This is a genomic window from Paenibacillus sp. GYB006, from assembly GCF_036577645.1.
Classification (GTDB): domain Bacteria; phylum Bacillota; class Bacilli; order Paenibacillales; family Paenibacillaceae; genus Paenibacillus.
The window spans coordinates 1-57,671 of record NZ_JARBDA010000001.1 but is presented as its reverse complement, the minus strand read 5'-3'; the positions used below and the strand labels follow the sequence as shown (position 1 = coordinate 57,671).

At 38.9% G+C, this 57,671-nt stretch carries 58 protein-coding genes and 1 riboswitch (1 of these 59 running past the window's edge); of the genes, 23 read left to right on the top strand and 35 right to left on the bottom strand.

Annotated elements, in window-relative coordinates; genetic code table 11:
• A protein-coding gene (locus PV403_RS00290; protein WP_332083242.1) for a 5'-nucleotidase C-terminal domain-containing protein crosses the window boundary here: on the top strand, positions 1 to 166 show its 3' portion. It extends 1,634 nt beyond the left edge of the window; the window shows 166 of its 1,800 coding nt (coding positions 1,635–1,800); its start codon lies off the left edge, out of view; it ends in the stop codon at positions 164 to 166.
• Between the two features lie 340 nt (positions 167 to 506).
• Here the strand turns inward: PV403_RS00290 and PV403_RS00285 are convergent, their stop codons facing one another.
• The 3 genes from PV403_RS00285 to PV403_RS00275 form a co-directional block, all read right to left on the bottom strand.
• The gene (locus PV403_RS00285) at positions 507 to 3,869 is read right to left on the bottom strand and encodes a DUF5704 domain-containing protein (RefSeq protein ID WP_332083241.1); all 3,363 of its coding nucleotides are present in this window, start codon (positions 3,867 to 3,869) and stop codon (positions 507 to 509) included.
• A gap of 15 nt (positions 3,870 to 3,884) precedes the next feature.
• Positions 3,885 to 4,901: a stalk domain-containing protein gene (locus PV403_RS00280; RefSeq protein ID WP_332083240.1), complete on the bottom strand. Its 1,017-nt coding sequence runs from the start codon at positions 4,899 to 4,901 to the stop codon at positions 3,885 to 3,887.
• Positions 4,902 to 5,146: 245 nt separating this feature from the next.
• Positions 5,147 to 6,898, bottom strand: a complete 1,752-nt coding sequence (locus PV403_RS00275; RefSeq protein ID WP_332083239.1) for a proline--tRNA ligase — start codon at positions 6,896 to 6,898, stop codon at positions 5,147 to 5,149.
• A gap of 561 nt (positions 6,899 to 7,459) precedes the next feature.
• Here PV403_RS00275 and PV403_RS00270 point away from each other — a divergent pair.
• Positions 7,460 to 8,131 (top strand): 3'-5' exonuclease, encoded by a 672-nt coding sequence (locus tag PV403_RS00270; RefSeq protein WP_332083238.1) that lies wholly within the window; start codon positions 7,460 to 7,462, stop codon positions 8,129 to 8,131.
• Positions 8,132 to 8,142: 11 nt separating this feature from the next.
• Here the strand turns inward: PV403_RS00270 and PV403_RS00265 are convergent, their stop codons facing one another.
• The 3 genes from PV403_RS00265 to PV403_RS00255 form a co-directional block, all read right to left on the bottom strand.
• Positions 8,143 to 9,144, bottom strand: a complete 1,002-nt coding sequence (locus tag PV403_RS00265) for a helix-turn-helix transcriptional regulator (RefSeq protein ID WP_213532862.1) — start codon at positions 9,142 to 9,144, stop codon at positions 8,143 to 8,145.
• A gap of 177 nt (positions 9,145 to 9,321) precedes the next feature.
• On the bottom strand, positions 9,322 to 10,074 hold the full coding sequence (locus PV403_RS00260; RefSeq protein WP_332083237.1) for a hypothetical protein: 753 nt from the start codon (positions 10,072 to 10,074) through the stop codon (positions 9,322 to 9,324).
• Between the two features lie 292 nt (positions 10,075 to 10,366).
• On the bottom strand, positions 10,367 to 10,513 hold the full coding sequence (locus tag PV403_RS00255; RefSeq protein WP_191797045.1) for a hypothetical protein: 147 nt from the start codon (positions 10,511 to 10,513) through the stop codon (positions 10,367 to 10,369).
• 242 nt (positions 10,514 to 10,755) lie between these two features.
• On the opposite strand from PV403_RS00255, the gene PV403_RS00250 reads away from it, so the two are divergent.
• The 7 genes from PV403_RS00250 to PV403_RS00220 all read left to right on the top strand — a co-directional run bounded on the left by PV403_RS00250 (position 10,756) and on the right by PV403_RS00220 (position 16,233).
• Complete coding sequence (locus tag PV403_RS00250) at positions 10,756 to 11,193, top strand: hypothetical protein (protein ID WP_332083236.1); 438 nt, start codon at positions 10,756 to 10,758, stop codon at positions 11,191 to 11,193.
• Between the two features lie 45 nt (positions 11,194 to 11,238).
• Positions 11,239 to 11,946: an AIM24 family protein gene (locus PV403_RS00245; RefSeq protein ID WP_213532859.1), complete on the top strand. Its 708-nt coding sequence runs from the start codon at positions 11,239 to 11,241 to the stop codon at positions 11,944 to 11,946.
• 108 nt (positions 11,947 to 12,054) lie between these two features.
• Positions 12,055 to 12,098, top strand: a riboswitch (PreQ1 riboswitch).
• A 236-nt stretch (positions 12,099 to 12,334) separates the two neighbouring features.
• Positions 12,335 to 13,027 (top strand): 7-cyano-7-deazaguanine synthase QueC, encoded by a 693-nt coding sequence (queC, locus tag PV403_RS00240; protein WP_332083235.1) that lies wholly within the window; start codon positions 12,335 to 12,337, stop codon positions 13,025 to 13,027.
• Positions 13,024 to 13,518: a 6-carboxytetrahydropterin synthase QueD gene (gene queD, locus PV403_RS00235; RefSeq protein WP_191797038.1), complete on the top strand. Its 495-nt coding sequence runs from the start codon at positions 13,024 to 13,026 to the stop codon at positions 13,516 to 13,518. Before queC ends, queD begins: the two co-directional genes overlap by 4 nt.
• Complete coding sequence (gene queE / locus PV403_RS00230; protein WP_332083234.1) at positions 13,511 to 14,248, top strand: 7-carboxy-7-deazaguanine synthase QueE; 738 nt, start codon at positions 13,511 to 13,513, stop codon at positions 14,246 to 14,248. Before queD ends, queE begins: the two co-directional genes overlap by 8 nt.
• Positions 14,249 to 14,284: 36 nt before the next feature.
• Entirely contained in the window at positions 14,285 to 14,782 is a 498-nt protein-coding gene (gene queF / locus PV403_RS00225) for a preQ(1) synthase (RefSeq protein WP_160032376.1), read from the top strand.
• Positions 14,783 to 14,973: 191 nt separating this feature from the next.
• The gene (locus PV403_RS00220) at positions 14,974 to 16,233 is read left to right on the top strand and encodes an MFS transporter (protein WP_213532856.1); all 1,260 of its coding nucleotides are present in this window, start codon (positions 14,974 to 14,976) and stop codon (positions 16,231 to 16,233) included.
• A gap of 42 nt (positions 16,234 to 16,275) precedes the next feature.
• On the opposite strand, the gene PV403_RS00215 is transcribed toward PV403_RS00220, so the two are convergent.
• Together PV403_RS00215 and PV403_RS00210 are read right to left on the bottom strand one after the other, a co-directional pair.
• Positions 16,276 to 16,482 (bottom strand): hypothetical protein, encoded by a 207-nt coding sequence (locus tag PV403_RS00215; protein WP_332083233.1) that lies wholly within the window; start codon positions 16,480 to 16,482, stop codon positions 16,276 to 16,278.
• A gap of 148 nt (positions 16,483 to 16,630) precedes the next feature.
• Positions 16,631 to 17,590: an EcsC family protein gene (locus PV403_RS00210; RefSeq protein ID WP_332083232.1), complete on the bottom strand. Its 960-nt coding sequence runs from the start codon at positions 17,588 to 17,590 to the stop codon at positions 16,631 to 16,633.
• 173 nt (positions 17,591 to 17,763) lie between these two features.
• Between PV403_RS00210 and hmpA the strand changes: the two genes are divergently transcribed.
• Entirely contained in the window at positions 17,764 to 18,969 is a 1,206-nt protein-coding gene (gene hmpA, locus PV403_RS00205) for an NO-inducible flavohemoprotein (protein ID WP_332083231.1), read from the top strand.
• 14 nt (positions 18,970 to 18,983) lie between these two features.
• On the opposite strand, the gene PV403_RS00200 is transcribed toward hmpA, so the two are convergent.
• From PV403_RS00200 to PV403_RS00180, 5 genes are all read right to left on the bottom strand, one after another.
• Positions 18,984 to 19,487 carry a Crp/Fnr family transcriptional regulator gene (locus tag PV403_RS00200; RefSeq protein WP_332083230.1) on the bottom strand — a complete coding sequence of 168 codons (504 nt, stop codon included), beginning with the start codon at positions 19,485 to 19,487 and terminating at the stop codon, positions 18,984 to 18,986.
• 143 nt (positions 19,488 to 19,630) lie between these two features.
• Entirely contained in the window at positions 19,631 to 20,506 is an 876-nt protein-coding gene (locus PV403_RS00195) for a copper amine oxidase N-terminal domain-containing protein (protein WP_332083229.1), read from the bottom strand.
• Positions 20,507 to 20,603: 97 nt separating this feature from the next.
• The gene (locus tag PV403_RS00190; protein ID WP_332083228.1) at positions 20,604 to 21,506 is read right to left on the bottom strand and encodes an MORN repeat-containing protein; all 903 of its coding nucleotides are present in this window, start codon (positions 21,504 to 21,506) and stop codon (positions 20,604 to 20,606) included.
• A 345-nt stretch (positions 21,507 to 21,851) separates the two neighbouring features.
• Positions 21,852 to 22,538, bottom strand: coding sequence for a hypothetical protein (locus tag PV403_RS00185; protein WP_213532848.1), 687 nt, complete (start codon positions 22,536 to 22,538; stop codon positions 21,852 to 21,854).
• A complete protein-coding gene (locus PV403_RS00180) occupies positions 22,535 to 23,071 on the bottom strand; it encodes a sigma-70 family RNA polymerase sigma factor (protein WP_213532847.1) in 537 nt (178 codons plus the stop codon). Before PV403_RS00180 ends, PV403_RS00185 begins: the two co-directional genes overlap by 4 nt.
• A 662-nt stretch (positions 23,072 to 23,733) precedes the next feature.
• On the opposite strand from PV403_RS00180, the gene PV403_RS00175 reads away from it, so the two are divergent.
• On the top strand, positions 23,734 to 24,972 hold the full coding sequence (locus PV403_RS00175) for an RNA polymerase sigma factor (protein ID WP_213532846.1): 1,239 nt from the start codon (positions 23,734 to 23,736) through the stop codon (positions 24,970 to 24,972).
• Between the two features lie 166 nt (positions 24,973 to 25,138).
• Here the strand turns inward: PV403_RS00175 and PV403_RS00170 are convergent, their stop codons facing one another.
• On the bottom strand, positions 25,139 to 26,074 hold the full coding sequence (locus PV403_RS00170; protein ID WP_213532845.1) for a GNAT family N-acetyltransferase: 936 nt from the start codon (positions 26,072 to 26,074) through the stop codon (positions 25,139 to 25,141).
• A gap of 160 nt (positions 26,075 to 26,234) precedes the next feature.
• Here PV403_RS00170 and PV403_RS00165 point away from each other — a divergent pair, with 160 nt between their 5' ends.
• The gene (locus tag PV403_RS00165) at positions 26,235 to 27,122 is read left to right on the top strand and encodes an AraC family transcriptional regulator (RefSeq protein ID WP_213532844.1); all 888 of its coding nucleotides are present in this window, start codon (positions 26,235 to 26,237) and stop codon (positions 27,120 to 27,122) included.
• A 528-nt stretch (positions 27,123 to 27,650) separates the two neighbouring features.
• Here the strand turns inward: PV403_RS00165 and PV403_RS00160 are convergent.
• The 6 genes from PV403_RS00160 to PV403_RS00135 form a co-directional block, all read right to left on the bottom strand.
• The gene (locus PV403_RS00160; protein ID WP_160037232.1) at positions 27,651 to 27,947 is read right to left on the bottom strand and encodes a hypothetical protein; all 297 of its coding nucleotides are present in this window, start codon (positions 27,945 to 27,947) and stop codon (positions 27,651 to 27,653) included.
• A 376-nt stretch (positions 27,948 to 28,323) separates the two neighbouring features.
• Positions 28,324 to 28,506 carry a hypothetical protein gene (locus tag PV403_RS00155; protein ID WP_332083227.1) on the bottom strand — a complete coding sequence of 61 codons (183 nt, stop codon included), beginning with the start codon at positions 28,504 to 28,506 and terminating at the stop codon, positions 28,324 to 28,326.
• A 22-nt stretch (positions 28,507 to 28,528) separates the two neighbouring features.
• A complete protein-coding gene (locus PV403_RS00150; protein WP_332083226.1) occupies positions 28,529 to 28,726 on the bottom strand; it encodes a hypothetical protein in 198 nt (65 codons plus the stop codon).
• A gap of 807 nt (positions 28,727 to 29,533) precedes the next feature.
• Positions 29,534 to 29,866: a YolD-like family protein gene (locus tag PV403_RS00145; protein ID WP_332083225.1), complete on the bottom strand. Its 333-nt coding sequence runs from the start codon at positions 29,864 to 29,866 to the stop codon at positions 29,534 to 29,536.
• An 11-nt stretch (positions 29,867 to 29,877) separates the two neighbouring features.
• Positions 29,878 to 30,078: a hypothetical protein gene (locus tag PV403_RS00140; RefSeq protein ID WP_332083224.1), complete on the bottom strand. Its 201-nt coding sequence runs from the start codon at positions 30,076 to 30,078 to the stop codon at positions 29,878 to 29,880.
• A 355-nt stretch (positions 30,079 to 30,433) separates the two neighbouring features.
• Positions 30,434 to 31,060, bottom strand: coding sequence for a recombinase family protein (locus PV403_RS00135; RefSeq protein WP_332083223.1), 627 nt, complete (start codon positions 31,058 to 31,060; stop codon positions 30,434 to 30,436).
• 299 nt (positions 31,061 to 31,359) lie between these two features.
• Between PV403_RS00135 and PV403_RS00130 the strand changes: the two genes are divergently transcribed.
• Positions 31,360 to 32,460 carry an amidase domain-containing protein gene (locus PV403_RS00130; protein WP_213532842.1) on the top strand — a complete coding sequence of 367 codons (1,101 nt, stop codon included), beginning with the start codon at positions 31,360 to 31,362 and terminating at the stop codon, positions 32,458 to 32,460.
• A gap of 52 nt (positions 32,461 to 32,512) precedes the next feature.
• Here PV403_RS00130 and PV403_RS00125 read toward each other — a convergent pair whose 3' ends face one another.
• The 5 genes from PV403_RS00125 to PV403_RS00105 form a co-directional block, all read right to left on the bottom strand.
• Entirely contained in the window at positions 32,513 to 32,893 is a 381-nt protein-coding gene (locus PV403_RS00125) for a hypothetical protein (RefSeq protein WP_213532841.1), read from the bottom strand.
• A 355-nt stretch (positions 32,894 to 33,248) separates the two neighbouring features.
• Entirely contained in the window at positions 33,249 to 33,887 is a 639-nt protein-coding gene (locus tag PV403_RS00120; RefSeq protein WP_213532840.1) for a DUF4145 domain-containing protein, read from the bottom strand.
• Positions 33,888 to 34,450: 563 nt separating this feature from the next.
• Positions 34,451 to 34,708: a M23 family metallopeptidase gene (locus tag PV403_RS00115; protein ID WP_306433088.1), complete on the bottom strand. Its 258-nt coding sequence runs from the start codon at positions 34,706 to 34,708 to the stop codon at positions 34,451 to 34,453.
• A 9-nt stretch (positions 34,709 to 34,717) separates the two neighbouring features.
• Positions 34,718 to 35,521 (bottom strand): lytic murein transglycosylase, encoded by an 804-nt coding sequence (locus tag PV403_RS00110; protein ID WP_213532838.1) that lies wholly within the window; start codon positions 35,519 to 35,521, stop codon positions 34,718 to 34,720.
• Positions 35,522 to 35,673: 152 nt separating this feature from the next.
• Entirely contained in the window at positions 35,674 to 35,808 is a 135-nt protein-coding gene (locus PV403_RS00105; protein ID WP_283771273.1) for a hypothetical protein, read from the bottom strand.
• A 240-nt stretch (positions 35,809 to 36,048) separates the two neighbouring features.
• On the opposite strand from PV403_RS00105, the gene PV403_RS00100 reads away from it, so the two are divergent.
• The 4 genes from PV403_RS00100 to PV403_RS00085 are packed head-to-tail and all read left to right on the top strand — an operon-like array spanning position 36,049 to position 42,414.
• Positions 36,049 to 37,299: a hypothetical protein gene (locus tag PV403_RS00100; RefSeq protein ID WP_160036987.1), complete on the top strand. Its 1,251-nt coding sequence runs from the start codon at positions 36,049 to 36,051 to the stop codon at positions 37,297 to 37,299.
• A gap of 4 nt (positions 37,300 to 37,303) precedes the next feature.
• Positions 37,304 to 40,111 carry a helix-turn-helix domain-containing protein gene (locus tag PV403_RS00095; protein WP_160036988.1) on the top strand — a complete coding sequence of 936 codons (2,808 nt, stop codon included), beginning with the start codon at positions 37,304 to 37,306 and terminating at the stop codon, positions 40,109 to 40,111.
• A gap of 1 nt (position 40,112) precedes the next feature.
• The gene (locus PV403_RS00090; protein WP_236570672.1) at positions 40,113 to 41,738 is read left to right on the top strand and encodes a hypothetical protein; all 1,626 of its coding nucleotides are present in this window, start codon (positions 40,113 to 40,115) and stop codon (positions 41,736 to 41,738) included.
• A complete protein-coding gene (locus PV403_RS00085; protein ID WP_160036990.1) occupies positions 41,731 to 42,414 on the top strand; it encodes a hypothetical protein in 684 nt (227 codons plus the stop codon). Before PV403_RS00090 ends, PV403_RS00085 begins: the two co-directional genes overlap by 8 nt.
• A 320-nt stretch (positions 42,415 to 42,734) precedes the next feature.
• Here PV403_RS00085 and arsC read toward each other — a convergent pair whose 3' ends face one another.
• From arsC to PV403_RS00070, 3 genes are all read right to left on the bottom strand, one after another.
• The gene (arsC, locus tag PV403_RS00080; RefSeq protein WP_160036991.1) at positions 42,735 to 43,154 is read right to left on the bottom strand and encodes an arsenate reductase (thioredoxin); all 420 of its coding nucleotides are present in this window, start codon (positions 43,152 to 43,154) and stop codon (positions 42,735 to 42,737) included.
• Positions 43,155 to 43,193: 39 nt separating this feature from the next.
• Positions 43,194 to 44,483: an arsenic transporter gene (locus tag PV403_RS00075; RefSeq protein WP_160036993.1), complete on the bottom strand. Its 1,290-nt coding sequence runs from the start codon at positions 44,481 to 44,483 to the stop codon at positions 43,194 to 43,196.
• Positions 44,484 to 44,655: 172 nt separating this feature from the next.
• On the bottom strand, positions 44,656 to 45,009 hold the full coding sequence (locus PV403_RS00070; RefSeq protein ID WP_191804713.1) for an ArsR/SmtB family transcription factor: 354 nt from the start codon (positions 45,007 to 45,009) through the stop codon (positions 44,656 to 44,658).
• A 161-nt stretch (positions 45,010 to 45,170) separates the two neighbouring features.
• Between PV403_RS00070 and PV403_RS00065 the strand changes: the two genes are divergently transcribed.
• From PV403_RS00065 to PV403_RS00055, 3 genes are all read left to right on the top strand, one after another.
• Positions 45,171 to 45,488: an ArsR/SmtB family transcription factor gene (locus PV403_RS00065; RefSeq protein ID WP_374705808.1), complete on the top strand. Its 318-nt coding sequence runs from the start codon at positions 45,171 to 45,173 to the stop codon at positions 45,486 to 45,488.
• A gap of 28 nt (positions 45,489 to 45,516) precedes the next feature.
• On the top strand, positions 45,517 to 46,470 hold the full coding sequence (trxB, locus tag PV403_RS00060) for a thioredoxin-disulfide reductase (RefSeq protein ID WP_160037150.1): 954 nt from the start codon (positions 45,517 to 45,519) through the stop codon (positions 46,468 to 46,470).
• An 86-nt stretch (positions 46,471 to 46,556) separates the two neighbouring features.
• The gene (locus tag PV403_RS00055; RefSeq protein ID WP_201450771.1) at positions 46,557 to 47,066 is read left to right on the top strand and encodes an arsinothricin resistance N-acetyltransferase ArsN1 family A; all 510 of its coding nucleotides are present in this window, start codon (positions 46,557 to 46,559) and stop codon (positions 47,064 to 47,066) included.
• Positions 47,067 to 47,118: 52 nt separating this feature from the next.
• On the opposite strand, the gene PV403_RS00050 is transcribed toward PV403_RS00055, so the two are convergent.
• The 4 genes from PV403_RS00050 to PV403_RS00035 all read right to left on the bottom strand — a co-directional run bounded on the left by PV403_RS00050 (position 47,119) and on the right by PV403_RS00035 (position 50,059).
• Positions 47,119 to 47,298: a hypothetical protein gene (locus PV403_RS00050; RefSeq protein WP_160037148.1), complete on the bottom strand. Its 180-nt coding sequence runs from the start codon at positions 47,296 to 47,298 to the stop codon at positions 47,119 to 47,121.
• A 17-nt stretch (positions 47,299 to 47,315) separates the two neighbouring features.
• Positions 47,316 to 48,182: a permease gene (locus tag PV403_RS00045; protein ID WP_191804712.1), complete on the bottom strand. Its 867-nt coding sequence runs from the start codon at positions 48,180 to 48,182 to the stop codon at positions 47,316 to 47,318.
• Between the two features lie 49 nt (positions 48,183 to 48,231).
• Positions 48,232 to 48,684: a MarR family winged helix-turn-helix transcriptional regulator gene (locus PV403_RS00040; protein WP_160037146.1), complete on the bottom strand. Its 453-nt coding sequence runs from the start codon at positions 48,682 to 48,684 to the stop codon at positions 48,232 to 48,234.
• 322 nt (positions 48,685 to 49,006) lie between these two features.
• The gene (locus tag PV403_RS00035; RefSeq protein WP_160037145.1) at positions 49,007 to 50,059 is read right to left on the bottom strand and encodes a flavin-containing monooxygenase; all 1,053 of its coding nucleotides are present in this window, start codon (positions 50,057 to 50,059) and stop codon (positions 49,007 to 49,009) included.
• A gap of 113 nt (positions 50,060 to 50,172) precedes the next feature.
• Here PV403_RS00035 and PV403_RS00030 point away from each other — a divergent pair, with 113 nt between their 5' ends.
• Both PV403_RS00030 and PV403_RS00025 read left to right on the top strand, forming a co-directional pair.
• Complete coding sequence (locus PV403_RS00030) at positions 50,173 to 50,517, top strand: ArsR/SmtB family transcription factor (RefSeq protein WP_160037144.1); 345 nt, start codon at positions 50,173 to 50,175, stop codon at positions 50,515 to 50,517.
• A 6-nt stretch (positions 50,518 to 50,523) separates the two neighbouring features.
• Positions 50,524 to 52,656: a heavy metal translocating P-type ATPase gene (locus PV403_RS00025; protein ID WP_160037143.1), complete on the top strand. Its 2,133-nt coding sequence runs from the start codon at positions 50,524 to 50,526 to the stop codon at positions 52,654 to 52,656.
• Positions 52,657 to 52,716: 60 nt separating this feature from the next.
• Here the strand turns inward: PV403_RS00025 and PV403_RS00020 are convergent.
• Positions 52,717 to 54,047, bottom strand: a protein-coding gene (locus tag PV403_RS00020) for an IS3 family transposase (protein WP_332083222.1) whose coding sequence is annotated in 2 segments (ribosomal slippage) — positions 52,717 to 53,669 and positions 53,669 to 54,047 — 1,332 coding nt in all. Because the reading frame shifts where the segments join, the coding sequence is not laid out codon by codon here.
• 369 nt (positions 54,048 to 54,416) lie between these two features.
• Between PV403_RS00020 and PV403_RS00015 the strand changes: the two genes are divergently transcribed.
• Positions 54,417 to 55,397, top strand: coding sequence for an arsenic resistance protein (locus PV403_RS00015; protein ID WP_160037152.1), 981 nt, complete (start codon positions 54,417 to 54,419; stop codon positions 55,395 to 55,397).
• A 526-nt stretch (positions 55,398 to 55,923) separates the two neighbouring features.
• Here the strand turns inward: PV403_RS00015 and PV403_RS00010 are convergent.
• Positions 55,924 to 56,937, bottom strand: a complete 1,014-nt coding sequence (locus PV403_RS00010; RefSeq protein ID WP_332083221.1) for a zinc-dependent alcohol dehydrogenase family protein — start codon at positions 56,935 to 56,937, stop codon at positions 55,924 to 55,926.
• A gap of 184 nt (positions 56,938 to 57,121) precedes the next feature.
• The gene (locus tag PV403_RS00005) at positions 57,122 to 57,424 is read right to left on the bottom strand and encodes an ArsR/SmtB family transcription factor (RefSeq protein ID WP_332083220.1); all 303 of its coding nucleotides are present in this window, start codon (positions 57,422 to 57,424) and stop codon (positions 57,122 to 57,124) included.
• Between the last annotated feature and the right edge of the window lie 247 nt (positions 57,425 to 57,671).

Sequence of the window (57,671 nt, the reverse complement as noted above, 5' to 3'; positions counted from 1 at the left end):
GGTTACCGAAAAGCCTTCTGTGTATGTTGTAAAATCAGGGGACACCTTGTATTCCATTTCCCTTAAATACAACACGACTTGGCAGACCCTTCAACAACTCAATAAGCTTAAAAATGCACATCGGATCTATCCAGGTCAGACTTTAAAGCTCCCTGTTGCGTCTTAGTGACAAAATATAGATCAAAAGTCATGCTTGTACCCTATTTTTTCTAAAATATTTTCTCTAATCTATTAATATTCTCAACATATAACCGATAATATAGTTAAGAAGTCGCGATTATGTAGCTCGTAGGCAAGCCCATATGTAAGTATTAGACAAAAAAGTAGTCAATTAGTAATGGTTTGAAAGCAAGATCAAGAATGATACCACATAAGTAAGGCGAAAAATATCATAAGAGTATCGTTAGAAGTTTGAACAGCATGCTCAAAAAGGCCCTGCATTTGCAGGGCCTTTTTGGTGCTTGATTGTGGCAACAAATGCTGCCCAGCTACCTTCTCACCTTCAACTAATGAGGAACTTCAGAGGAAAAATCATCTCGGCTCGAAAGATCGCTATTATAATACAGCACATCTCCATCCAATGAAGAAAATGTATACCCTTTAGGCGTCACGAACCCACGCTCATATCCTTCTAACCTCCACTGATTCATTAGCGGAGAATGGATGTATTGTAAGTGAGGATTTGCGGTGTCTCCATTCTGGATACTCTCCATATTGAAGTTAACAATGATATACCCATTTTTCAGCAGTAGATCTGATTGGTCATCCAACATTTCAGCTCTCGCATACTTCTCTAGTGAAGTTCCTTTCTTTACCGCTACTACATCTGCTGGTAAGCTATATTCGCCATACCAATGCTGGATCGAAGCACTCGCCCGGTACGTATCAACACCTTCAGGCAATTTATCTTTTGGACCCATGAACGTACGCAAATCACGGGATAATAACATCCAGGAATAGCGACCTGCCCAAGCAGGGGTTTTGGCAGCTCCTGTTACATATTGCGCTGTGTAGACGTCTTTAGAAGTCTGGTGACGATCGGCATCAGATAATTCTTTTGCATAACGATACGCTGCCGTATCCGCCATTTCCGTAAGAGGTACGTTACGCAAACGTGTATTTAGCACAACGAATCTTTTCTCTTCATCTTGCTCCGAACCGATCCGTATAAAGTGTTTGTTACCTTTACTATAATACAGATCAACTTCCTGTCTCTCCGTGCCATCCTTAGCTACATAATAAAAGGCAGGTGTAATCCGTATTCCATCGGTGGATGAAAACATATTCCCTTTTGTCTTTACATCAAACTTGAAATGATAACCTGTGTTCACAGCTACATTCGCGTAACTCGGAACCGGATGACTTCCGGGTCTCACAGGCAGGATATAAGGCAGTTTATTGCCTCTCGCTGCTCCGTCGATCCCTTTCAGTCCTGTCCAGTAGCTAAAACCGGAAGGTACATAACTTCCTGGGCTACTACGGAATACATTCTCCCACTCATAATCTGCAATGTCTGTAATGTGAAAATCATATAACCGGCCAATCACTTCAACTTCTGCTGAATCTGTGGCAACATGATGGGCAAGATTCGTATTCGCATCCCGCTGATGGCTAAAATCAACTGGTGCGTTCTCGGCGATGGTACGGAACCATACCGTATAGTCCTCTTCATCCACCCATACCGGCAGGAAGAACTCCATTTCAAGCTGAGTTACCGGGACAGAAATCCAAGTATTCTTTGGATAGAAAGTCCGCTGGTCCCCGCTGTACACGTCAAAGGGAAAATAGACTTCCTTACTTCTTACATACTTCGCATAATCACGATCACCATATCCAGGATAACTGACATGCTGTCCACTTGTTGGGATTCGTACTTTAAATGGTCGATCTAAGATAAAAGCAGCTCGAGCCGCATTTGGTTTTGTTTTTTGATTATGCTCCTGATCATCCGTTACGGAAGAGTAGTTCACAACTGGGGTGTGGACAGTAACCGTGTTGATTGGAGATACGGGATAAGTCTTATCACCGCTGCCGCCCACAGTAGTAGGCAGCAAGCCATACTTAATGCTTCCAGAAGAAGTGGTATGAGCTTGGTTTATTAAAGAACGGCTGATTAGTAACCGGTCTTGGAAAAGCACCTGTTCTCCCGTTTCCTTATACGATCCCATCTTAGATGGATTCGGTATTTTCGAGGGAGTAGGTCCGTTCTGTGAGACTGTGCTGCCGTCCATCACTGTGGTAGTACTGCCTCCATAAGAAAACTGCAGGGCATCATTTTTCACATCAGGAGGTTTGGTTTGCCCTTCAGCTAATGCCTTTATCTTCGATGTATCATCAGGAGGAGAAGGCCTAGAATATCCGCCTTGATCAACGGCTTCCGGTGTAAAACGAATATCGCCCGTTTCTTTTGGTATCACATGCACCTCTACCTCTTCAGCATGCTCCATATGTAGAGAAGGAGGACTATACCCTTTGGGACGTAAGGTTACGTTTCCGCTAGGCAAAGCATAGTTACTCATCGCCGCTTCATTGATCTGATAGACTTCAAGATTATTAATCTTCCAGTAAGAGTAGTCTCGTGTAAAAGAAAAAGGATAGTTTTTCACTTCCGTATCTGTCTTATCAATATCAGGCTGCGGCGTTTTATTACCTTTATCGTCTACTTTGTCTGGTTGTTTTTCCTTCCACTTTAAGACGTAAGTAGCTTCTACGTTACAGGTATACGTGATTTTCCCTTTCTGCTGACCAAAAGTATGCTGATACAAATAGTTCATAGCCCACGTATTTGCGTAGAGGTTCTCCGAAGTTGGAATACCGAGAGTTACATCAAACTGTCTTCCATTCGTGTTGTTATCCGCAAGGATATGTCCTTGTGCGCCCGGCTCCATGAAAGAGGATACAGGCGAAGCCACTTGAGATGGTGGATTTATATTATAGGTGCAGGCTCCACCTCCACTTGAATCAGTGGGCGGTAACGGTGGCGGATCTATTTTTGGTTCGTAATAGAAATTCACATAGTAGATTGGGAAACTTGCATCATAAGTGAATTTAGGAGGATCCCCTGGTAGAATGTCACCCCCACTTGGTGAAGCAACGGTACTTTTCTTATAACCTATGTATGGATAATCTGCTGTCCCTGTCGTATGAGGAAAGTTATAAGCTTTATCTTTCTCTATCTTCTCTTCACGATTCTTGAAACCAGACACTCCATCAAGAGACTTACCCGTGGTAGTGTAATGTTTTATGATTGCTTTGCCTTCTTCAGGTTCTAATTCGATTCGGAAGAGGGTTGGGAAGTAATATCTCCATCCTTCTACGTTTGGATCAAAATATGTTCCCTTATCTTGCTCTTCCTTTTTTCGGTTTATTGGTACCATCGCATCTAAATACCCTGAATTTACATATACGTCAAGCACTACAGAATTAGTTCCAATCCCGTTAACATTACTTTTACTAATTGTATATGCTTTACTTGAAGTAGATCTAATATATTCTATTTTCTCTCTATCTAATAGCTCGTCTTTTCTAGATATATCAAAAGTTTCATCTGCGTATTTCCAATCGTATTTAAATGGTTCAGCATCAACACTCTTTATTTTTCGGGTGGTGGAAAAAGTGAATTCGTAATCGCCACCATCTACTTCTGACCAAGTATTTGGTTTTTTTCCATTGGTCCAGCTTCCATCTGCCTTTTTCCATACCTCGAAATAGACCATCCCAACAAAATAATAAACATTCTTATCAATAGGATCTTGAAAAAGTCTACTCATACCTATAGCTTTTGCCTCGGAAGGTTGAATGAATAAAACTGCAGATAAAACAAAGATCAAACTCATCAATCCACTGATCCATTTTTTCATATGATTCATACTCTCTTTTTCCTCCTACTTAAATGGATTTATGAGAGCAACAGCATAATCTTTAGTATTACTGGTATCAAAGAGAATATAGTCAGCTTGATTCACTTTGAAATTCTTCCACGCAGTGTAATTTTCATCATAACCATCTGAACGGAATTTATCTGATTCATCTATAATTGGATAATAGTTAGTGGCTGTATTATCCCTATTGTTTGTTAAGGCATTCTCAATAGCCCTTCTATATTTGGCATCATCATTTTTTACTAAGAATGCAATTGGGACAGTCTTTACCGAATGCCTAATAGCTATAGTTTTCATACCGCTTAACTTTCTAGTTGCTTGGTCTATTGAGTAAATAACTGCACCATCGCCAATCTGAATTGGAAGATCACTCTCCTTAATTATTTTCACTCCTTTAAACTTGGTTCCAGAGATGTCCTCAAATAAAAAAGATGTCCTAGTATATGCCTTGAAACTTGAAATGGAGGTTAACTTAAATTCCTTATCATCCGTACTTCTAAAATTCTTTTCTCCAATCCAAACCCAGCGCCCTACCTTATCCCATTCCACTTTCTGCCCTAACCCTTCACTCACCAATCGTAAGGGAACAAAGGTCCGATTTTGCTTTAATATAATTTTGGTACCATAACTTTTCTTTTTCCCATCAATCAAAGCGGTAGTTTGTCCCACCGTCATTTTTACCGTATGATCTTTATTCGTAACGCCAACCACAGTCGTCTTTCCGCTTTTGCTATAACTCACCTTAGCCCCTAACGCTTCAGATACAAATCGAATCGGAACCATTACACTTCCCTGAGAGTCCTGAAAAGGTTTCGCATCAGGGAAACTCATTTTCTTTGTATCTAATAATACTTCTACGGAAGCAGCACCCGCAGCTTCTATACGATCAACAGGTATCGAAGCAAATACCAAAGACCCTAACATAATCGACAAAATTAACTTTTTCATGCTTTTTAATCTCCTATCATCTAATTTTTGTACTTTGTATTGTTTTTCCTTATTCTTTTTATCGGTCTGCAATACTTACCTTTTAACGTATTTAAATACATATTTTACCTTGTAATTTGAAACCTCCCTCTTATTTATCTCTCAGCACTTTAAAATAGAAAACCAGCTTCAGAAATACCTACTATATTTACACAACAACCCTAAAAAGACACAAAAAAGGGCCTTGATTGAAATCAAGGCCCTATGCTTTAGGACAAATCGTTATATGCTGAGGTCAAACCCTTTTTTAATAGAATATAATATATTAATCATTTTGACTAGTCTGCTTTTGGGAAAATATGCATTTTCGTTATCTCAAGCACTTCTTCCACAGACATGCGCTCAGAACTAGATGGTTCCGTGTTCTCTGCATCGTGAGAATTCGCCGGCCAACTGCACTCGACCTGCCTTTCTGCTGCATCTCTTCCTACAATGACTCGTATCGGCAGACCCATTAGATCAGCGTCTTTGAACTTCACGCCCGGACGCTCATTTCGATCATCTACGAGTACCTCCACTCCAAGGGCAGTCAGCGAACTTTCAAGTTCGTGAACGAGTGCCATCTGTACCTCATCTTTCACAGAAATCGGAATGAGATGCACATGGTAGGGAGCAACAGCGACTGGCCAGCTCATCTTACGATCTGCCGAATATTGCTCTGCAATCGTTCCAAGCAGCCGAGAAATTCCAATACCATAGCAGCCCATAATCGGTTTTTGAGGAGTCCCTGTCTGATTAAGGAAAGTAGCGCCCATCGCATCACTATATTTTGTACCCAGTTTGAATACATGCCCTACTTCGATTCCGCGATCGAACGTAAGCGCAGAACCGCACGAAGAACATAAATCTCCCTCTACGGCATTCCGAATATCGACTGCTATATCCCATGTGAAATCTTGCCCTGGCTGCACTTGAATATAGTGATGGTCCACTTCATTCGCCCCAGTCACCGCACGATCCATAGAAATAACAGCATAGTCGGCAATGATTCTCATGGAAAGATCGTATGGTCCGAGATATCCCACAGGAAGCTGTAAATCCTTGTATTTTTCTTGATCTAACATCTCCAGTTGCTCCACTTTAAGTGCATGCTGCAATTTAATCTCATTCACCTCATGATCTCCACGAATCAGTACTGCAACAGGAGCCCCATCTGCCTCATACAACAGGGTCTTGATTATATTCTGCGGTTCGAGATCCAGGTATGAAGCAACTTGCGGAATGGTCTTCGTGTCTGGAGTATGAACCTTTGTCTTCTGAGATTCTGACACTCGAGTAAACGGCTCAGCCCCTCCAGCATCTGCATCAGTTTTAAAAGTCGCCTTCTCTAGATTGGCTGCATAATCACAAGAGGTACAAGTCACAATTGTATCTTCACCAATGTCTGCGAGCGCCATAAATTCGTGTGTTTCGCCGCTTCCTCCAATCGTTCCTGCATCTGCTTCCACTTTCGTGAAGTGAAGTCCTACCCGAGTAAAGATCCGTGTATATGCCTGGACCATATCTTCGTATACTCGGTCAAGCTCCTCCCAATTAGCGGAAAAAGAATACGCATCTTTCATAAGAAACTCGCGGCCGCGCAGTACACCAAAACGAGGTCTTCGTTCATCCCGATATTTCGTACTGATCTGATATAGTGTAAGCGGCAGCTGACGGTAACTATGAACTTCATCGCGGATGAGTGCGGTAATCACTTCTTCGTGAGTAGGTCCAAGGGCAAAGGACCTGTCATGTCGATCAGATAATCGCATAAGCTCCGGCCCATAATCACGATTTCGACCTGATTCTTCCCATAGCTCGATCGGTTGTAGCGAAGGAAGTAGCGTTTCTTGGGCCATAATGGCATCCATTTCTTCTCGAACAATTTGTTCTATCTTATGAAGGACCCTTCTGCCTAACGGTAAAAGACTGTAGATACCGGATGCCGTTTGCCGAATCATACCTGACCTCAGCAAAATCTGGTGACTTCGCGCTTCTGCCTCTGCAGGCGCTTCTCTCAAGGTTGGAATAAACAACTGACTCTGACGCATGATTGTCCCCCTCCTCCTATAGGCTGTAAAATAAAAAAAGACACTTTCGTCAAGGGACGAAAATGTCGTGGTACCACCCTAATTTAAGTTTATTCCTCTGTAATGTAATACGAAAACTGTTACCCAGTCTAACGTGGCACGATACAAAAGAATGATCTTCTCTACGGCATAACGTGCCTAACCCGGCAAGTGAAATCTGCTCAAGATTTACTTGCAGCTCCAAGGTAGGAGTATAAGTTCAAATTTCAGAGACCTTTCAGCCTATCGGATCTCATTCTCTTATGAAATTTGTTGCCATCCTATACTATGTCCTTGATCGTCGCTGTTCGCATTTTTCAAAAAGATTACTGGAATATGACATAAAAGTCAATCTCCTTCGTATACACAAATCCTATAAAAATTAGTTAGCTAGTATTCTTGCCAGGAAAGTGATAGAAAATACGCTGACAGTCTATTATCTAACAAGTAATATAGTACAATAGATCTGAGAATCTTAGAATGAGCTTATAGATGAATTGATTCAGATGAATCAAAAATAAATAGAGAAAGGAGTTATTTCTGATGAATTACATTATCTATGATCTTGAATTTACGGTAAGCCGCAGTACTCGGTATTCTTCCGAAATCATTGACATCGGAGCGGTAAAGGTTGCCCCAATTGATGATAAAGGAAGTCTAGGGGTTGTTGATTCATTTCATACCTATGTACGACCTTCCAACAAATCCGTTTTGTCCACAGATACGATCCAATTCACCGGTATTACGCAGAAAGATATTGATGCAGCTCCTCTATTCCCCGAAGCCGTTCAGCAATTTATCGAATGGTTGCCAGATACCTACTATCTCTGTTCCTGGGGACCAGACGACAAGAGCAAATTCTTATCCCATTGCCGTACGCATCAGGTGAAAGTGGACTGGATCAGGAACCATAATGACATCCAAAAACAAATCTCAAGGACGCTTCGTAAAGAAGGAGGTTCCCGCCAGCTTGGACTAAGTCAGGCCCTTACGATGTGTGGTATTCCATTTGACGGTACCCAGCATCGCGCACTTGATGACGCCATCAATACAGCAAGAATATTTATTCATCATTTTGAACACTTGAAGCTTGCGGAGAACAGTGCCGCTGACGAAGAAGGAACGAAATCCAAACTTGTATATTCGAGCGGAGATGATGATAAACATAATCCCTTTGGAGATCTTGCCAAATTGCTTAGACCATCTGATTCTTAACACGAAACGGGTTACTCATCTTGATAGAAACAAAGCCAAGTCTTGAGCCTCTCTCGTAATTGATCTCGGTAATACGGGGGCTCGAGTATTTCGGCAGCAGGTCCATAAGGCATAAGCCAATCCATAAACTCTTCACTGTTATTCACCATGACTTCAAGAATCATATTCCCATCTGGTTCGTGTATATACTTAGGCTTTACCAGAAATTCACTTCGTTTCATCTTCTCCACAGCTTCCTCATAAAATCTCACTTTAAACAAGGTTCGTTCCAGCCCTGGATTAACAGACAATGTGTCTTTCATGGAGATGTTTTGTGCATACATTTCTCTCCGAAAGGTCTGAGGCATGATCTCCGCTTCAAGAAAGCAGCTCATTCGAAAAGACTCTACTCTCTCTGTATTGTGACAATATCCGATTACATAAAAATGATATCCTTTAGGTACTAAATGATAAGGATCGATCGTTAGTTTTAGATTAGATTGCTCTATATTAACAAACCCTTCAACGCCCTCAATCGGCGAATCGTAGACAGCCTGGATTGTATTCTGTGACAAAGAAGCTTGTATAATACTGACAATGATTTTGTTGTCCCTTTCATCCTGCCAGTGTTCCTCTGCTTTTCCAAGCCGAATCACTTCGGCAAATTGTTCAGCCCATTCGACTCGTTCTGTTTTCTTCTTTAGACTTACAGCCATAACTTTCTCGTAGGCACTTTCAAAAGCACAAGGCAATAATGGTTTCACTTCATCCATGACATCTGCCAGTTTTGCAAAGGCTGTCGTTTCTTCCTCTGACCAATTCAGCGGATAAAGTGCAAACCTGCTGATAAACTGATATCCACGTCCGTGCCCCATATTTACAACCGGAATATGCATTGCACTAAGTGCATCCATATCCCGGTAAATTGTACGCTCTGATGTTTCACAACGTTCTGCTAATTCTCTTGCTAAAATTCCAGGCTTTGCCTGTACCAAGGTAATAATACGCATTAATCGTATAAGTCGCTCTGTCATGAGATGCCCCCTATAACAACACTATAGTTAAAAAGAACTAATATCGCCTCGTAAGTTTATAGTTCTTTGGACTTATATCGGTTATTTGGCTTGTTTTCATTATGTATATTCCGTTATAAACCTAGATGCTATCTGATAAGTACTGAATATTTGATACCTAAACAGCAATCTTGCTGCTTATTTTGCTTCTTTATCATAGTAATCCTTGCCATAAGACACTGTGAGACTCTGATCTTCTTCCACATCAACCGAATCATAACAAGATTTCTCATGAGTCTGCTCATAATAAAGGCATAAACAACTCAGAATATGAGCCTCCCGATAATACTCTAAATCGCCCGTCCTCGTGGCTAGGATCAATAATCCATCTGTATGTCTTTTTATAATTTCTTTTCCTTCTCCACTTCTGCCTCTTTCAAACGCCCTGAGGCTCTGCTTCATAATTACGGTCGATTGACTTAGTACTGCATATTTCTGCACCCGTGGGTCTGGTTCTCTTCCAATTACCCCAAAATGTGTGGAAACAAGCAAATTAATTTGTTCTCTTCGCAGTAAAACACGTTGTTCTTGCTTTGTCTTCAGTGCACTCCAATAAGCGGAGCATGCCGGTTTCTTGCCTGGAGATTGAGAACTTACATCGAATTCTAGTAAGAAAGATTTTGTTTTCCCTTTATACGCGTTACCGAGACCAATTACCCATCCGGCGTCGGATTCTTTTGCCCTCACACCATGAACTGCTTTGATCTCCATGTCCTTCTCAGGTTTAATTAACAATTCTACTTCACGGAATAACAGTTTAGGCTGTGTCTTCAGTTGTCTCTTGGCCGGTGGTCCACTGCGCCATTCAATCAGCAAAAACAGTGAATTTTCGCCAGAAACGGGAATAGCTTCGCGGTTCCAAGTATAAAATACATCCAAAGATGAACTCACTAAAATCTCCCCCCTCAGTTGCTTTACTTAAATACTAACAGGATAAAAAGACAACTGATTGTCAGGGAACATATGTTCTTATACAAATAGTTGCAAATTTTTGTGTCTTTACACCATCCATTCGTTATTTATCGACCTTTTATGACAAAAAAACACAAATCTCACAGATCTGTGTTCCTTACTGTATCTTTTCTCATCATAAAAAACCGAACACGGGGATTTTGAATCATATACCCGTTTCCGATCTGATCGTTCTTTCCTATCACGTGTTGCTCACTATGAAGCATTGATATTAACGACGTTTCATTTCTACGGTTCTTTTATTTTTATTAATCGGAGCATAAGTGACCCCGTCCATAACTAATGCTTTTCCAACCGGTTTTTCATTAACCGTTACTCGAATTGTTTTATACACTTTTTTGTCTACTCTGCTTTCCATTTCTGTATTTCCTCCTTATAAATATGACAACCACAGTTCAAATTTTCCCGAATAAGACCTTTTCCTTCTAATTAACCTATCCGAAGTACGTCTAAACATATATTTTTTTATTTTTGTTACATTCTTTAAATCAATTTCAGAATATATGAAACAATAAAAAACAAATGATCGTATAGAATAGCAGTATCCCCTAATATTCTTTCTTTATTTCGGGTTAATAGGATATATAAGGTGGTGGATCTATGAAAAAAAAGTGGCAACTTCTACTGATGACACTTGCCATGTACAGTCTACTTCTCATGATTTCAGATGAGCGGGCTCAGGCCGGGTTTTGGGAAAATGTATATAACGGATATGAGCAGTTTACAAATCTACCGGAGGAAGTAAATAAATTACAACAGAGCTATGAACAGACGATGACGGAACTCAACAACGCCAAAGAAAATATAGAATCATTCCAGGCTCATAATGAAGAATTGATCGCACAAAATCAATATCTCATGGAGCAAAATGAAAGCCTTACTTCCATGGTTAGTAAGCTGCAAAAAGCAGAAGAACAACGAATGAAGACACAAAAAAGAATTACGACGACGGTGATTACTGCCATTGGCCTTATCGTATTCTACTTCGTGCTTGTCCGTATCATTCGTTATCGTATGCAAAGACATTCAAGATTATAATTCAAGATCAGGCTTCTCTATTTATAGAAAGGAACAGAACAAAAGATGCAAATATCTCAAGGACACGAAGCTTCTATGATTACCGGACAAGCTGTCACTTTCTCATTAACCGAAGGAGACAAAATCCATGTGCTTCATCCGCAGCAGATTGTTGCTTACCGCGGGTCCGGTACGGGCAGAAATGATCGTCTCATGAATATTAGCGGAATGTATCGTAAACATAAGCTGATTCAATCCGAGATTAGCGGTCCTTGCCAGTTTGTTACTGCCCTGCCCCCCGGTTTCAGCATGAAATCGATCAAACTCGAAGAGAAAAGTGATCTGCTGTACGACTTCCGGCATTTATTCTTCTATAGTGAAGGAATACAAATGCAGACTAGGATTCTTAAGGTCAAGAATATGCTGATTACCCGAGATGCAATAAAAATGAAATTTTCGGGTAACGGAGTGATCGGTATTCTCACGCAAGGTCAAGTCTGTGAACAAGAGCTTCATCCCACTGCCCCACTGTATGTAGATGCCGGCAGTGTCATTGCTTATCCGGAAAATGCAAAACTGGAACTCACCGTATACGGAAACCATCTCGCGAGTCAGCACATGAATTATCACTGGAAGATGACCGGACAAGGTACCGTCCTATTTCAAGCCGGCCGAGAAAATCGGAAACTCGAGAGTGATATGAACAATGACGAGGGTCTTTTTAAACGAATTTTGCGTGAAGTGTTACCTTTTGGAAATGTATTGATTAAGTAAAAGGGCTTCTATTGTGCCTATTTTCTGCTATAATACTACGAGTACGATAAAACTAACGACAACTACAAATATAAATCCATGGATCATCATGCGGGATATCCGATTTCCATGGGAGAGGTTCGCGAACTCCCTCTATAAAAAACTATACAGATTGTCTAATAAGCAGGCTATTTACCTCCCCTGTGCAGTCAGCAGCTTTATTTTCATAAAGTGGCCGATTGCTCATTTTCGTGTTCGTAAATGATGCCTCGTCAATCTATATAAGTGCCCTCCAATTTTGGCAGCGGCCTGTTTTTTTGTTGATCGAGTAAGGAACTTCTCTTTTCTTCCGCTGATGAAACGCGATCCGTTCGTGTTTACTAATCCTAGAAGATAGAGAGGTTTTTTTATGTTTACAAATGAAAAAGCAATCGTCGTATTTAGCGGCGGACAAGATAGCACGACTTGCCTGTTCTGGGCAAAAAAACACTTTGCAGAAGTGGAAGTTGTCACGTTTGATTATGGACAGCGCCATAAACAGGAGATTGAAGTGGCTGCTGATATCGCTCGTGAACTCGGTGTGGAGCAAACCGTTCTCGATATGAGCCTGCTCAATCAACTCGCACCGAATGCTCTCACTCGCAGTGATATTGATATTTCACAAGAAGAAGGCGAACTGCCAAGCACATTCGTTGATGGAAGAAACCACTTGTTCCTAAGTTTTGCGGCTGTCCTTGCCAAACAAAAAGGAGCACGTCACATTATTACCGGCGTATGTGAGACTGATTTTAGCGGATATCCAGACTGCCGTGACGTATTTGTAAAATCACTGAATGTCACATTAAACCTGGCAATGGATTATGATTTTGTTCTTCATACTCCTCTCATGTGGCTGAATAAAGCTGAGACTTGGGCAATGGCAGATGAACTCGGTGCATTTGAATTTGTACGTGAGCGTACGCTTACTTGCTATAACGGGATTATGGGCGACGGCTGCGGCGAATGCCCTGCATGTAAACTTCGGAAAGCGGGCCTTGATGAATATACTGCTGAACGTAATCAAAAACCTTCTTCTATTGTTACAGGCGGTGAACAGCAATGAGACCTGAGCCTGGTACTTTTCGGATCGTAGAAAAGCTGCAACGCATCGGAGAAGATATTCAAAAAGAGCAGCTGCGCTATCACCGTAAACGGGTCCTTGTCAGCAAGGAATTTACTTTTGATGCTTCGCATCACCTGCACTGCTATGAAGGCAAATGCAAAAACTTGCATGGCCATACCTATAAAGTCGTATTTGGAATTAGCGGCATTCCCGGTGAGACAGGACTCACCGTCGATTTTGGCGATGTAAAAGAAATCTGGAAAACTCAGATTGAAGGTTATCTTGATCATCAATATTTGAACGAAACCTTACCGCCGATGAATACCACTGCAGAGAATATGGTCGTGTGGATCTATGAACAGATGGAAGCGGCTCTGCAAAGTGAACCTTACTGCTCCCAAATTAACAGCGGGCGTACTGAATTTGTGCGGCTCTATGAGACACCTACCAGCTACGCAGAAGTAAGACGGGAGTGGATGATTGATGAGTAATCCTCGTCCCATTCCTGTCCTTGAAATCTTTGGACCAACCGTCCAAGGAGAGGGTATGGTAATTGGCCAGAAAACGATGTTTGTTCGTACCGCTGGCTGTGACTATCGCTGTTCTTGGTGTGATTCTGCTTTTACGTGGGATGGCAGTGCAAAAGATCAAATTCGTCAATTGAATAAAGATGAGATTTGGCAAGAGCTTACTTCTATCGGAGGTGATAGGTTCTCGCATGTCACGATCTCTGGTGGTAATCCTGCCATCTTGCCTCAGATCGGTTCCCTTGTAGAACTGCTTCAGGAGCGCGGAATTCGCACTGCAGTAGAGACTCAAGGGTCTCGCTGGCAGGATTGGCTTATGGATATTAATGAAGTAACTATCTCACCAAAGCCTCCAAGCTCTGGTATGAACACAAACTGGGATACTTTAGATGATATTGTGAGCCGCCTCGCGGATCGAACTGGGGATAAAGCCTACAGTCTGAAAGTTGTCATCTTCGATGAGCAGGACCTCGCCTATGCGAGAGAAGTCCATCGTCGTTATCCTGGGGTTGCTATGTATTTGCAGACAGGGAATCCAGATGTAGGTACGGGAGATACAGATAACCTTGCTTCCTCCCTTCTCCACCGTTATGAGTGGCTTATTGATCAAACAATGAATCTCTCTGATATGAATGATGTACGTGTCTTGCCGCAGCTCCATACGCTGGTATGGGGAAATAAACGCGGCGTATAAATAAACAATAATAAGATGTATGAAGGAGATATGAACATGGCTGGACGTCAATCTGATGAACTACAAGATATTACACTACTGGGTAACCAGGGGACAAAATATAAGTTTGAATATGATCCAAGCATTTTGGAAACTTTCGATAACAAGCATCCTTACCGGGATTACTTTGTTAAATTCAACACTCCGGAATTTACAAGCTTATGCCCGATTACGGGGCAGCCTGACTTTGCAACGATCCACATCAGCTACATTCCTGATATTAAAATGGTAGAAAGTAAATCACTGAAACTGTATTTGTTCAGTTTCCGTAACCACGGAGATTTCCATGAAGATGTAGTGAACATCATCATGAATGATCTAATCAAACTTATGGACCCGCGTTACATTGAAGTATGGGGCAAATTTACGCCAAGAGGCGGAATCTCGATCGACCCTTACTGCAACTATGGTCGTCCAGGTACAAAATATGAGGAACTCGCTACTCAGCGTTTGTTCCAACATGATATGTATCCTGAAAATATTGATAATCGCTAATCTGTTGAGATTGCAAGCAAACCTATGTAAGAGGTCGTTTCACTACGAAGTGAGGCGCCTCTTTTTCCTTTTTCGCGTAAATATAGGGATTGCCTACTAAGTAAATGATGTCATATGATGTAAAGATCTACCTGTTTCGGTTCATTAACAGTTACGTTTTTACTGAATTACATAGGAAAAGGAGACCTTACATGTCACTCAACTCACTGATGAAGACCGGTTCTGCTTCTCGGCCGCTTCCTCGTCCTGATGCCGGTTCTCAGACAATCTACCGGATTCTGATAGCGATCGGTCTCGTTCATCTGCTTAATGACTCGGTTCAGTCGGTTATTCCTGCTATTTTCCCTGTACTGCAAGACTCCATGGGAATCAGTTACAGCCAGATGGGCTGGATTGCTTTTGCACTAAATATAACAGCATCCATTATGCAGCCTGTGGTCGGTTATTTCTCTGATAAAAGACCCACTCCCGCCCTCCTGCCTATTGGAATGGGCTTCACCTGCTCAGGCATGATTTTTCTTGCCTTTGCAGACAGTTACATGGCTATTATGATGTCCGTTATTCTTGTTGGTCTGGGATCAGCCGCTTTTCACCCTGAAGGTTCTAAAGTCTCTCACATGGCTGCAGGAAATCGCCGGGGATTAGCACAGTCTATTTTTCAGGTGGGCGGGAATGCAGGGCAGTCTCTTGCTCCACTCCTCACCAGATGGGTATTTATCCCCTTTGGACTGATGGGTTCCCTCGGGTTTGCGGCTCTTGCCGCAGTAGGGATTGCCGTACAGATTTTTATTGCCAGATGGTACGGACAAACGCTGAAAAACGGTGGATATGCTAGAAAAAAAGCAGCAGACGGAGTCATGAATCCTGCGGTGAAAAAGAACATCATGTATGCCTTTTTCATCCTGATTATCTTAGTATTCGTTCGTTCTTGGTATGTGTCTTCCATCGGGAGTTACTATGCCTTTTTCCTGAAGGATACCTTCTCGCTGTCTACTCAAGATGCACAGATCTATATCTTCTTGTTCCTTGGAGCAGGGGCACTCGGGACTTTCTTTGGAGGACCGCTTGCCGACCGTTTTGGTAAACGAAATATGATCTTTGCTTCCATGGCTTTTGCTGCACCGCTGTCCTTACTACTCCCATATGCTAATCTCTTCTGGACGGGTGTACTGCTGTCGATCATCGGCTTTATTATGTTATCCAGCTTTTCGATCACGGTAGTCTACGCGCAAATGCTGGTGCCAGGTAAAATAGGAACCGTCTCCGGGATGATTACAGGTCTCGCTTTTGGGCTCGGCGGGCTTGGTGCGCTTGTGCTGGGGAACTGGATCGATGCCGCAGGCATTAGTCCGGTTATGCAGGTATGCAGCTTTATGCCGCTGCTGGGTTTCTTAACTTTTCTGCTTCCATCTGACAAGAAACTCGCCACTTGGACGGATCGTACTGCCTAATAAAAACGCCGCGAAGGTTTGTCCTTCCGGCGTTTTTATTTTCTACTCCAGCGTTTCCTCAGCTTGCTTCACTTTTGGTTCTAATCTATTTCTGATCTCTATTAAGAGCGACACGATTTTATATAGGAAAAATAGAACGATACCTACGATCAAAGCAAGTCCGTAAGGAAACATGATAATGACTGCAAAGAAACTAATCACGACGAAAATCAGAAGATATAAAAGATCTTTTCCAGCATTGTTCTCCATTTGAGCTAACCTCCTATCTGAGCATATCCTCTAATAAAACAGACGAATGGATACCCTGAAAAGTTATATTCTCTCTCTCTTTACCCGATATTGCCCAGGTGTATATCCTGTCCGATCTTCCTTACCGTTGAGGCAATTAATCCAACTCCTAAATATCCTGCACCTCATCTAATTTTTTTAATAACCGGCGTTTTTTGTAGAGCATCTTTCCTGCTTCAGAAACATCGGTAAGCGCACCTTTATTACTAATGGATCCAAAAATAATGCCAGCAATCGGGATCATCTGAAACAGCTGTTTCCATCCATAATTTTCACGATAGGCAGTTACAACTTCCCGCCAGCCTTGCAGCTGTGAAATGACTTCTGCATTGGTATGTTCTTCATCAAAATGACTCAGTTCTTCAATAATGGCTTTTTTACCTACAATGTCGGCTGAAGAAAATTGAAGACATTTTACGATAAAAACTCGCTCCATTGTCTCCTCTGGGTCATATCCATAGCAGATGGCAATCTCCTGTAATGTTTTCAAGGAAGTTCCTAACATGAGCGGGAGGTCAGCCGCCATGGTTACAATCCCACCTACTCCCGTAGCTGCTCCGCTTGCCGCCGCAAACTTGATCCGTCCCTGGATAATGTCATCTGCAGCTTGATCCATGACTGCAATGGGGAGTTTCGCAATATCTTCTATCGCAAGTTCAGGTGCATCCTCAGGAGAAGTCACAGCAGCATTCTTTTCTTCCTCTGCGCGAAACTTTCCTGCAGCTGCCAAAGCAGCAGACGAAACTTGAGTAAACATTTTTTTAACCTGCAGCCCTTTTTTCTTTATTCCTATTTGGTCCGATGGCTCTTCCCCACTCAGAAATTTATGGATGTGCTTCAGGACAGCCCTTTTATTCACAAGGAATCGACCGCCATTTTGCAAAAAGGCACCGAGTTCATTTAAAAGCATTCCGAGTTTATCTCTAATAATCTTTGGCGTAAGCTTATCCAACATGGCGAAGGGTAACCGCCCTAGCTTTTCCCAGAAAAAAATATCCTTCTGTTCCTTCTCCCACTTCTCGATCAGAACGAGTTCTGCCTGCAGCAGTTCCTTCGATTCAATACTCATTGTCAACCCTTCTCCTCTTCACATAGCACTTGATATTTACCTATATACGAATGTCAATGGGAAAAGGATGCAATCTGTTCATAAAATTTGTGATTTGGATCACAATTGAAACGAATTTCCTCTTTTATACTGGAGATATCAATAATTAAGCAGGAAGAAAAGAGGTTTTACCTATGTTAAGCACTCACGATATTTCCATTATTAAATCAACTGTACCCGTTCTTGAAGTACACGGAAAAGACATCACTACATGCTTTTATAAAATGTTGTTTGAGCACCATCCTGAATTATTAAACATCTTCAACCACGCCAATCAGAAAAAAGGGAAACAACAAGCTGCTCTCGCTAATATGGTCTATGCAGCAGCCAAATATATTGATCAGTTGGAAGTTGTTCTTCCTGCCGTGAAAGAGGTAGCTCAAAAACACCGCAGTCTCGGCGTACTCCCTGAACATTACCCGATTGTAGGGAAATATTTGCTTATTGCCATTAAAGAAGTGCTTGGCGATGCGGCAACAGATGAAATCATTCATGCTTGGAATAACGCATATGGAGTCATTGCAAGTGTATTTATCGATATCGAGAAAGAAATGTATGAGGAAGCGGAAGGTCAACAAGGAGGCTGGACTGGATTCCGTCCATTTACCGTTAGCAAAATCGTGGAAGAAAACGAACTTATCCGTTCTTTCTATCTCATTCCATCCGATGGAGGAGCAATTGCTTCCTTTACGCCAGGCCAATATGTGAGTGTAAAAGTTCAGGTCCCTGGAGAAACCTACACACAGATTCGCCAGTACAGCTTGTCCGCTGCACCACACGAACCTTACTATCGTATTAGTGTCAAGCGTGAAAATGGAGCTTTGAATACACCAGATGGTAAAGTGTCTAACTACCTTCATAACGTAATCAAAGAAGGGGATAAACTTCTACTATCTGCTCCAGCTGGTGAATTCAAAATGGAACTTACGGATGATCGCCCTGTCGTCTTTATCGGTGGAGGGATCGGAGTTACTCCGCTCATGAGTATGATGAATACTGCTGTGAAGCAGCAGCCAAACCGCCAAGTCACCTTTATTCATGCAGCACATAATGGGAAAGTACATGCAATGGGTTCCGAAGTGAAACAACTGGAAGACGCTAACGAACAAGTGACTACCCACTTCTGTTACAGCAACCCGCTCCCTGAGGATACGGGTTACAGTAAAACAGGACGGATTGATCAGGCTTGGCTGCAAGAGATTGTACCTACAACGGACGCGCATTTCTATTTTTGTGGTCCACTCTCCTTTATGAAGAGTATTCGGGACAGCTTGATCAGCTGGGGTGTTCGTGAAGAAGATTTGCACTATGAATTCTTCGGTCCAAAAGAAACGCTATAACCACCGGCTTAGGCTTAATTAAATTCACCTGAACGCAAGAGGCGGTTCACCGTCTCTCTACGAAGACCGATCAACTGACCAATTTCTGCTTGGGTTAGGAGATCGGTCATTTTTTCAGGTGCAATATACGTTTCCATCCATGAACGGAGTTTGCGCAGACGCTCGGCAGGTTCGGTTTCCGTCACTTGATCGATTCGCTGCTGCATCATACGAAGTTTCTCTTGAAGCTTTAGAGCTACCTCCCGGTATTTCTCAGGCTGTTCTGCCAATGAATGATACCACTCTGCTGCCGGAATCACTTCGATTTCACAAGTAGATAATGCTAAGGCTGAGCCAAAACTGGGACCAGGACTAATTAAACTATGATGAGGGAACATCTCCCCGGGAACAATAATATTAACAAGGAATGCTCCGCCATCCTCCTGAATTCTAATGATTTTGAGCATACCTGATTTGAGATGGTAAAGAGGAGTCATATCCCCCTGCCGAAAAAGCACTTCACCTTTATGTAGTATCATATTTGATCACCTTTAATTTTTTATTTCTCTTCTCAAACTTATGTTCATTTATTTTCGCCCTACAATATATAGTAACAAAAAAGAAGCACAAGATTCATAAACCCCTTGTAAAGGACAGTTTACCACATCCGTGCTTCTTTTTTTCATTCTGTCTTTTTCATTTGATCTGCTTCGTTTTCTTCGAGGATTGGATATAACTCATCTAAGCTGTTCATGTCTTTACTCCCAAGTATCGTCTCTTTGCCGGTATTGGACAGGTATCCATACTGGGATTGTCCTGAGTGCGAAGAAACTTTATAGAAAAACAACCGGTCATTAATCTTAGGTCGTTGTCCCACTTCACTTGATATGCCGCTGTTCGTTATCCAGAATTTATTTTCATTTCCTCCGATTTTTCCACTCCATGTAAGCCAAGCCGCATTTCCTTTAACTTTGTAATAGTCAATAGTACTATTTTCTATTATAAAGAAAGCTTTGGACTCTCCTTCAGGAAAGAGTAATTGAAAAGATCCTGCACTGCTTTGACCTCCGGTGATTTCTTTTAACGTAGTAATTCTCGGAATCGTAATCGCAGCAAGACGGGATGTTGTTACATCATCTGAATTCAAATTAGCTTTCATCTCTTCATTTAACTTTGCTACTTGGACCGTTTTTGTATTAGCGTCCCAAGCTACATCACTGTTGAAATTCTCAGCAATAAATCGAATAGGAACCATAACCCGATTATCTTTAATTAGCATGGACTCCGATTGATTTTGTTTTACACTAAACGTCATTGACTTGGTCGGATGGGCAATCACAAGTGTTTTGGTTTTGTTGTTCCAGCTTTTTATCGAGATTCCCTCGATCTGTTCAATACTTCTCAACGGAACAAAAGTAGTTCCATTTTTAATAAAAGGGGCAACGTCTGTTTTTATGGGTCTGTCATTAACAACTACCGATATTGATGTAGCAGCTTGTGCGGTTGACACTATAAAAAACATGGCAAAACAAGTGAGAAAAAATGATTTCCATTTCAAATATATCAACCTCCATAGGTGCTTTAGATGACTTTACATGTAGTATAAACGCTATTACTATGTAAAAGGTTGTTATTTTCTATAAGTACATTGACCACTAATCAGTAATTGAAGGCTTGCTTTGATTCAGCTGATCTTTAGTAAAGACTAACTCACCGCGTGTCCAAAATCCTTTTTGTACATAACCATCCCGATGAGTTTTGGTCCCATATCCATGTTCTAAGTTATCTTCCCATCCACCTTCATAAACAGTACCATCATTCCATTTATAAGTTCCTTCCCCGTTATACATCCCATCTTTCCATTCTCCACCGTAACGATCACCATTAGCGTATTCTTTAACGCCAGATCCATATTCCATATCATTAAACCATTGTCCTTCATACTTAGACCCATCTGACCAACGATAAACCCCGGTTCCACACCTAAGCCCATTCCTGGTTTGCCCGTGGTAAGTCTCACCTGATTCGTATTCAATACACATTAGATCTTCCTGTATACTTTCCCATACTCCTTCAACCTTTTTGTTGTCGATGTGAATTACAGATCTTATCAAGTTAGGTTTTGTCTTACGTTCAGATGGAGCAGCCACTGTTCCTATCTGGGGTTCAAGCAACAATGGGGGCGATACAAATTGGTCGTCCACGAAGGTTTTATAATACCAAGCTGTCAGATCATACATTTCTAACATCAGTGTTTTTACTTTATTGGTTTCAATAAAAATAGAGCTTTCTCTAGTATCCAAGTACGCTAACTTTTTTAGCGTAGTGAGCAACGGAATTGGCAGAATGTCGATTTCCATTAAAGCAGCTAAATTAATAAAAGGTTCAGAATCATCATGTTCAACATCCTCATTTACGAGAATCTTTGTAACAATTAACTGTCCTATCTCTTTCAGATGATTTAAAGCGATGATGTGATCCGTTTCCATTACACGTTCAGCATGATAAGCTAAGGAATAGACATCTGGCATTTCGTTTTCAAATAATTTAAAACTCATTTGCCACCTCCAATTCTCTAACCATAACTTCTACATCATTATCCAACTAACCTTCCATTAAAACCCAGTAACTAATTTAAACGAATGAAATTAAACTTAATACCTAAGTAGAAAAATAGCCCCTATACAATAAATAGTCCGGCAAGAAGTAAACCTCCGAAAATAACTTTTTTTTCAACTGCAGTCCAATTTCTTTTCATTTGCTCACTCCTTAATAAATGCAATTCATCATGAGATTGAAAATGATAGACATCGGGATTCAACAACCCTTGCTGTTCCAAAAAAAGCCTAGAAGACGCTGCCATCAAGAGGTGCCTTTATTTATAACTTATATAACCCCTAAATCTAATTAGTTGATACGTTAATTTTCCAATCTCCATTTATCGTTATAGGAGCATCCGCTTTAGCTTGTCCTTGAAAACTTGATATGAACACTTCTATATTATCCATAGATGGAATAACTAAATCCGCTTTAAAAATTCGTTTTTTATCATCTTCTAATTTCACTTCTTCAAGCAGATTTTCCTTATTAGAGATCGTATAATCAGCGGGGATATCTACATTGGAAACAATTTTAATGGATTTGGAATCGAGTAATTTTCCTTCTGAATCTCTAATCTCAAATTGCCTAAGTGAGAGCACTTCAATAATTGCATAGGGTGCCTGCATTTTGTTCAAGATTTCTACCTCAATGGGTATAATGACGTTATCTTGTTCTTTACTGATCTTCCCTGAGGTTACCTTTATATCGTTAGAAGCCTGATTAAACTCAGTCCCTATAACCGTGCCGTCCCATTTTTTAATATCTGAGAAGTAACCCTTTACTGCGGAAGCAAACGTTTCGTTTAAGGCTCCTACTGATCCAATAACAATGACAATGGAAGCTGCTACTGCTGCTGCTAATGATATAGCCTGCCTAGATTTCTTTCTCTTCTTCCTTTCATTTTCAGCCATTTCTACTCCAACCCTTACTCTGTCGTTTATAATATCGGGTATTTTTATGTTATCAATTTCATCTTTAAAATGTTTCATACCGAGTGCACCTCCTTAAGACTCTTTTTCATTTTATTTAACGCCCTGTATAGGATTGTTTTTGCTGAACCTATAGGAATTTCCAAAATGTTAGATATCTCTTTGAAGGTATAATCTTGATAGAAGCGTAGTAGGACAACATTTTTCTCAGATACATCTAGTTCATCAATCAGATCCTCTAAAGTCAGGCTAAGTAGGATATTGGTATCTAGTGTTACATCGGAAGTAATACTTTCATTTATTATTTGAGGCTCCATAGGAACTAGTTTGTTTTTTTTACGAAGTAAATCTATTGAACAGGATATGGCTATCTTCATCAACCATGTTTTAAAGTATTTAGGTTCCTTTAGTGTTTTTATTGACTTAAAAGAACGGTATGCTGTTTCTTGTACAATGTCCAAGGCTTCTTCTTCATTTTTCACATTAATGTACGCGAGTCTGTAAATATCGTTTTGATATCTCTCAAATAGTGCTAGAAAGGAATTTTTATCTCCTTGTTGAGCTTCTTTTATTTCTTTATGGTATTCATTCATGTTCTAACTTCCTCCCTTCTTTATAAAGATCAGAATTGCTTTATTTGCTTAAGTATAATTTGCTTTATTCTCTTATTAGACTTTGAGTAACAACTTTTGGCTTTAGAAATATAAATATTTTGGTAGTTAGATTCTTACTTCAGAAACTTCAAGTTAATAAGAGTGAGTTCTGTTGTTAAAGGTAGATTCACTAATTTATATGCTTTTTCATAATTCGGTAAGTCAAAATGTCGAAGAAAAGCCTATTAGCTTAAAGAAAAGGAGCAGCTGCCAACCGGCAAACTGCTCCATGCTGTTTTTGAACTATCGTTTTTCCGTCAGTTTAATTGGTTGGGGGTTATAAATTGAAAGATTCCAATCATGATGAGCAAAGTCACGAGTACTGTTATAAAAGTTAAGCTCAACCTCAATATATTAGATGACTGAAGTTGTTTGTTCTGAACTTGCTTTTCCAGAAAGCCAAACCGTTTTTTAAGCTCCTGAATTTCTTTCTCCATTGGTAATCCTCACTTTATACCACATAGCTGAATTGCATTTACGCTTTGCTTTTTCGGGGTTAAAAAAAAGTCGAGTGGCGTCGTGTAAAATTATTTTAAAATGATGTGGCTTTTTACCTCCCTTCGGTGTCTAATGAATTGTAAGTTCAGGAGGAGGTTCTACTAGTGTCACGAGCTCAAGACAAAAAGAAAATCCCTGTTCTTCCGGAGGAGCAGGAGCACATCCAGCATTTCGAAGCCATTTATAATCAATATCGAGATAGAATTCGAAATTATATTGCAGTAAAGACAAATTTGGCAACTGCCGATGACTTAACGCAACAAGCTTTTTTAAAAGCAATGGAAAACTTTCACTTGTTTAAGTGTAACTCCAGTATATTTACTTGGCTATTCAAAATCGCGCAAAATATTGTGAAAAACGAGTATCGTACGAGATCACGAAATAAAGAAATGGTGCACGAAGTAACCGATTTTCAGTCCCAATCGATATCCCTCGATATTGCTAGAGATGTCGATATCCGTCTTGATATTAGTGCTGCATTAGCCCGATTGAATGAATTAGATCAGCAAATCATATCATTGCGTTTTTTCGTCGATTGCACTTTATTGGAAATATCCAAAATCATCGGGATGTCTGAAAGCGCAGTTAAGAACAGACTCTATCGTGCCTTAAACAAACTAAAAAAAGAATTAAAAGAATGGGGTGACATTACAATCATGTCTATTAAAGAATTGATATCAATTGTGGATAAAAGCGAGGCTCCCTCCAAGAATGATGGTATGAACAAGGTATACCATGACTTATTTGAAGAGTTGAAAAGCAATGTAGATCGAATTATTACAACCTATCGTCATCGACCTTCTCAGAAAATCGCTATTGAGATTTATCCGGATCTGCCCACTTTTCATCAAGCAATAAACGAGCCGGATGCGCCCAATTGGTTTATGGGAACCTATGAAGACAATAAAATTAAAATCGTATCCCCACTCAACCCAGGCCCTGAACATACGTATCAATCGGTACTACGGCACACCCTAAGCTTGTTTACGATGTGGTTAGTGAAGGATATTAATCCGTTAGCACCGAAATGGCTTACACACGGTCTCGGCGGGCATGAAGCCAAACAAATGTCACAAGAATATATCCAGTATAGCACCTCCGAATTGATTCAAAATAACGCTGTCCCTAGCTTTCAAGCATTAACTAATGATACCTGGGATTTCGAGAAGATAGGGGGATATGCATTCTCGCACTTGCTCGTAGAATATCTCATCCATTCATACAGTTTAGATGCGCTCAACAAATTCATACGCGATGCCACTGATTTTCAAGGCGCATTTCAAGTATCGGAAGCTGAGTTGCACGGGATGTGGGTGCAATATTTAAAATCTAGGCTATGTTAAATTTTGATACTAGTATTTGACCATAGCTCAACAGTACACTATACATTGTTCTATCTAGTACAGCCTTATAGCCCCAATCATTAAACTATCCTACCAGTTCGTTGAACAAAAGCAGCCGATTACATTGATCCGCTGCCTTCTTGTTTATATTGAGCTATCGTCACCGTTAGTTGCACTTGCAAACCTTATACCATACAAACATGTTGCCCAGTAGTTGAAATCCTGTTTTGTGATACACCCGCATCGCATCGTCTGGCTCTGGATCTAGGGTCCATAAACCACCGTGGTTAATGTAGAGTTTAGCAATCCCCATCTTTCGCAAGCGATGCATACACTCATAGAGCAAGTTCGTGGCCAATCCCTTTCTCCGATGGCTCGGTGCGGTTCCGAACGGTTCAATGATCGCAATATTATTAGCCGTGTCATACCACACGTTTGCAAACCCAACGATCTGATCTTCTTCATCGACAATTACTAAGTCCAATTCCTGCTTGTACGTCGGACTACTCATCAGGCGCTGGTATGCTTCCATCGTAGGCGCTGTCAGCCCAGCTGAACCACCCATAATATTTACCTTTTGTTCCAAGTCTTTAGAAATGATCGGCCGAACCATGAAGCCCTGTGGAAATTGCGGTTTTGGTATAGAGTCATCAAGCTCGATCGAGCCTGAGTACATATACCAGGTATGCTTGGTATATCCTCGTGCTTCCAAAGTTTCTACCCGTGTTGCATCTTCATCATACGCCCAGGCATACACTTCATTTCCTGTGCGGTCTTCTAACAACGTTGGTGCGCAATATCGCTGCTCGGCCCAAGTGAAAATCTCGTCTTCGAACCCTTCATAATCAGGCCCCGTGACGCAATAGAGGATATGATAATGTCCTGGCCAAATGGCTCCAATAATCGTTCCGTCTTCCAACTCACAGATGGTTATTATATCTTTGAAATGCCCATTGAACGAACGGATATAGTCCAAGTCACCGAGACTAGGGTAAAACCGTCTTCGGGGGTCAGCAAACTTTTTAATGATCAAATCACGAAGTGCTAAGTAATCTTCTTCATTCGAAAAGGGACGAAAACGCACCGTTTTTATTTGTTCCATGATTTCCACGTCCTTTGTTTTAATCACTATTGAGAGTGTTCCCAGAACACTGGTAGTCTTGGCTTTCAAATTTCCATTATATGCTTCATAATCAAATTATAAGTGTATCGAGCGTTCGCGGGTAACATTTCTTGCTCTTTTTTAGGAGGATCTGTTTGAAATGAAAAACGCATACCTAATAAACAGGTTGTCAGAGATCATTAATTGGATAGAGACAAATATTCAATTAGAAATTACTCTTGATGATATTGCATCTAATTCCCACCTTAGCAAGTACTACCTGCATCGAATATTCAAACAAGCAACGGGTTTAAGCTTATTAGAATATGTCAGATCTAGAAAATTGGCGGCGAGTCTGTCTGATTTAATGAATACGGACCTAAGAGTAGTTGATATAGCACAAGAGTATGGATTTGAGTACCATCAATCTTATATACGAGCATTCACACGGGAATATGGCATTACTCCAACCCAATTTCGTAATGGCACAACACCTGTGAAAGTGGTGGAACGATTCAATTTAGCAAACTGTTACCAAGTGGATGACGGGCTGGTCTTTAAACCAATTCATGTAATGTTACCAGCGTTCTTTGTTGCTGGAAATAGAAGAATTGTTTATATAGGCGATAATTTTCAAAATCAAACCGCAAATGATTATGCGCAAACTTTTTATTACAAAGATCGGCATCGAATAAAAAACGCAGTTGACCCTGATACGTATATTGGTTTAACCAGGGTTCCTAAGGACAGTACAGAGTTTACGTATTACATACCTTCTATCCAGGTTAAGGAGGGAAGTCCAGTTCCCGAGGGAATGATTGTCGAGAGGATCCCTTCAAATAAGTATGCGGTATTTAAATATATTGGAAATCACTACCCAAACGAAATATCGAGTAAGACCTTAAAGACTATTTGGGAGTATATCTATGGCCATTGGATGAAGGAAAATAATCAGTTAAATACCTATAGTTTTGAACGGATAAATCCATTACAAGCAGAGGATTACTGTGAGATGGAGCTGTTTTTTCCTTTTACAACCTTAAACTAACCTGCCCAGTAGCTTAAAGAAAAAGCAACCGGTCTATTGATCGGTTGCTTACTTTTTCTTCTTGAACTAACGTTTTTCCGTTAGCTTAATGAGTTATCCTAATAAAATCAATCATTCGGCTCCTATAGAAATTAACTAAAAGAAAAGATTTTGAATTGTGTTATTAAGTAGACAGTAATGAGTACATTTATTGCGAGTATAAATGTTATTTTCAGATTAACTGAATATTTTATTAAATAACGACGAAAAACAAATGAAAGTAAGGTCATGATAACAAAATACCCAATCGGTATAACGAAACTATAAAACACTTTTTCTGTTGCACCAATGTCACCTGGTGGGGCATCTGCTGCTGTGAATCGCCCCATTGCTATCCATATCTTGAATACCCAGTAAAAAAAGAATGATGTGGTCGATGTAACTAATAGATAAGCTACATAGCTAATTACGCTAAGGTTAATCTTCAATCAGTTGCCTCCGATTTTATGCGATTTTTCATTATAAAGCCTTTAAGAAGCAATTACTTCATTAAAATAAGAAAGATTGTTGTATCCACATCAAGAAGCTCAGTAATCCTGTTATGCTGAATGTGATTAAGATAGTTACTATTCCTCTTGAAACAGACTTTAAATTTTTCTTACCTGTTAGTCCTATTATTCCAAGGATTAAAGTTATCAACGAAAGAACGTAAACAATATTCACGGCGTCCGGGTCAGATATTTCACCAATAAGTCTATAGAGTTCTGCCCAACTATAGACTGTCAAATATGAAACTAAACAAATTATTGAAAGGAAGAAAGACCATAAATTTAATTTTTCTCTCATAAATTTCACCTCCTCATATAGCTAATTAGGCATAAAAAATATACGATGGATTTTGTAGAATCTTAAACGATCATATGGTTCCGATAATCCTGAATGTTGTAATTTTTGGTTTCGTTAGGCAGTTTGAAGCATTAACTATGGCTACTCTTTTTTAATGTGGATTTAGGATGATACTATATACATATAGTTAAGATACATCAGACCAAACATTAGGCTAGCAATAAATTTATAATATTTACCTTCACCTTTTAAGCTGCTAACAAGACTCCACATGAAAATAAATCCTAGGAGCAAGAATATTAATGGCATTTCACTATGTCTCCTAACTATTTATTATCTCCGTTAGTCCAATAATGTCCAACCCCCTTAATTAATTTCAGGTGGTCCCTCCAGAAGCAAATTGATATAACCCAATTGAAATTAAAAACAGTACGAGAAAGATAATTCCGATTAGTACTACTATCTTGAATGTTCCAGAAGATTGAGATTTATGTTTGAGTTGACTTTCGACACTTATCAATCGATCTTTAATTTCTTGAATTTCTTTTTCGTGTTCCATTATTTCTCCCCTTCACTCAGGTTCATACTTTTTTTAATTTTCTTAGAATTACTGCTGTACAGACAGATATAACACTAACTAAGTATAAAAGAGCGTATGCTACAGCAGCATAATATGTCAGTTCAGCTTCAATACCGGACCTTGTAAGAACTAAAATAATGGCATAGCCAACAACAAAAACGACAATACCCAATAGAGCATTTTTAATAACTTCTTTCACAAATTCACCTCCTAGGTTTATACCAGTTCCCCGATTTCTGTGCCACTTTATTTGACCAAGAGGATCTACCCAGATGTGGTTATGCTCATTAGTTCTTCTTACATGACATAAAAGAATTAATAGATATGAAGTGAGATTCTGTAAAGATCATTCGAAATGTAAGCCAGTGCTATACAGGCAATCAATAAATATATCTTGTAGTGCTTCTGACTCTTAAAAATCTGAACAAAACAAATAAAGAAGACTATACATAAAACAGAAAAAATTATATCAGTTCCAATAAACCCCAACATGTGCCTTGATACTCCCTCCATGAATATTTTAATAGCTTGCTCTTTAAATAATATTAGAGAAGTATATCACGTCATCGTCACATTTATTAGTTATAATTTACCAATATCAATATAATTTCTATAATAGCTCTTTACACATTTATTCAACTAAACTGCCCGTTAGCTTAATGGAAAAAACGTCCAACAAATGGTTGCCTCCTAAGAGTCTCTTTTCTGTTTTTATATTTTAGGGATTAATGATTTCTGATATCTCACAATCGTAACGTGAAAAACCACATGAAAATAAAAATGTGGTTTTAAATTAAGATAATGTAAGGCTTTTTTACTCCATATTCCCGCTATAAAAACTTGAATTGTTATCCAAGGTTCTCTGTTAAGAGTTCAACGGATTGAGATACCTCCTTAAATCCAGGCTTGGTTAAAACCAATCCTAGGCTGCAACCAGAGAAACTAAAAAAGGTGCCTCCCATTAACAAAAACACCCTTGATTTATTCATTTATGTTATTCCTAAATTCATGTACGGGCCGATACAATTTTATCGAACGAAATCCATTCCCAGTCATCGTCATAATGGAATTTTATTTCCTTACGGTACGTGTTAATTACAGAAACGAGTCCTGTCAACTCTTTAAATTCGTGTGGTTCATACAACGTCAGAGTTACTTTAACATGGCTACGTAATGACTCTGAAAGAGCAACCCCAATCATTTGCCATTCCTGCTCGTCGATGATCGGTTTTAATTTCATATCAGTTTTGGACATATATTCATTGTACGCTTCTCGGTGCTCGGGAAGTATCATACGTGAAGACTCGTATAAACCGTTATTGCTCAGTTTTTTTGACACACTTCTACCCCCTAATACTTGGTCCAGTAATCTAGATTGTCTAAAGGTTTCAACGGTTCACTTCTAAGCTGCTGTTCCCAACCTTGAAGTAATTTAATCGATTCGACTTGTCGCTTATTATCCCAAATAATAAAGAGCTTATCTTCCAAGCTAATTAGCGTTTCAGTAATGTCTTTTTCAGACTTTCCGGTTTTAATCATCAATTCTTGCATAGACGGTAACCGCCCTCGTCCAACGGAATAGTTGTGTAATATCCGGTGTATCTTGCGTTCGGAATCATCGAGCATAGTATCCGTCCTTTCAGCTTCTTCATATAAGTAATTATAAGCGAACATAAGTTCTTATTTCAATACACAAAAAAAAGCCAGCTGTTAGTGCTAGCCTTTTGAAGGATCCAAAATGACGATAATTTTTATGTAAATAACTTGGACCGATTTAGAAGCATTTTTGTGACCAGTTATCCATGAACGAAAATAAAAATCGTTTTAAACGGACGTGAGAGACCAGTTTTAGTTTGTATATTGAAGAAAACCAACCTTAAGCTGGAATACTTAGAATGTACTTCCCCTATTGTTGATCCCTGCTTATCGAAAAGGTAGCTTCATACTCCTTCACCTTTTTATAAAAGGTCGGCTTCTTCATATCGACCATATCCATAAACGCTACGGCTGTAATCTTTCCTGACTTCCACTGCTTATACAGTTTACCCCACTCTTCAGGTAATTCTAACTTAGGTCTCCCCAGATGTTTACCTTTAGCTTTAGCAACTGCAATACCTTCAGCCTGACGTTGTAGAAGAGTCTCTCGTTCCTGCTGTGCAATGGATGTATAAACCTCGATGATAATATTGTTTATCATATCGATAACCCATTCTTGGCCTTCCGGAACGTCCTGCATAGTCGTCGGTAAATCAATAATCTTTACACGGATACCTTCATCCTTAAAGTATTGTAGATATTGTTTGATCTGTTCCTTGTTTCTTCCTAAACGATCAATGGATTTAATAAAGAGTGTATCGCCTTTACGCATAGCCTTCAGCATATTTTGAAAACCTTCTCGTTCCATATCCTTACCTGATGCCTTATCACTATAGATATATTTATCATTCGTTACATATGGCTTCAATGCTTCATACTGTCTGTCCAGGTGTTGTTCTTTAGTTGACACACGAGTGTACCCAAAATTAATTCCCATTGTATCCCGACCACCAATCTATATCTCTTGTTGCTTTCATTATAACCCTAGATGTATATAAACAACAATTAGTTTATAGACGTTCATAAAGGTTTATATGTCGTAATATATAGACTGAATTATACTACTTTGCCGAGCGTCTATAATGGTGTACCTTTGTAGACCTTTAATTGAGCTTTATTCATTTCAAAAATATCCAATATATTATAAATATAAAAAAAATAGAAACTTTTCTCTTTTTATGGCGTTTATATATATGGAAACTATAACCAAATATTAAAATAAGGAGAGTGGACAAATTGAAATTCAAGAAGACCTTATTAATTACTGGAACACTTGCTCTAAGTTTCAGTTTAATGGGAAGTGCCTCAGCGAAGACTAATTCAGAGAAGGTAGAAGACATTCAAATCAAAGCTAGCGATATCCAGCTTTACAGTACGCTTCCTAGCACACCAGATAAGGAGAAAGAAAAAGCGCTTATTGAACACAAAGATGCTATTGAATTGGTCGAGCACCAATTAAGTAAAGATGGTATTGCCCTCAAAACGGACATAGATAATGTGGAGTATCAGCAATATGTACTCTCGTTAGGAACAGCTTTTGAACTATTCTCTTCTGAGGATATGAGTAAAATAGTAGAATATGTGAAATTCATAGATTGGTATGAAAACTATGGACTTAATGAACAATTGAAAACATATCAAAACCAGCTTAATAACAACGTAAAACTTTCCAGTGCAGAACTTATTGATCTGAATGGTCTTTTACCGATTCCTTCAGATGCTCCCTCTACATCTAATAACGAAACTACTATTAACGAAGCAAGCCTAGATTCCACAACAGAGATTGATACATTAGCCGTTTCAGCAAATGGATATAACAACATAACAGCTCGTGACTATGCTTATAGTTGGTGGAATAAAAGAAATCCCACGTATTCAACCTATTATGCTGAAAAAAACGGCTGTGATGTAGCAAATTCGTCTTGCTGGGCAAAATGGAACGATTGCACTAATTTTGTATCCCAAGCGCTTTATGCAGGAGGCATGAAATTTAGAACAGGTTCTAGCTACACTAGTAATGATGCTTGGCAGTTTGGCCCTCTCGTACCTACTTATACATGGGGAGGAGCGCAAAATTTTTATAATCATTGGAGTAAAAGAGCTGGTGTTGCATCAGCTGTAACCGCCTTACAAACGGGTGATGCAGTAAATGCTGACTTTGGTGCTGATGGGAGTATCAATCATACTGCTATAATTACAAAAAATACAGGCAATAGCGCGAGTAATAAGTATTTAACCCAACATACTACTGACAAAAAGGAAACCAGCACACTTCAAGATTGGTATAACGCTGGCTATAAGGTATATGGATACGAAATAGATAAAGCTAGTAATTAAAGCTACAAAGCCCCCTACTCTGAAGTTGGGGGCTTTGTTTTCTCATTTTCTTCTAATCCTCAAGATTAGCGACTCCTTCATTCAAGTCGTATATCACATAAAAGTGATTCCATTTCTGCATGGTGACAATTTCGTTCCTACCATCTTTTTCGAAAAAATATCCCGATCCCTCCTGTTCTTTAAATACCCATCCTTCTCGTAGCATGCGTGACTTTAATAGTTCCTGTGGATCATTCTTTTCTTTCGTGAGATAGCGTTCTTTTCCGGAAATAATGCTATCAATCTGAATAACAGAATTACTAGTTGTTTCTAAACGATATATTTGTTTTACATTGTCATAACCAACGTTGTTGAGATAAGTTGCCACTACTATGACGATAAGAACAAGAAATCCCATAAAACCAAAGGTAACGGTTCTCCGTTTTTTTTTCATCCAGGGTTCACCTCCCAAATTAGAAATTATTTGTGTATTGAATAATGATTAGACAAGATAGAATTAGTTTTAAATAAAAAATTCAAGTCGAATATTCATTTTCAAAGTATTGTTCTGCGTAGCTAACTGAATTGGAAACGAGATATCATTACCGAAAGATAGATTCTCAGTGTGGCTACGGAACCCGTCTAATTTAAAATCCTGAGTAATTCAACCTTTTCAAAAGGAAATATCATCTAACCAACTCATTTTACCAACTGTATTTAGCATCTCATAAATTAGATTGATTTGTCTATCAGGCTCTTGCTCTCCAAGTTGTCTGGATTCTTTCCATAAACATTCAATTAAAAATCCTCTATTGCTGATTAACGATTTCCTTGTTTTCTCTTCTAGCCTTTATATCTTTAAATCTCGGTTTAAGATGATATAAAATTTCCAAAATTGATTGCAAAAAATCAAGAGAATCCTGAGCATCATTTATAGAAATTTTTTTGTCAGTTGCGTGGGCACCTTGATTTCCTAAAAATCTAAGCTCTTCAGACCATTCAAGTAAATCACCACTGATAAATCCATTCTCTTTCATTTGCTTTAATCCATCAAAAACTGTCTTTGTTTCTGGTACAAAATCTTTACAGACTGCTTCTAGAGATCTTCTAACCATAACTACGGTTGCAATTGCTGCTTTTGCTTTTTCACACTTTATAGCTTCTTCATAAGATTCTTTAACAATCTCAGGTATTTGAAATGTTAAGATTCTTTCGTCTTTTGGAAATAAACACATATCATAATCCCAAAAATCTGTACCAAAACCCCAAAGGTCTTCACGATAGAAAAGCGAAGGTAAATCACAGGATGTACAAGACATCAAAGCATACTCTTTGTCATTTTCATCTTTTTTAGCACCTTTATGTATGTAAGATCCATGTATTGAAAACATTTTTTTATCTTGGCAATACGAACAATATGCAATGATTGGATTAGTTTGATTGCTCATTTCTTTATACCTCTTTCTACCGCATAAGGGTTAATGGTTTAATACACAGGGAATTTCGCTTAACTTATTTATCTCTGTACGTCGTAAATATAATCTTCTAACCTATATTTCTGAACTACGTATATCATACATCTATCATGTATTCACTAACCTCAATATCTATTTAATCATAACTTATATTCAATATATTGTAATTGATTATTCACCGAAGTCCTCCTTCATTTAATCCCTACGTATATCTCCTGTCGTAGAGAAACTATTATGACCAAGCAATTCGTAAATGTACTGATATCCTTATCTCCTTCCAGTAAATAAGTGGCAAAAGAGTGTCTGAATACATGGATCCGTACTTCCTTTTGTATATCACGCTCGCTAAAGAAACAATGGATCATCCAAGCATGTCTTGAAAATGAATTGTTACGATAACGTGGTAATTGAAAATTATTACTATAATTACAAAAGCATTGAAAATTAAAAGGCATGCGCTCGGTACAATACCAAGTTCATGCCCAACAAATTACATAGTAATATTGTGACGATGTTCTTTTCTTTTAGAGCGTTTCTTATCCCCCTACAAACGGCAAAGGATTTACCTTTACACCATTGATAATGATCTCAAAGTGTAGATGGTTTCCGGTACTACTACCGGTTGACCCGCATCCACCAAGCACAGTTCCTGCAGATACTTGATCACCAGCACGAGCTTTAATGGAAGACAGATGGGCATAGATAGTAACATAGCCTCCCCCATGATCCACACGTACATACTGACCATATCCTTCACTTGGATTACTTGCATTTTGCCAGCCAGCCATAATCACTTTTCCGGCTTAAGATGCAGGTATCGGTTGTCCATAGGAACAAGCAAAGTCTACGCCTTCATGTGGTTTTCCTACTTGGCCTGTAACAGGATGAGTACGTGGGCCAAACCCGGAAGTAACTTCACCGTTGACTGGACGACTAAACCCAGCCTTACCCGGTTGCGGAATTATAATAGCATCGTATCCTTCTGTCACGTAAAGCGTAGCGTATTTCATTACTTCTGATACATATTCCTGGCTGTGATTGTATTGATATAGTGATTTTTCAATGTTACCAGAAGCCGCCCCGCTCTTTCCCAAGTAATTTGCTGCGGAAAAGACCGCATCTTCTAAATCCCACATATCTGCTTTGCCATCACCGTTTGCATCTACGCCATATCCCCCGTACTTAGAGATTAAATCCAAACTGGTTTTTTCCTCATCGCTGAAGTTTCCAGCCCCTGAACCACTACAAGAGCTATGACCCCATCCGATAAAGGTACAAGGCATGAACTGAAAATGCCCCTCCGCGCCAACGGACGAAATCATAGGGTCTAACGTAGAGAACCTAGTTTCAATTCGGTGTACTGCCGCCAAGAGGTTCCAAGGAACTCCATATTTTTCTGCGGCTGCCTGATAGATTGGAATATACTCTGCCGGGATCTCAGATTCACCCAAAGCAGATATAATTCCGCTACCCCATCCACCGGCCCCATAATTACCTTCAGAATCGGAGCTGCTGAACATCATAACCATTAACATAAGTACAAATAAGGCACCAACAAAAAGTATAGGAATGAAGGCCAAACCGCCAAGTATAGTGAATTTCTTCATGAATTCCACGCCCTTGAACGTACAGCTAAATCATCAATCTTCCATTTACCATCGATCATGTTGACCTTAATGATATAAGCTAACGTACTTGTACTCGTTTGGCCGTCTTGATCGGTATGCTCCACTTCAATATCTGCATTCCACCACTGTTCTTACAGTCCCTCTTTCTGTGGTTCCAGCTCTACATTAAGCACTTTCGTTTTAACAATCGTTAGCGTTCCCCGGCGCTTCTCCTGTTCCAATGCCTTATACAAGTTATCAGTTACATAAGGTAGAGATTTCTTCAAAAAGTCATCTGGGAATAGATCAGCCGGTGGCCGTCAATTTTAGGCTATCTCCATTAAATTGCACAAAAATAATATGTACAAAAATAATTTAATAATAGCTTGATAGTATAGGATTTTAAAAGTTTTCATTGAAAATATTATTGTACAAAAATACCAAAATGTTATTATAGAAAAAGAAACATATCCAACATATAACCGTTTAATAATATTGTACATAAACGTATTTCTATTGGAGGACAAATGGCCAATTCAAAATCGTCTACAATCACTACTCTTCAAAACTTTAAATTTATTATGATTTCTGTTTGGATTGATTGGGGGACATTAAGCGACGGCAAAATTATAAAAAAGCAGTTCGCGGCAATAGCGTTAAAAGATCTGACAACGGGTACCCACATCATCCATCCGTTGACAGACTTTATAATAAACTACTGGCAGGCAAGAAAGTTCAACACGCAGAAGAAACATGCACTGAATACCGTGAAATTTCTTAATTACGTACTTTTTAATAGACGTAATATGAATATTCACTCGCTGTCTGATTTGAATTTTACGGTTGGCAACAATTATCTTAATTCACTTACTTCCGAAGGACAGTCCAGGGGCTCAGTAAAAGACAGTGAAAGGACCCTCACATATTTTTATCTTTGGTTAATTGATAAGGGCGTAAGTAACCTAGACAAACACCGGTTTTTAAAAAAAGAAACGCAATATGGCAAAAGCTATTACGAATCCCCTTTTCAGGTAGTTTACCCGGATCATCGCCCACCAAATGTGGAGCATGCATTCCCAATTCAATACATACCTTTATTAATTGAAATAGCCATCCTTGTAGCAAGACCAATTGCGCTCGGGGTTTATCTACAATTATTCGGCGGACTCCGAGTGGGAGAAGTGGTCAATTTAAAACGCACTCAGCTAAAGAGAAGAATAGCGAACGGGGATTTTCTTTTTGAAGTTAAGGATCAAAACTTCCGTACTGACCTCAAGGATAGTTCCGGCAGCAACAGTGTAAAACGCAGCAGAAACCAAAGGGTTTTTCAGATTAGGGATTGGGGAGAATCTATATTTAATGATCATATTGAATTGTTCGCTGCGGCGGATAAAAACAACGCACTTTTTGTAAACAGGGATGGAAAAGCGATGTCCGGACGTAGTTATCGTCAATACTTCGATAAATTAAAAAGATGCTTCATTGAATACTTAAAATCATACGGAGACAGCGACGATAAACTGATTGCCCACCATTTGAGCATGATGAGTTGGTCCACCCATATTGGAAGAGGAACTTTTACAAATATGTTAGCAGAGGTAGCTGAAAATCCCTACGATATCGCATTTCCGCGCGGCGACAAAAGCCTCCTTTCGTCTCTTTCCTATATGTCAAGGACGGAACGCATGCGAAAGAAATTAGAAGAAAAATTTAATAATATGCATGGATCGTATATTCCAAAATTGATTGATAAACGCAAAAGTCAAAAGGAGCATTAAAGAGTTGCATAATACATTGGAATATCTCACAAAATCTGAACTCGCAAGAGTTTTAAATGTCACCCATAGCACCGTTATAAGATGGATTACCGAGGGAAAAGTACCATCAATTGTTGAAATCAATAATAAATCCTTAATACCACAGGAAACCATCCCTTTGATAAAAAAGAACGTTGGGTATATAAATATGGACGAGTACATGAGTCTCGGAGAATTTCTTCGGCTCTTTAATATCAGCCATGAAACATATTTGAATTGGATTAAAAGGGGATGGGTTAAAGACAATGTTCGTTATGGTAGCACAGCCTACATCCCCCTTAGCTCCATAGATGAGATAAAGAAGTTAAGCGGTTATGTAAATGAAGATGATTATATAAACGTCAAACAGTTGAGTAGCATTCTGGATGTTAGCCCGGAGAAAATTTTCAGACACATTAAAAGTGGCTTGCTTGTAGATTTCCATAAATACAAAGACAAATATCTCTTTAAATTGGATTCTATTGAGGAGATCAAACGGAGCATTGGATATTACAATGATTTTAATCCAAATGATTACTTTAGGATAAATCAGGCAAAAGAAAATTTGAATATGGATTTCGATTTTCACTATTGGAAATCGAAAATACCGTACATCTTGCATATGGGAACACCCTATATACATATCAAGGATTTAAATCTTATTTTAGACCTGATAAAAGAAAAAAAGCCGAAAGTACCCTCTTCAATTCCGGTGCTAGAAAACTATGTAAATACCAAAATAGCTGCCGAATTATTACAAATTGGTCAGGCTACGTTGTCAATCCTTATTAATACCGGAAAAATTAAAGGAGCTATGAAAGTTCCGTTTAACAAAAGCCAAACCAGATGGATGATTCCGATAGAATCGATTGATGATTATAAGCAATCCCGAATATCTTTGATTGAGCATAAAACAGCAGTTCTTATGCCTGCCAATACATTAAGTCTGAAGATGATAGCCGAAAAGACCGGAGTGTCCTATAATTCACTGCGGTTGAAAATAAGAAGTAAACAGTTGTTTCCAAATGCCCAAAAGGTTAAAGGGATGTATTGTATACCGATTGAAGAGGCAAATCATTTTATCGAGAACACTCGCCAACATCGGTACGATAAAAAGGTAAATGTCTATACGAATAGAGACGCCTTAGAAGAGCTATTACACTATATGACTGTCTTTCCTTTGCCATTTCATTTAGAGAAAACGGCAGTGCTGTTTATGGAGTTCTGTACGATTAAATTGAGCAAGTTAAGAGGAAACCCAAGACACATTCGATCCTTTTTCAATTATTACAAATTTGTGTTCGAAACATTAAGGACCCTGGATAAAAATTTACATGAGTTGGGTGTTAGTGTAATAGACGGCATCATATATGAACAGATGGCCAATGAGCATACCAAACGAATTTTCGTTTCATTTTATTACTATTGTTATTCCAGCCGTGACCTTCCGGTCCCGAAACAGTACGTAGTTTCTAAAATAAACAACGATAAAGAAAAGGAAAAAGAAATTTATTCTCCTGAAGCATTTTATTCCTTCTACAGGTATGTGAAAGATGTATCGTTGCACTTATCGAATGCCATCATCAATGACTATTATGCAAATATGTGGGCATTTACGATCATGCACCTTACGAACGCATGGAGAGCTTCCGATATTGTTTTTAAGACTCCTAATCTCGACCTCTCCTCGATTCAGGTAGATTCGTTTGATTGGTTCAACAACAATGCATTAACGATTACACAGTGCCAAAAAGTCATCAATCAATTGTATTTGCAATTTCGATCAATCAAGACAAGTAAAACAACTGCGTTTGTTACATTCTTAGTCGAGCCGGAACTGGTAGAACCATTATCGACAGCACTGATTATTTCGGAATTGCATAGACAGAAAAATGAGAACTCATTTCTTCTAGAATCTTTCATTACGGGCACGAAAATTAAAACAGTGGCTACCTCAGGGAAATCCCGACATCAACATTTTTTTAAGTTGAATCCATCCCTTGAACCCTTTAAAAGCTTGAAGTTTAACAACAGTACCATGACTTACCTTTTCTATAGCATTAGTGATGAAGACGGGAATGATTCTGATGTGGCATTAGAACTAACTCAGAGGGTAAGGTCCCATAACAGGGCTGAGACCACGGCTATTTATGTTCAAGCTACAAACAAAGACGGAAGCTTGAATCAAGTATCTTCCAACCTTTTCCGGCGAGGACACTTTGGGTGGCTCTATAACTACTTGATATTATTGGCCAACGAAAAAGATGATATGCCCCGTACAATGGAAGATAAAACACTGGAAATTTCAGCTATTCGAAATCAATTAGAGAGCCCGGCTAACACCGAATTATGGGCTCAATTTCTCTTGCAGATAAGACAAAAACGAAGCTCTGTTATGTCGCGATTGGCAAAGCTAAGTAAAGAATCCCTCATTGAATTAATAGTAAAGATTTTTAAAGGAGAAAAGCCTTCAAAAACGGAAAACGCCCAGTGCATCACGTCTCCAAATTGTGAATACCCACGATTGAATTCGTGTTATTCATGCCCAAACATCATTCCCAAAAATTACTTATTTATCGAACTTAGTGGTGAATTTGACCGGTTAATTAAGTCGATTGAAACCACTGAGCATAGTGCCATTCGAAAAAAGGAATCCTATTTTCTTTTAAATTTACTCCTCCTACTTGACGAAGGAATCAACTTTTTCGGGGAGGAATATATTCAAGCTTTTTTAAACATACAACATGTTCGCGGGAAACTTAGCCAACTGGCAGACAAAATATATATTGAATAAGGTGGACCTTTTGGAATTTAAACTGTCTGAAGAATTGTTCGGAAATTCAATGGTAAGCGTGATCGAACAAATACATTACGATAAAATGGAAAACAAATTATATCTGAGCACTTTTTCAGCCCTAAAAGAAAATGGGTATATTGTGGCAGACTCTTTCAATGATCATATATGGATTATGCCGTGCAAGATAAAGGCAAATGATTTTCAACTTGTATTCGATCTCGACATATATAGTGACCTAAATGAAGCTGTCAAAGCCTTCATCACCTTACGGAGATCATCCGGGGTAAGTGCGCATAAGTGTTATGATGAAGTCCAGTTGCTTAAAAAAACCATAAGATTATCCAATGGTTTGAAACAAACGATTAAGGTGAAAGACAAGTTTGTATCTATGTCAGAACCACGCGCCTATTCCCTTTCAAATGTCTTGAAGAACTTCATCAGCTTTTTTTCCTGCGAACAAGGAGAGGAATTACGAAGGATCTGCGATACCGTTCCTTTCGCAACATATGGGAATAGAGATTTGCCGCACTTCCACGATGTACTGGTTTTCAATGATATTGTAAATGATTTTTTTCAGACCAAGCCAATAGAACAGACCCTAAAATTTATGCCCATTATGTTTTGGTGGCTTATCACAAATATCTTGCCTCAGAGACCAACAGAGCTACTGTTAATGAATATAGACTGCCTTGAACATACAACTGAAGGAACCATGTGGCTTAAAGTTCCCAGAATCAAAAATGAAAGTGATTCTCCGGATAGAGTTATTCAGTATGATTCAATCCAGATAGATACTAAAACCTACCGATTAATTTCTTTCTACAAAATGAAGCTAATCGAATTTGGTATTGAGGACGACTACCTTTTCCCTAGAGGGTTTTATCAGCTGTTCCGGAAAAGACCAAAACGTCAAGCATTCAATCGAATGACACTATACAATTTTGATGTGTTACTGCAGGAGTTTTATAACGAGGTCGTTGAGGGTATGTATTCAGAGACAAACCTTGATAAAATTAAGCCTGGAGATACCAGACACTTCGCAATTATCAATATGTTTTTGCAAGGCTTTAACATGCTTTCCATCGCAAGAATGGCAGGACATGATGTTATTGCCACACAGGATAATTATTATTCACATGCCGAACATTTTTCTCAATCGTATGTCTATATATTGGCTCAAAAGATGCTGGAACGTAAGGTTTCAGACACTATGCCTGAAGGATTTATTGGATGGAAACGGGATGCATATGATAAAGGGAAAATTTACAATAACCAGGACACATTGAAAATGTTAAAAGTAGACTACGGTTATTGTAAGGAAAAGAAAGAAATCTTCCCCTCCTCGTGTGTCGAAGACTGTAGGGTGTGCAGCAACTACGTTTTTAAACCGGATATTGATAACTACGAACACGGGATTGAATGGCTGCAGGACTATTCCGGTGTCCTTAATCAGCGAATGAATGAAGTACACTTAATATTGAAGGAACAGTGCAGTTCATCACTCCTATCGAACCATCCTGCTTCTGCCGAAATTTCAAAGACAAATTCAATGAAACTGGTAAAATACATGAATCAGAAAGCGATTATTGATTCGATCTTGATGGAGGAAGACAGGTATGACTAAAGAACAAGAAGGACAGGCTGGAAAAGGCAGACCTTCCAATTATACTGACGAACAACTCAAGGAAATGGCGTTGGACATTAAAAAGAAATATAAAGGACGAAAACTAACTTACCTTTTATTGGAGAAGGAAACCGGCATCGGAAGGAATACGTGGAGCAGACGTATTCCTGAAACGATAGAAGTATTAAATAATCCTGTTCCAAGGTCGATTGGAATATCCGAAAGTGATGATGTTTACTTTCCGAATATTGAACAAATTTTTGACCATTATAAAAATGATAAGAACAAAATAATCAGCGAGCTTTATTTCATCGAAACGGCATTCTACGAACTTTATAATACGGTTAAGAATCTGAAAGAGGAGCTGAATCGAAGAAAAGAACACAGTGTCGAACTAAAAATAAAAAACGATGAAATACGGCTGTTGCAAGCACAGGTGAAACATTATGAACAATTATACAATCAGCAGATGGTTTCAAGTGCCTTTTCTCACCTGCAGTCACAAAACCAGGTAAAAGACAATCTACTACAGTTTGATAAAAACAACAGGAAACATGCGAGTTTGGAAAATTTAGAAACCCTTTTTGAAACGGAAGGATCTAATCCCTCCGAAAAAAATACAAGTCTATCTAAAATGGAAACCAGGTTCAGTAATATATTCAAAAAGGACCGTTAGGACCTCAAATTGTCGAGAAACCCAGACGTCTTGTGCCAAGACTATGGGTTTCTCTTATTTGGGACTGAGAAAAAGCAGGGGTGAGGGAGATTGCCCCTGCGTTACCCTCCTCGTGCATGTGGTGGACCTCCGTCATGCAACGCCACACCGCGCGCTGGACCTGGCGCGCGTGAGAATGGGACTTAAAAATAAAGTCTTAGACTGCCGCTGGTTTATTCAACTAACGTTTCTTCATTAGTTCAATACCTTGTTACTCTTTTAGATGTCACAATTAATTTAATCTGAATTACAATGTATCTCTTGTACTGGACTTTTATTATCTACTCACCTGTTTTTGCGAACGTTTCGATGCGCTGTCCAATTTCATCGCGTACACGCTGAAATACAGACCATTTTTCTTCGTCCGTTCCTTGAGCTTTTGCTGGATCATCAAATCCCCAATGTTCACGGCGAACACTTGGAGGAGTAATTGGGCACTTATCCGCTGCATCACCGCAAAGAGTGACAACAAGATCAGCAGCGTTCAAAATGGCTGGGTCAATAATATCAGAAGTTTGATTGGAGATATCAATACCCACTTCATTCATCGCTTTCACCGCATTTGGATTTAAGCCGTGTGCTTCAATTCCTGCGCTATATACATTCCACTGGTCACCAAGATATTTTTTAGCCCAACCTTCAGCCATTTGGCTGCGGCAAGAATTTCCTGTGCATAAGAAATAGATCGTTTTTTTACTCATAAATTTTTTTCTCCTTTTAGTAAGACTAAAGCTATTTTTTTATAAAATGAGAAGCCATAGATACAACCCTAGAAGCGTAATAAACAAAGTAGGAATTGTAATGATAACCCCTGTCTTAAAGTAAGTTCCCCATGGTATTTTGATGCCTTTCGTTGAAAGTACATGAAGCCACAAAAGGGTGGCTAATGAACCGATTGGGGTAATTTTAGGCCCTAAGTCAGACCCAATTACGTTTGCGTAAATTAAACCCTCTTGAATAACTCCTGTAGCGTGAGTTGCATCAATGGCAAGCGCATTAATCATCACCGTTGGCATGTTATTCATAATGGAGGAAAGAATTGCTGCAATAAATCCCATACCCATCGTTGCGATAAATAGTCCTTGCTCTGCCAAAGATCCTATCACCTCAGCTAAGAGATCTGTCATACCTGCATTTCGAAGTCCATATACAACAACGTACATTCCGATCGAAAAGAATACGATGTTCCAAGGTGCACCTTTCACCACTTCTTTCGTTTGTACGACTGAGCTCTTTCTTGCCAGCAGTAAGAAGGTAAGTGCAATGATCCCTGCAACAATAGATACCGGAATACCTACAAACTCACTTACAAAGTAGCCAATAACAAGTATAGCTAGGACATACCATGACACTCTAAACATCGCTGGGTCCTTAATTGCCTCAGATGGAGCCTTAAGCTCAGAATCATCAAACTTTTTCGGAATGCTTTTTCTGAAAAATAAGTAAAGGACTAAAATACTTGCTACTAGAGAGAAAAGATTAGGAATGATCATTCGACTAGCATACTCATTGAAGCTAATTCCAAAGAAATCAGCAGATACGATATTGACCAGGTTGCTTACAACGAGCGGAAGTGATGTTGTATCTGCTATAAAACCGCTGGCAATAATAAACGGAAACACTCTTTTTTCATCAAAATTGAGTGCACGCACCATGGCAAGCACGATAGGTGTCAAAATGAGTGCAGCACCGTCATTTGCAAAGAAGGCAGCAACGACAGCGCCAAGTACACTAATGTACACAAACATTCGGATTCCATTTCCTTTTGCTGCTCGGGCCATATGTAGTGCAGCCCATTCAAAGAACCCGATACGATCCAAAATCAGTGAAATTAAGATAATGGCCACAAATGCTAATGTCGCATTCCATACGATTTGAGTAACGTCCCAAACATCTTGGAAACTTACAACTCCAACTAACAAAGCAAGAACAGCACCACCACATGCAGACCAACCAATATTTAAGTTTTTCGGCTGCCAAATAACAAATACCAGTGTTACTAAAAAAATGAGACAAGCTAAGATTGTCAAAACCACTATAACACCTCCAAGTTGACTATCTTCTAATAAACTAAGTAGGATTTGTGCTTATCTGTAAAAAAACCAAAACGCGAAGATATAGTCTTTATCATGAGTCATGAACCGCCTCCTTTATTCAGTGATCATTATATAAGCATATGCTTATATAAACAACCCACTTTTTTTATTTTTCCACGCAACAAGAAGACTTTAAATCCCGCTTATTAAGGTCTTTTAGAATTTGCTGAGCACCAGGTAAACTCTCCAGAACTGCCTGAATATACGGTTTGTCTTCGACATGAAGCGAATAATAGATCCACTGACTTCGTCTCGACTCTTTTACAAGATCCAGCGACCTTAATTTCCTAATATGCTGGCTCACCGCCGGCTGAGACATTTCAAAAATATCAACGAACTCACAAACACACCATTCCCGATCTTTTAAAAGCAGTAACATTGTAAGCCTCGTTTTATCTCCTAAAAGTTTTAAACGATCTGCTACGAGAGATAAATCAGATGCAGCTAATACCTCACTCATGATCTTCACCCCTTTCGTACGGTCAATTATTATCTTTTTGCCTCCATCATACATAACATCAATCCATTTATCAAATAATCTTGATGTATTGAAACTAAAGCCTCTCTGTGTTAGGATTTCATTAATCAAAATTATTTGATTTATAAAGGAGTTTATTCCTCATGACAACAGATGTCGCAATGTTGGCTGACTATGAGTCCAAATTTAAAGCCTTAGCTGATCAGAAGAGACTGCTCATTATGAGTGAGCTTTGCCAATATGAAGAAGTTTGCGTTTGCGATTTGGTAGAAAAAATGGATATACCTCAGTCCAAACTCTCCTATCACCTTAAGATCCTTCATGATGCCGGCTTTATACTGAAAGAAACAAGAGGTACCTGGAGTTATTATCGGATAAATGAAAGTGAAGTCAATAAGATCTTATCTCCGGAATTGTGCTGCATCTTCACAAAACCTAATACCAATCAAACGAAGTGTTAATCTAATATGCCCTATAAGGAGGATTCTTATGTATAAATCAGTTATTATTGGGACAGGACCAGCAGGATACACAGCGGCCATTTATTTGGCTCGTGCGAATATGAATCCGCTTGTTATTGAAGGACTTCAGCCTGGAGGCCAGCTAACCACGACTACCGAAATTGAAAACTTCCCAGGATTTCCTGATGGAATTATGGGACCGGAACTTATGGATAACATGCGAAAACAAGCAGAACGTTTTGGCGCTCAGTTCAAATCCGGATTCGTTAGTGAAGTGGACTTTAGCAAACGACCATTTAAAATCAAAATTGAAGGTCAAGATGAGATTGAGGCAGAATCCGTTATTATCTCCACTGGAGCGTCAGCTAGATATCTTGATATTCCTAATGAACAAGAATATGTGGGTCGAGGCGTTAGTACCTGCGCTACTTGCGACGGATTCTTTTTCCGCAATAAGAAAATCATCGTAGTAGGCGGTGGAGACTCTGCTATGGAAGAAGCTAGCTTCTTAACTCGTTTTGCTTCTGAAGTCGTACTAGTCCATCGCCGGGATGAATTAAGAGCATCTAAAATTATGCAAGACCGTGCAAAATCAAATTCAAAAATCACATTTGCTTTAAATCGAACACCGATTGAAGTACTTCCCCAAGACATGGGGATTCGAGGATTAAAGGTCCGTAATAATGAAACCGGACAAGAAGAAATAATCGAAGCTGACGGTTTATTTATAGCTATAGGGCATAATCCAAACATCTCATTTTTAGGTGAGCAGATCACTACCGACCCTCTTGGATACATTGTTGTTAATCCAGGAACGACAGAAACCAATATTCCCGGCGTGTTTGCCTGCGGTGATGTACAAGACTCCAAGTACCGTCAAGCTATTACAGCAGCAGGTTCCGGATGTATGGCTGCCATGGACTGTGAAAGGTTTTTAGAGGGTTCCTCCGTTCATGACTGGAGCGAAACACTGGATCAATAATTTTACTAAGAACTAAGCTCATCAAACTAACTTTGATGAGCTTTTGTTTTATATTAGTAGTATGAATCTAGATGGAGGTTCAAAAAATGAAAATACAAGTCCGCCCAGCGATTGAAAAAGACGCACAAGAAATTATGGAGATTTATAATTACTCCCTCGTCGTAGAGAAAAATGCAACCTTTGAAACAATCCCTAAAACGCTAGAAGATCGAATGGAGTGGATTCAATCACAAGGTGAAAGATTTCCTATCCTCGTAGCAGAACTAAATCATCAGATTATAGGCTGGGCATCCGTATCTAGTTATCGTTCTAGGGAATGTTATCAAGGCATTGGGGAGTTTTCAGTATATGTACATAAAGATTTTAGAAAACAAAATGTAGGTTACACCCTCCTACTCCAGCTATTAAACGTCTCCAAGGAAGCTGGTTACTGGAAACTACTTTCTCGTATTTTCACTTTTAATAAGGGAAGCCGAAAACTGTGCGAACGATGTGGATTCAGAGAAGTCGGTATTTATGAAAAACACGCTAAATTAGAAGATCAGTGGATTGACTGTGTTATTGTAGAGAAAATGATCCCTGAAAATTTAAATTAAGAAAGAATATAAAAAAACAAGGCTCTGCTAATATTGAGCCTTGTTTTTTGTATTAATTAGAGGATGAAGGTGTAGTCTTGCAGCAGCTATCCGAAGAAAGATCTGTATCCTTTTCATCTTTTACTTCTTCGATTTTTATGTTACAACAAGATTGCTTTTCCTCTTTTACCTCTTCAATTTTCACACTGCAGCAATCGTCGTTTTTCTTTGATTTCTTAAACAAGTTAAACATGATTAGATTCACCTCCTTTAAATAATGTAGAATAAGAATCCTGATAACGTAGCCATCGTAATAACAGAAGCTACAAAAGCAACGACCAATCGTTTATGGAAAATGGAATTTAATAATGCTACTTCTGGAATACTTGCTCCAACTGACCCTATCATCAATGCCATCACAGGAGGAAAAGCCATTCCTTTTGCGATCAGTATTTTAGATAATGGGATCATCGTTTCAATACGCACATATAATGGAATTCCAATGACAGCTGCAATTGGAACAAGCCACCACTTATCTCCTCCTAAATATGTGCTAATAAATTCTGTCGGTACCGCTTCATGAATAAATGCTCCAATTGCAGCACCAATAAGAAGATACGGATAAACGGTCTTCATAAGATTTAGCGTTTCTGTGACAGCAGCCTTAAAGCTAAATTTCATCTCACCTTCCTTATATCCAGTCATGTTCACTTTTTTTACTGCTGCTTCAAAACCGAATTTTTCTAGCAACAGTCCAACAAGGGCTGAGAAGATGGCAGTAATAATGGTGTATGTTATAGCGACTTTTATACCAAGCATCGCAGCCATCAGTGTAATAATAGTTGGATCTAATAAAGGAGATGAAAATAAGAACACCATGACAATCCCAAAACGCACTTTTTTATTTAATAGGTTCACGACTACCGGTATGGTAGAACAAGAACAAAATGGTGTAACAAAGGCAAAGACAAGGGCTGCCAATACCCCTAAAAAGGTGTTTTTTCCTGAAAGATATTTGTTGATTTTGTCGTAAGGTATAATACCTTGAAGCAAGTTAACTACAAATGATATACCTACGAAAAGCGCCAATAGTTCAAAGGCGATGATAAAAAATTCGCTAATTATTTCTTTAATCATGTCTACACTCCTATATAGTTGCAAATTGCAAGTATTTATTTGAATTGTATTACCCTAAAGGGGTAGTACAACACTTCGTGGTTTTCTCCATATTTTTGTTCAGTAATTGAATAGAATGTACAACCATCTCTTGTTCTTCTTGACTCATATTCGCGAAAACATCATCCAAATATTGATTCATTTGCCCATCTATATTTTCAGCAACTTCTTTTCCTTCTTCTGTAAGTGATAAAATAAAAATTCTTCGATCCTTTGGATCAGGTGTTTTAGAAACTAAATTTATTTTAATTAACGTTTGTACTTGTCTGCTAAAAGTAGTGATATCTGTTCCTAATGTTTCCGCCACTTGTTGCATAGAGGGCTCATGCTGACGATCAATCTCATATAAAATATGACTTTGAACAAGAGAAATATCGTGGCCACCAGCCTGACAACAGTTTTTATTTAAAAAGCCAAAACGTCGACTAAAGACTTGGAAAAGCTCTCTTAAATTTTGATCCATTATAAATCACCTCTTCCGTAATAAGCTGTTGTGAAATACTTGTAAGTTACAAATGTTAATTATAATATAAATTAATTATTTGCAGTTTGCAAGTATTTTATGTGCGGAATTTTTCAGTTGTATATTTTAAGATCATAGCGTCTAAACCATATATGTTCCTGAAGAACAAGGCTTCCTGTAAGGATAAGAAAGGGTTTGATAATTTTCCACCTACTCTTATCATCTAACATTTAATTAAGAACTTACACGTTAGTAAAAAACAGCTGATCACTTTAATCAGCTGTCTTCTCACTGAACTAATGTTTCCCATCAGTTGAACATATTATTTTATAACATTTATATGGCTTACAATTTTTTGAGCATCATATTTTACCCAACCCAATAAAGCTGAACCCCTAGAACTTTGCCAAGGGAGCCCGACATAATACAACCCTCTAATCGGAGACATGCCTGAATAATGCTTAATTTGACCATGTGAATCAAATGCTCCTTGAATGTCAATCCACTCGTCGTTCCGCTTAAAACCTGTGGCCCATATTATATTTTTCACTTCAATATCAGTTCCATCTTCAAAAATAATTATATCTCTTTTCGCATTCAATGCACGAGGATAGATCTTCACTTTTCCTTTTTTAGCTAGTTTTTTTAATTCATATCCGTATACTTGCTCGGGCTGCTTTTTCAGCCATCTTCCAAATGGACCTTGCGTGCTTGCGCGAAGAAACCCTAGTGTTTCAAAATACCAAAAAATACTTTGATTCAAGATATACAAGGGCTTGAATGAGATATTACGAGCTACCGATATGTAAACGGGTCTAGTTTCCTTTTGATCCTGAGCTATCTCTGTTGCTATTTGTGTACCAGAGTTTCCACCACCGACAACTAGTGTGTTTCCTTCTCTTAATTGGCTTGGATTAAGATATTCAGAAGAGTGCAACTGTGTAACATTTCTTGATATTAGTTTAGAAAATTTCGGGATATTTGGAACCTGGAAAGGACCAGTTGAAACAATAATGTTATGTGCCTCAATAGTACCTTCCGATGTTTCTATTTTAAAAATTTCCCCTTCTTTCCAAAGTCGCTTGGCAGGACATTTTAATTTGATCGGGAGATCGATGTTATTCGCGTAAGACTCAAGATAATCCGCTATCTCATCTTTACTAGGTAGCCCGTTCCTCTCTCCTTCCATTTCCATTCCTGGCAATTCATCATATATCCTGGGTGTAAAAAGGTGTAGAGAGTCGTAACGATGTCGCCATGAATCCCCAATTGAGTTTGCTGCTTCCACAATCAAAAATCTTAAACCGGCCTGTTTGAGATAATAACCAGTAGCCAAACCAGCTTGACCAGCACCTATTACTAATACATCGTACATTTTGTTATCCTCCCTTAACTATTTTCTAACAATCAAATGATCGTTTGATTGAATAATCATAATATGATAAGCTCATAATAATCAAACAATCATTTGATTAATGGAGGGGTACCATGAAAGATAGCTGTGAGATTTATTGTTATGACGAAACAAGAGTACGTAAAGTACAACATGCTCTACAACAACAAAACATTCAGATAATGTCAAAAATGTTTAAGGCTCTCGCAGATGAAACACGATTGAAGATTGTATTTTCTTTATGTGAAGAAGAACTTTGCGTATGTGACGTGGCAAATATTACTGGGTCCTCATTGGCTACTGCATCGCATCATCTGCGAATACTAAAGCAACTTGGTTTAGCAAAATACCGAAAAGAAGGAAAGTTAGTTTTCTATTCATTAGAAGATGATCATGTACGTCAACTAGTTCAATTAGCCTCAATGCATACAAGGAGTTGATGAGTCATGCAACAACATGAGGAAAAAATCAATGAAAAACAAGTTTACCGTGTACAGGGTTTTACTTGTACAAATTGTGCAGGTATGTTTGAGAATAATGTAAAAAATCTTCCTGGCGTATCAGATGCAAAGGTAAACTTTGGTGCAGCCAAAATAACCGTTTATGGAAATGCCACCGTGGAAGAGTTAGAAAAGGCTGGTTCATTTGAAAACTTAAAAATTTCTCCTGAAAGACAAAGAATTATTGAAAAAAAGGAACCTTTTTGGAAAGAAAACTGGAACTTAATTCTTTCTATTTTGTTTATGGCTGCTGGCTATTTTCTCGCTTCTCGCTATGGAGAAGAGGAGTTAATTCCTGCTTTAACATTTAGCGCGGCAATTATTATTGGCGGTTATAATTTATTCAAAAAGGGGATTAAGAATCTATTTCGTTTGCAGTTTGACATGAACACACTCATGACAGTAGCTATAATTGGGGCTGCTGCTATCGGTGAATGGGGCGAAGGTGCAGTCGTTGTAGTCCTCTTTGCAATAAGCGAGACTCTAGAACGCTACTCGATGCAAAAAGCACGTCAATCTATTCGATCCCTTATGAACATTGCGCCTAAAGAAGCTTTAATTCGACGTGGTTCTTCTGAAAAAATGGTGAATGTTGATGATATTCAGGTTGGAGATGTAATGATCGTTAAGCCAGGACAAAAACTGGCTATGGATGGCATTGTCATTAAAGGTACTTCGACGCTGAATCAAGCGGCAATCACGGGCGAATCGGTTCCTGTTACAAAAACTATCGATGATGAAGTATTTGCAGGTACCCTAAATGAAGAAGGCTTACTTGAAATCAGAGTTACCAAACGAGTTGAAGATACTACTATTTCTAAGATTATTCACCTTGTAGAAGAAGCACAAGCCGAACGAGCTCCTTCACAAGCGTTTGTGGACCGTTTCGCTAAGTATTACACACCTGCAATAATGGTGCTCGCCATCGGTATCGCCATCGTCCCACCACTCTTTGGTGCTGACTGGGGAGATTGGATATATCGTGGTTTATCGCTTCTTGTAGTAGGATGTCCTTGTGCTTTGGTTATTTCTACTCCTATTTCAATTGTCACCGCAATCGGCAACGCTGCAAAGAATGGTGTTCTGATCAAAGGTGGTATTCATCTGGAAGAAGCCGGACGCATTTCAGCTGTAGCTTTTGACAAAACTGGCACCTTAACAAAAGGGTTTCCAGAAGTAACAGATATCGCCGTATTTAACGGGCAGAATGAAAGTGAAGTACTTTCGATTGCTGCTTTGATTGAAAAAGGTTCACAACATCCGCTTGCATCTGCAATTGTTCGGAAAGCGGAAAAATTAGGTGCTGACCTATCGCACTCAGTTGATGACTTTCAATCCATTACAGGTAAGGGTGTAAAAGCTTCCATTGGTGGCCAGCTATACTTTATTGGAAGTCCTAAACTATTTGAGGAACTACACTCTAAATCTATAGATACGAAACGCGAGCGAATCAGCACGCTGCAGACTCAAGGGAAAACTGTTATGGTACTAGGCACACAACAAGAAGTAATTGCCTTGATTGCAGTGGCCGACGCGGTACGCGATTCCAGTAAATCGGTTATTGAAGAACTGCATTCTATCGGGGTTAAAAAGACAGTTATGCTTACTGGAGATAACCAAGCAACGGCTAATGCAATTGGAAGCCAGTTGGGCGTAGCCGAAGTCAAAGCAGAGTTGTTACCCCAAGACAAGCTAAATTACATTAAGAAACTTCGGGAAAGCTATTCACACGTAGCAATGGTTGGTGACGGAGTAAATGATGCACCTGCACTTGCCGCTTCTACTGTAGGTATTGCCATGGGCGGCGCAGGTACGGATACTGCACTTGAGACAGCCGATATTGCATTAATGGCTGACGACTTGAGAAAACTCCCCTACACAATTCGTTTAAGCAAGAAAACTCTTGCGATTATCAAACAAAACGTAGCGTTTTCCTTAGGAATTAAGTTGTTAGCATTAGTGCTTATTGTACCTGGATGGCTAACTCTATGGCTTGCAATTCTTGCGGATATGGGAGCAACTTTGATCGTGACTCTAAACAGTTTAAGACTTTTAAAAGTGAAAAAAGAAGATAAGTAGACAAAGAACTGAACTGAACCCTATAAAGTAGACAGTTTTAAAAAAAGGATACGTTCGTATTTAAGCGGCAATGAGATGACTTCGGTATGCTGCCGGAGTCATCCTTTTTAATGTCCATTGCTTTCTTGTGTTGTTATAGTGATCCATGTAATCATCAATCATTTGTTTTAATTCTCCTATATTGGTTGCCTGTTTATAAGGAACTTCGTCTTTCATATGTCCAAAGAAAGATTCCATTGGTGCGTTATCTAAGCAGTTCCCTTTTCGTGACATGGATTGTAGGAATCCCATTCTCTTCACTTGAGACTGGTACTCTGGATGGGTGTAGTGAAATCCTTGATCGGAATGAATCATCGCTTCTGGATGCAATCGATTCCGAGTAAAATCTTCTAACTTCCTTAATGTTCGATAGACAATCTCCATTCGTAAACTCGCTGAGAGTTCATAAGCGACAATTTCTCGTGTCGCCACATCTTTCACACAAGATAAATAAGCCGTTTTGCCACCACCAATTTGTAGGTAGGTGATGTCCGTCAAGAAGACTTTCCCAGGTTCCTTCTGATTAAACTGACGGTTCAAATGGTTTGGTACCTGACGGTGAGCTTCCGTGGCTTTGGTCAATGTTCGGTAAGGGTTCGCTCTTCGTACTTTCGCGAAGAAGTGAAACTTGCGCATTAAACGCAAGATTTTCTTGTGATTCATAGGCTGACCAGCTTTTTCGGCGACTTCCATATACAAACCACGATAGCCGATTTTTCCGTTGAACTGATCATAAATCTCTTTTAGAAAGACGTAATCCTGATAATCAGATTCCTCACGGAGGGCTTGTTTTCCGCTACTTCGAAGCCATTTATAATAGCCGCTCGGACTCACTTTAGCTACTTCACATAAGTAACGGACCATATTCTTCAATTGATACAGCCGAATCGTCTCATTGATGACTTGGTATTTCTCTCGGGCTGTTAACGACGATTCTTCTTCGCCTGCCTTTCCAACTCGTCTAGCTTTTTTAGTAGGGTCAATTCTGCCTCTAACAGACGAATTCGTGCTTCCGCTTGAGCTAATTTCTTCTCAGCAGAGGCATTTTCTTTCTTAGGGCGTCCCTTACTCGCTTTTCCTCGGCGTTCCTCTAAAAAACCATTTTCTCCATAGGTATGGAAGGTTCTACGCCAACGAGCTAAGGCGCTTTGTGCTTTCTTTATACCAATCACCTTCAAATCGAAGCCAGCTTCTGTGAAGATTTCTACGGGTCCTTTACCAGATTGGTTTTGTTTAACCGCCTGTAGTTTGAAGTCAGGGGTATATTGAATCGTGCGGTCGGTCACGATTTCAACGTTTGGATTGGCTTCTAGTTGTCTCTGTTGATGTTCATTAAAGATAATCTTACTCATAAAAAATACTCCGTTCTAAAATTGTAATGTTAGTATAACGGGACTTTTCTAGAAAGAGAATAGAAAAACCCCGAATCGAGTCCACTTTTTTTAAAAGTGTCTACCATTCGGGGTTCAGTTCAAACATTTGAAAGAGTTGTTTTTTTGTAATTAAAGTATTAACCTGCCAAAAATCAGCCGATTGTTAGCGGCTGATTTTTTTAAAACTATTATTTTCCGGTAATTCAATAAAAAATAGATCAGTTTTTGCTATCCTTGATCAAGGTGAACAAGATTTTGAACTGAATGTTACGAAACCAAGGTTTTGAGTAATTCATTCGTTTATCTTTCTTTGTATGCTACAATTTACCTTAAAAAAAGGGGAGCACCATTTTGATTACAAGAGAAAATTTAGAGAACAAACAGATATGGATATACGCTGTAACGTTAATTGTAGGTGGACTAACAGGGGTCTATCTTCCTCAATTTGGTTCTTCACTTGAAGTTGCGATTTCTCCATTCATTGCTATACTGTTATACACTATGTTTGCACAAATTCCTTTTCTTGAATTAAAAAAATCATTGTCAAATGTTAAATTCATAATAGGATTATTGGTGTCAAACTTTATTGTCGTTCCGATCATTGTATGGATTTTAACTATGATATTCCCTCAATCACCTTATGTACTTCTAGGAATTCACTTAGTTTTATTGACTCCTTGTATTGATTACGTGATTGTATTTACTAAGCTTGGACGTGGAAATGAAAAACTTATGCTTGCAGCTACACCGATACTTTTTGTGTTACAAATGATATTACTTCCATTTTATCTATGGTTGTTTATGGGTGAAGATACAGCACAGATCGTAAAGGTTGAACCTTTCCTAGAAGCATTCTTGTTTCTAATTGCACTTCCACTCCTACTTGCAATATTAACTCAAGTATGGGCTAAACGAGGATTGAAAGGAAAAGGTGTTCTTCAGTTCACTACATGGCTTCCGGTGCCTTTCATGGCTTTAGTACTGCTGGTAGTAGTTGCTTCTCAGATAGAAAACGTGGTTAGTGACTTTCAATTGATCTTAGCAGTAGTACCAATTTATCTCTTGTTTCATATCTTTATGCCTATTTTTTCAAAGATGGTAACGAAACTATTTAAACTAGATGTTGGTGCAAGCCGAGCTGTTGTGTTCAGTTCAAGTACAAGAAATTCTTTGGTAGTCTTACCATTGGCTTTATCATTACCCAACGAGTACGCCGTAATAACTGCTGCGGTTATAGTAACCCAAACTATAGTGGAATTAGTTATGGAGTTATTCTATATAAAAATTATTCCATCATTTGTGATAAAGGAAAAGCAACCGGTCTTATGATCGGTTGCTTTTTTTCTTGAACTAACGTTTCTACGTTAGCTTCATACGTTCAATTAAAGGAAGATTTATGACCAGTTCATTCCCAAAAAACCTACCAAAACATATACAAAAGCTATCAGCAGTAGCCAATATAAGATATTAAACGGATTGTCCCTAAGGTTTAGTAGGGCTCTTATCCACTTCAGAGGAGCTCTCATAAATTAAACCTCCTACTTTCTTGCTTTCTTGGCTACAGAAATCGTAAATCGGTTTTAAAAATATATACTCCATTATTGAACTAACGTTTTTCCGTTAGATTAATCCTTATCTTTCCATAGTACCAACTTATAGATTCTTCTGGCACACAAATTAGTGCCTCAAATATCTCTTAATTTTTCTTTTTTCTTTGGATAGAAAGTACCTTTTAGTTGAAATGATTAAGATTCAAGGCTATTGAAAATCAGAAGAAGGGCTACCCCTTAGTCATATTTAATGACTTCAAGATAGCCCCATTATCCCTAACAGTCAGATAAAAAGGTCCATTTACTTATTCGGATACTTTGATTACTATTTTACCAAAAGCTCCACGACCCAAATGCTCGTAGGCTTGAATAGCCTCATCAAATGAGTACACTGTATCAATAACTGGACGAATATTTAGTTCATTAAAGGCTTTGTTCATGTCATCGAAAGCTTTGCGGTGACCGACATAGATGCCATGGATCTGCGCTTGTTTTGCTAATAATTCAAATAAATTCACTTCCGCCATCATGCTTTTCAGAAATCCAATAATATAAATATGTCCTTGGAGTGCAAGTGCCTCAATTGAACGGTTAATACTATCTCCACCGACAACCTCCAAAATATGTTGAGCCCCTCTGCCATCTGTCAGTTTTAGCACCTCTTGTTCCCAATCTGGTGTCTTCACATAGTTGATGACATTTTTTGCGCCTAACTCTTTTACTCGTTCACCTTTAGCATCACTGCTTGTTGTCACAATTACTCGTGCGCCTAATGCAGAGGCGATTTGAATCGCATAAACGGAAACACCCCCTGTACCTAAAACAAGTACTGTATCACCGGCTTTGATTTTGCCGTATTCTACTAAAGAAAACCACACTGTTAATGCTGCTATTGGCAATGTTGAAGCTTCTTCATCTGTTAAATTAGCTGGCGCTAATACTGCGGCATATTCATCTAACAGCATATATTCGGCTAGGCCACCATCATTCGGTCCACCTACTGCTGTTGGAGCATAGTCTTCGCTTGGTGCCCCATCAACCCATTTTGTATAAAGATGTGAAACAACACGGTCACCCTCTTTAAACTGTGTTACTTCTGAACCTATACCTACCACAACACCTACTGCATCCGATACGGGGATGAAAGGCTTGCTCATTAAATCTGGTAAATAATCGCCGTCCATGATCGATTTATCACGAAAGTTCAGTGATACCGCCTTTACTTTAATTAAAATTTGTTTTGGACCTGGTGTTGGTTTTTTCACTTCAACTAATTTTAAATTTTCTAATCCAATACCTTGCTTTTGCCACGCTTTCATGAATTAAAACCTCGCTTAAATATAATTTTAGTTTGTAACAAAGGACATATTATCTTTAAGTGCTTTTCAAATCTACAAATTAAGAATTAACGATATGTTTTAGTTAAAAAAATATCGACATATTACTAATTATCGATACGATAGGTGTAACAACAGCCAAACTCTTACTGAATTTTGGCTGTTGTTAAAGTTCTGTTTGAATGAATTCACCTAAATTTTTTATGGCTTCCTCATCCCTTTTGTAATAAGTCCATTTGCCTATTCGCGTCGCCTTAATTAAACCAGCTTTTTGCAATGTAGATAGGTATTGGGAAGCAGTAGATTGAGTCATATTTAACTTCTCTGTTATTTGACTAACGCATACCCCAACTTCTGCTAAATCAATACCATCTTGTAGTTTGAAATGAGTAAAAGGGTCTTTAAGCCATTCTAAAATTTGTAACCTGGCCTCATTTGAAAGTGATTTAAAGATAGTTAACTTGTCCATGTCTACATTATAAATCGATAAAAAACGAATTGTCAAACTAAACTAACATTTATAACTAGAATTTTTATTGTGAATTTTTTTCTTCTTTAACTATTCTGCTATCTCTTCTTGTTTATTGATCTATCGTTTTTTCGTTAGTTCAAATGAGTAGTTCATTTTTTTAATTGAGTAATTTTTCTTAGAATTACTACTGTACAGACAGATATAACACTAGCTAAGTATAAAAGAGCGTATGCTATAGCAGCAT

What these genes read in the sequence shown, in the direction of transcription:
- PV403_RS00285 (WP_332083241.1), bottom strand. Translation starts at nt 3,869, where the DNA reads ATGAATCATATGAAAAAATGGATCAGTGGATTGATGAGTTTGATCTTT.
- PV403_RS00275 (WP_332083239.1), bottom strand. Translation starts at nt 6,898, where the DNA reads ATGCGTCAGAGTCAGTTGTTTATTCCAACCTTGAGAGAAGCGCCTGCA.
- PV403_RS00270 (WP_332083238.1), top strand. Translation starts at nt 7,460, where the DNA reads ATGAATTACATTATCTATGATCTTGAATTTACGGTAAGCCGCAGTACT.
- PV403_RS00265 (WP_213532862.1), bottom strand. Translation starts at nt 9,144, where the DNA reads ATGACAGAGCGACTTATACGATTAATGCGTATTATTACCTTGGTACAG.
- PV403_RS00255 (WP_191797045.1), bottom strand. Translation starts at nt 10,513, where the DNA reads ATGGAAAGCAGAGTAGACAAAAAAGTGTATAAAACAATTCGAGTAACG.
- PV403_RS00250 (WP_332083236.1), top strand. Translation starts at nt 10,756, where the DNA reads ATGAAAAAAAAGTGGCAACTTCTACTGATGACACTTGCCATGTACAGT.
- PV403_RS00245 (WP_213532859.1), top strand. Translation starts at nt 11,239, where the DNA reads ATGCAAATATCTCAAGGACACGAAGCTTCTATGATTACCGGACAAGCT.
- queC (WP_332083235.1), top strand. Translation starts at nt 12,335, where the DNA reads ATGTTTACAAATGAAAAAGCAATCGTCGTATTTAGCGGCGGACAAGAT.
- queD (WP_191797038.1), top strand. Translation starts at nt 13,024, where the DNA reads ATGAGACCTGAGCCTGGTACTTTTCGGATCGTAGAAAAGCTGCAACGC.
- queE (WP_332083234.1), top strand. Translation starts at nt 13,511, where the DNA reads ATGAGTAATCCTCGTCCCATTCCTGTCCTTGAAATCTTTGGACCAACC.
- queF (WP_160032376.1), top strand. Translation starts at nt 14,285, where the DNA reads ATGGCTGGACGTCAATCTGATGAACTACAAGATATTACACTACTGGGT.
- PV403_RS00220 (WP_213532856.1), top strand. Translation starts at nt 14,974, where the DNA reads ATGTCACTCAACTCACTGATGAAGACCGGTTCTGCTTCTCGGCCGCTT.
- PV403_RS00215 (WP_332083233.1), bottom strand. Translation starts at nt 16,482, where the DNA reads ATGGAGAACAATGCTGGAAAAGATCTTTTATATCTTCTGATTTTCGTC.
- PV403_RS00210 (WP_332083232.1), bottom strand. Translation starts at nt 17,590, where the DNA reads ATGAGTATTGAATCGAAGGAACTGCTGCAGGCAGAACTCGTTCTGATC.
- hmpA (WP_332083231.1), top strand. Translation starts at nt 17,764, where the DNA reads ATGTTAAGCACTCACGATATTTCCATTATTAAATCAACTGTACCCGTT.
- PV403_RS00200 (WP_332083230.1), bottom strand. Translation starts at nt 19,487, where the DNA reads ATGATACTACATAAAGGTGAAGTGCTTTTTCGGCAGGGGGATATGACT.
- PV403_RS00190 (WP_332083228.1), bottom strand. Translation starts at nt 21,506, where the DNA reads ATGAGTTTTAAATTATTTGAAAACGAAATGCCAGATGTCTATTCCTTA.
- PV403_RS00185 (WP_213532848.1), bottom strand. Translation starts at nt 22,538, where the DNA reads ATGAAACATTTTAAAGATGAAATTGATAACATAAAAATACCCGATATT.
- PV403_RS00180 (WP_213532847.1), bottom strand. Translation starts at nt 23,071, where the DNA reads ATGAATGAATACCATAAAGAAATAAAAGAAGCTCAACAAGGAGATAAA.
- PV403_RS00170 (WP_213532845.1), bottom strand. Translation starts at nt 26,074, where the DNA reads ATGGAACAAATAAAAACGGTGCGTTTTCGTCCCTTTTCGAATGAAGAA.
- PV403_RS00165 (WP_213532844.1), top strand. Translation starts at nt 26,235, where the DNA reads ATGAAAAACGCATACCTAATAAACAGGTTGTCAGAGATCATTAATTGG.
- PV403_RS00160 (WP_160037232.1), bottom strand. Translation starts at nt 27,947, where the DNA reads ATGAGAGAAAAATTAAATTTATGGTCTTTCTTCCTTTCAATAATTTGT.
- PV403_RS00155 (WP_332083227.1), bottom strand. Translation starts at nt 28,506, where the DNA reads ATGGAACACGAAAAAGAAATTCAAGAAATTAAAGATCGATTGATAAGT.
- PV403_RS00140 (WP_332083224.1), bottom strand. Translation starts at nt 30,078, where the DNA reads ATGCAAGAATTGATGATTAAAACCGGAAAGTCTGAAAAAGACATTACT.
- PV403_RS00135 (WP_332083223.1), bottom strand. Translation starts at nt 31,060, where the DNA reads ATGGGAATTAATTTTGGGTACACTCGTGTGTCAACTAAAGAACAACAC.
- PV403_RS00125 (WP_213532841.1), bottom strand. Translation starts at nt 32,893, where the DNA reads ATGAAAAAAAAACGGAGAACCGTTACCTTTGGTTTTATGGGATTTCTT.
- PV403_RS00120 (WP_213532840.1), bottom strand. Translation starts at nt 33,887, where the DNA reads ATGAGCAATCAAACTAATCCAATCATTGCATATTGTTCGTATTGCCAA.
- PV403_RS00110 (WP_213532838.1), bottom strand. Translation starts at nt 35,521, where the DNA reads ATGAAGAAATTCACTATACTTGGCGGTTTGGCCTTCATTCCTATACTT.
- PV403_RS00100 (WP_160036987.1), top strand. Translation starts at nt 36,049, where the DNA reads ATGGCCAATTCAAAATCGTCTACAATCACTACTCTTCAAAACTTTAAA.
- PV403_RS00085 (WP_160036990.1), top strand. Translation starts at nt 41,731, where the DNA reads ATGACTAAAGAACAAGAAGGACAGGCTGGAAAAGGCAGACCTTCCAAT.
- arsC (WP_160036991.1), bottom strand. Translation starts at nt 43,154, where the DNA reads ATGAGTAAAAAAACGATCTATTTCTTATGCACAGGAAATTCTTGCCGC.
- PV403_RS00070 (WP_191804713.1), bottom strand. Translation starts at nt 45,009, where the DNA reads ATGAGTGAGGTATTAGCTGCATCTGATTTATCTCTCGTAGCAGATCGT.
- PV403_RS00065 (WP_374705808.1), top strand. Translation starts at nt 45,171, where the DNA reads ATGACAACAGATGTCGCAATGTTGGCTGACTATGAGTCCAAATTTAAA.
- trxB (WP_160037150.1), top strand. Translation starts at nt 45,517, where the DNA reads ATGTATAAATCAGTTATTATTGGGACAGGACCAGCAGGATACACAGCG.
- PV403_RS00055 (WP_201450771.1), top strand. Translation starts at nt 46,557, where the DNA reads ATGAAAATACAAGTCCGCCCAGCGATTGAAAAAGACGCACAAGAAATT.
- PV403_RS00050 (WP_160037148.1), bottom strand. Translation starts at nt 47,298, where the DNA reads ATGTTTAACTTGTTTAAGAAATCAAAGAAAAACGACGATTGCTGCAGT.
- PV403_RS00045 (WP_191804712.1), bottom strand. Translation starts at nt 48,182, where the DNA reads ATGATTAAAGAAATAATTAGCGAATTTTTTATCATCGCCTTTGAACTA.
- PV403_RS00040 (WP_160037146.1), bottom strand. Translation starts at nt 48,684, where the DNA reads ATGGATCAAAATTTAAGAGAGCTTTTCCAAGTCTTTAGTCGACGTTTT.
- PV403_RS00035 (WP_160037145.1), bottom strand. Translation starts at nt 50,059, where the DNA reads ATGTACGATGTATTAGTAATAGGTGCTGGTCAAGCTGGTTTGGCTACT.
- PV403_RS00030 (WP_160037144.1), top strand. Translation starts at nt 50,173, where the DNA reads ATGAAAGATAGCTGTGAGATTTATTGTTATGACGAAACAAGAGTACGT.
- PV403_RS00025 (WP_160037143.1), top strand. Translation starts at nt 50,524, where the DNA reads ATGCAACAACATGAGGAAAAAATCAATGAAAAACAAGTTTACCGTGTA.
- PV403_RS00010 (WP_332083221.1), bottom strand. Translation starts at nt 56,937, where the DNA reads ATGAAAGCGTGGCAAAAGCAAGGTATTGGATTAGAAAATTTAAAATTA.
- PV403_RS00005 (WP_332083220.1), bottom strand. Translation starts at nt 57,424, where the DNA reads ATGGACAAGTTAACTATCTTTAAATCACTTTCAAATGAGGCCAGGTTA.